This is a genomic window from Bacillus sp. 0909A, from assembly GCF_036765115.1.
Taxonomy (GTDB): Bacteria; Bacillota; Bacilli; order Bacillales; family Bacillaceae; genus Bacillus; species Bacillus mojavensis.
In genome coordinates this window covers 57,672-115,342 of sequence record NZ_JBAIZU010000006.1, presented here as the reverse complement: position 1 = coordinate 115,342, position 57,671 = coordinate 57,672, and the positions used below count along the sequence as shown (strand labels likewise).

Sequence of the window (57,671 nt, the reverse complement as noted above, 5' to 3'; positions counted from 1 at the left end):
GATACAGTCAATCGGAAAACATTAGCTAAGCAAGTCATTGAACGGATTGTCCATTTACTGTCAAGCGGACAATTAAAGGCCGGAGACAAATTGCCCACAGAAATGGAACTAATGGATATCTTACATGTTAGCAGACCGGTGCTTCGCGAGGCGCTTAGCTCACTAGAGACGCTGGGTGTTATCACGAGAAAAACCCGCGGCGGCACGTATTTCAACGACAAAATCGGGATGCAGCCTTTTTCCGTCATGCTTGCTTTGGCGACAGATAATCTTCCGGCTATTATTGAAGCGCGGATGGCGTTAGAACTCGGGCTGGTGACGATTGCCGCGGAAAAAATAAATGAAGATGAGCTCGAGCGTTTACAGAAAACAATCGACGACATCGCCGGCAGCACTGACAACAATTATGGAGAAGCCGATAAAGAATTCCATCGAATTATAGCTTTAAGTGCCAATAATCCCGTTGTCGAAGGCATGATTCAATCCCTGCTGATCACCCATGCGAAAATCGACAGCCAGATTCCGTATAGGGAGAGGGATGTAACGGTCGAATACCACAAAAAAATCTATGACGCTCTTGCCAAAAGAGATCCTTACCAAGCTCATTACCACATGTATGAGCATTTGAAATTTGTCCGTGACAAAATTCTGAAGGGTATGGATGATCAATAATTTTTGAAACAGCCGCAGTTGAAACGTAAGATCTGCGGCTTTTTTTGAACCGATTTAGAAAACGCTTACTAAGATATGAGGAGTGATTTTCTTATGGCAATGAACCTCAGGCAAAACCAAACGCCCCTTTACATCAAAGTGAATGAAACAGATAACACGGCGATTATTGTCAATGACGGAGGACTGCCAAAGGGCACTGTTTTTCCATGCGGGCTGATGCTTGAAGAAGATGTTCCTCAAGGCCATAAAGTGGCCTTAACCGATTTGAATCAGGGGGATGCCATTGTGCGTTATGGAGAAGTGATCGGATTTGCAGATCAGCCGATCAAATGCGGAAGCTGGGTGAGGGAAGCATTGGTGAGAATGCCCTCCCCTCCGGAACTCCATGATCTCCCTATCGCAAACAAAGTGCCCAAACCGCTGCCGCCTCTTGAAGGTTATACGTTTGAAGGATATCGAAATGCTGACGGCAGTGCGGGGACGAAAAATATTCTCGGTATCACCACAAGTGTTCAGTGTGTCGTCGGTGTGCTGGATTATGCGGTAAAACGGATAAAAGAAGAGCTTCTCCCTAAATATCCTAATGTCGATGATGTTGTGCCGCTTCATCATCAATATGGATGCGGCGTGGCCATCAATGCCCCAGACGCTGTTATTCCCATCCGCACGATTCAAAACCTGGCAAAGCATCCGAACTTCGGCGGGGAAGTGATGGTGGTCGGATTAGGATGTGAAAAGCTCCTCCCGGCACGGATTGCACCTGAGAAAAAAGATCATATCATTTCACTTCAAGATCATCGAGGCTTTGCGAATATGATTCATTCGATCATGGAAATGGCGGAGGAGCGGTTAATCAGACTCAACAGCAGAGTTCGTGTAACCTGCCCTGTTTCTGACCTGGTAATTGGCTTGCAATGTGGCGGCAGTGATGCCTTTTCCGGCGTGACGGCGAATCCGGCAGTGGGATATGCGGCTGATTTATTGGTTCGGGCAGGCGCAACGGTCTTGTTTTCTGAAGTGACAGAGGTGCGGGATGCGATTCACTTATTAACGCCGCGGGCTGTCAGCGATGAGGTCGGTCGTTCGCTGATCGATGAGATGAAGTGGTATGACAGCTATCTGCGGCGGGGTGAAGCAGACAGAAGCGCCAATCCGTCACCTGGCAATAAAAAAGGCGGTTTATCCAATGTGGTGGAAAAAGCGTTAGGATCGGTAGCATAGTCAGGCACAAGTCCCATTTCCGGTGTGCTCGGGCCTGGAGAAAAGGCAGAGAAGAAAGGTTTGCTGTTTGCGGCGACGCCGGCAAGCGACTTTGTGTGCGGAACCCTTCAGCTGGCGGCAGGCATGAATCTGCAGGTCTTTACGACAGGCAGAGGAACACCATATGGATTGGCTGCTGCGCCGGTGATGAAAGTATCTACACGCCACTCATTAACAGAGCATTGGGCGGATTTAATCGATATCAATGCCGGGCGAATCGCTACCGGAGAGGCCAGTATCGAAGAAGTCGGCTGGGAGATTTTTCGGATGATCATAGATGTAGCGAGCGGCAGGAAACAAACATGGGCGGACCATTGGGGGCTTCACAATGATTTGTGCTTGTTTAATCCCGCGCCTGTGACTTGATTCATCTTTTATAGTAGATTAACACTGGAATATGATGTAAAATGAAGATCAACGTACAATGAACGGAGGGGTTCTGACATGGCATTCATTAGATTCCGATTGACACGAATTCAATAGTGAACGACTCTCGCCTGGATGCGGGGAATCGGGATGAATCTGCCTATGTATGTACCCTTATATTATCATGGAAAGAGGGTGGCGATGCTGCCCTCTGTTTTTGTGCCTTAAAAACATCCCTTCTCTTTAACGACAGGCGGAATATGAGAAAGGGGAAAAGAGATGACAAACCCTATCGAAAGGCAGCTTATCACTGAAATTGTCGCGCTTGCACGCAATCAAGGTTTGACGGTTCACTCTGATAACGCTCAATTGAATGAAACGGGAATGGATTTTCATGTTGTATTTGCTGATGATGATTCAGGTATGCCATGGGTGCTGCGAAAACCACGACGAAGCGATGTTGTTGGAAGAGCAGCTTCAGAAGGCAGAACACTTGCCTTTCTCCGCGCGAATCTTACAGCTGATGTGCCGGATTGGAAAATTCATACGCCGGAATTGATCGCTTACCCGAAGCTTAGCGGAACACCTGCTGCTGGGATCGATTTGGAACAGAAACAGTATGTATGGAATATGAATCATCAGCCGCCGTCAGACGGTTTTATTCATACACTTGCCGAAATACTGGCAGAATTACATGGCATGAATCAAACATCTGCCGGCCTATTAGGAATAGAAGTGATTAAGCCAGAAGATTTTAGGCAAATGACGGCTGAATCTATGGATGATGTAAAGAATAAGCTTGGCGTATCTAAGCAGCTTTGGGAAAGATGGCAAACGTGGATCAATGATGATGCATACTGGCCCGGTTTTTCCGTGCTGATACACGGTGATCTCCATCCGGCGCATATCCTTATTGATCAAACCGAACACATCACAGGCCTTCTGGATTGGACAGAAGCGAAAGTCGCCGATCCAGCCAAGGATTTTGTCTTTTACCACATGATTTTTGGAGAAAAAGAAACAGCCCGTTTGCTTGAATGCTATAATCAAGCAGGCGGCCGTGTATGGTCAAAAATGCAGGATCACATCTCAGAGATGCAGGCAGCGTATCCGCTGGAAATTGCCAAGTTCGCTCTTCAGACACAGCAGGAGGAGCACATAAATATGGCTCTGGAAGCACTTGGCCAATCTAAATTGGATTAAGAATTGACTTCCTTGAATTGACGGAGTATTATAAATTTTAAAAAAGAAAGAACGGATTAACAATTGTGAGGAAGAGCAAGTAAGCATCAGTGAGCGGGGTTCAGAGAGTCGGTGGCAGGTGTGAACCGATCCTCCCCTGATGCCGAATGGGCTTCTGAATTGCTTTGCTGAATAGAAAGTAGGCAATGCCGGGATTCTCTCTCCGTTACCAAGAGAGGAGTATCGAAACTGACGTTTTCTGTACTGATGAGCGAATGGCTTTTTAGCTGTTAATAAAGGTGGTACCGCGAGACCCTCGTCCTTTGATAGGATGGGGGTTTTTGTGTTTCTTAAAGGAGGTGACGGCCGATGGAAGAAGGCTGGTGGTCCATGTTTGATCAATGGGAAAGGAGGGATTCAAATGGTGATCGCAACTGATGATCTGGAGGTCGCATGCCCTGAGTGTAAAAGAGCAAGAGAAATCGAAGGCAGCCCATGTCCAGCTTGCGGCGGGAAGGGTGTCATTCTGACGGCTCAAGGAAATACGCTTCTGGATTTTATACAAAAGCATTTGAACAAGTAAAGGAGAAAAGCTGAGCTGAGATGAGATTAGAAGAGCAGAGTGAGATTCGCAAGGCATCGGCAGGGACGGTTTTTTTGCTGATCGGAACGGTTTGTTTTGCATCTAAGTCGATTTGGATTAAATGCGCATATGAAATGGGTGCTGAGCCAGACGCGGTATTGTTATACAGGCAGCTGTTTGCTGTTCCGCTGTTTTGGCTGATTTTTTTGTTATACCGTCCTCCAATCCCGGACGGTATGAAAAAAGGGGATCTATGGAGGGCGTGTGTCGCGGGAGTGTTTTGTTTTTTTCTGTCTCCCTTGTTTGATTTTATGGGGCTGAACCATGTATCCGCAATGGTTGAGCGTATTTTGCTGATGAGCTATCCGGTGTTTATGATCGGTTTCAACGCGTGTCGTGACCGGAAAATGGTTTCCAACCAAGACCTTTTCGCAGTGCTGATGGTCATGATCGGTTTTTTCTTTGCGCTTGGCGGCTGGAATGCTGAGCTTTTTCAGGCGCATATGGTTGGATCTCTATTCATTTTGTTATCCTCGGCCGTTTATGCTGGTTATCTTGTCCTTTCCGGGCGTCTCGTCCATCAAATCGGCGGCATCCGACTCAATGCATACGGGATGACAGCAGCTGGAGCGGCCATGATGCTTTACACAGGCATAAAGGCGGCGATCGGCATGAATACGCAAATGACAGCATATCCGCTTGCTGTGTACGGTTTGTTTGTGTTCATCGCAGTCGTCTCTACTGTGATTCCATTTGTGCTGATGCTTGAGGGCATAAAACGAATCGGGGCACTGCGAGCTGCCACTATTTCAATGGCAGGGCCTGTCCTGTCGATTTTCTTTGGAGCCTTATTTCTCGGTGAGCGGCTCCAGCTTACTCAAACCATTGGATGCGCAGCCGTATTTATTGTCATAACGGGCATGGAATATAGAAAGCTGAAAAAAGGAAAAAAAGAATAAATCTTGTAAAACACACATGTTTTTCAATTACAATAAGCGTAATGACATGTGTGTTTTTTTGACTATGAAAAGGTGAGGTGAGAGGATGCAGCGCATATTGCTTGTGGAGGACGACCATTCAATCAGTGAAATGGTGGATCATTATTTAACAAAAGAAGGCTTTGACATCGTGCATGCATTCGACGGTGAAGAGGGCATTCGGAGGTTTCAAGAGCAGGCGTACGATTTGATTCTGCTTGATATCATGCTCCCGAAGCTGAACGGCATGGATTTTCTGAAAATCATCCGGGAAAAAAGCAACGTTCCTGTTTTAATGATTTCAGCAAAAGACGGAGATGTTGATAAAGCACTGGGCCTGGGATTCGGGGCGGATGATTATATCGCCAAACCGTTTTCGATGATTGAATTGACAGCCAGAGTCAAAGCAGCGATACGGAGGGCGACGCAATATTCGTCGAGTGAACCGGCTGAACATCAGGTGATTCGTGTTCACCAGCTGACGATCGATATAGACAATGTGTCCGTTCTGAAAAACGGCGAACCGCTTCAGCTGACGTCAACGGAATGGCAGCTGCTGACACTATTTGCATCAAATCCTAAGAAGGTATTTACGAAAGAACAAATCTATCGTTCCGTATGGAATGAGGATTACTTTGGCGACCAAAATATCATTAATGTACATATGAGACGGCTGAGAGAAAAGATTGAAGATGATCCATCGTCTCCTCAATATATCAAAACATTATGGGGCATCGGCTATAAATGGGGAGAGTTTTAGAATGACAGTATTAATGATTTCCGCTGTCATCGCTTTGGCGTGTCTAAATGTCATTCAATATATGATGAAAAAGAACCGGGACAGGAATTTGACGTATACGGCAGAAAAGCTTGGCGCCATGCTTGAGAATGAATCGGCCGATCAGGTTTTACTGCATACAGATGACCGTGCGCTCAGGGACCTGCTCGTCAACATCAATCTGCTTGCCGAGGATCATCAGCATATCAACGCCCGGTTTGCAAAAACAGAGCATTCCATGAGACGGATGCTGACCAATATGTCGCACGATCTCAAAACACCTCTGACGGTCATTCTCGGTTATATCGAAGCCATCCAAAGTGACCGGGATATGCCGGACAAAGAGCGGGAAAGGCTGCTTGAGAAGCTCCACCAAAAAACAAATGAACTCATACAAATGATCCACTCTTTTTTTGATTTAGCAAAATTGGAATCTGAAGATAAACAAATCCCAATCTCAAAAATACATATCAACGAAGTATGCAAACGAAATATCCTGCATTACTATGATGCCGTTCAGTCAAAAGGTTTTAACACGGAGATAGAAATACCGGATACGCCGGTATACGCGCATGCAAATGAAGAGGCACTGGACCGTATCCTTCAAAATTTATTATCCAACGCGATTCAATATGGCGCGGATGGCAAGTTAATCGGATTATCACTCTCTTATGATGAAACAAGCATCGCCATCTCTGTATGGGATCGCGGAAAAGGGATCAGTGAAACAGATCAGCAGCGGGTATTTGAGAGGCTGTACACACTTGAAGAATCTAGAAATAAAGCATTCCAGGGGAGCGGTCTCGGTTTAACGATCACGAAAAGGCTTGTGGAAAAAATGGGGGGCTCCATCTCTCTTCATAGCAACCCGTATGAACGGACAGCGTTTACGATTACATTAAAACGAATGACCTATTAACAATCGTAAGAATTTCTTAAGAATGAAGAAATAAAAAAGACAGGGCCCGCCGCTACAATAGAAAACAGGAACAAGGGGAAAGGAGCAACAACGTTGACTTACATTGTGCAAACAACCGGACTGACCAAAACGTTTCAAGGCAAAGAAGTCGTATCAGATGTCAGCATGCATATCAAAAAAGGTGAAATTTACGGCTTTCTTGGCCCGAACGGAGCGGGGAAAACAACCATCATGAAAATGCTGACAAGTCTTGTAAAACCGACAAGCGGTGAAATCAATATCCTCGGAAACAACCTCACCCATACATCATATGAGGTGCTGGGCAGGATCGGCAACATGATTGAATATCCGATTTTCTATGAAAATCTGACGGCTATCGAAAATTTGGAGCTTCATTGTGCATACATGGGATATCACAATAAAAAAGCCATTCAAGAAGTGCTCGATATGGTGAATTTAAAACAGATTGACAAGAAACCCGTCAAAACATTTTCGCTTGGAATGAAGCAGCGGCTCGGCATAGCGCGGGCCATCCTCACCAAACCTGATCTGCTTATATTGGATGAGCCGGTAAACGGCCTTGATCCTGTCGGCATTAAAAAAATCAGAAACTTATTTCAAGTATTAAGCAAGGAGTATGGAATGACACTGCTGATTTCCAGCCATATGCTAAGTGAAATCGAACAAATTGCGGATACAATCGGCGTCATTCGTGACGGCAGGCTGCTGGAAGAGGTGTCGATGGAAGATGTCAGAGGACAAAACACAGAATACATTGAACTCGTTACGACGAATCAGACAAAAGCCTGCTTTGTGCTTGAGAAAGAACTTCACATTGCCAACTTTAAAATCTTAAATGACAAAACCATCCGAATTTATGACGCTCAATTAACACAGGGTGCCATATCAAAAGCGCTGATTTTAAAGGATGTAGACATCGAATCGATGAATAAAAAGTATACGTCACTGGAGGACTACTTCATCAGCTTGATCAATGGCAATCACATCAGTGCGTAAAGGAGGCGGGATCGTTGCTCAAATTGATCAGAGTCGAATTAAGGAAGATGAAGATGGGATGGTATGTAAGAGGAGTCATCATTGCCAACCTGATTATCCTTGGCTTTATGTGGTTGGTCAGTTACACAGAAAAAGCGGAGGGCACCGAGTCGTTCCAAAGCATGGATGAAGCATTTGTCGTCATTGGCACTTTTGTCAGAGCGGTGTTTATCGTTTTTGGCGCCGTGCTGATCGCCAAATTAGTCATTTCGGAATATAAAAACAAAACGATTCAAGTGATGTTCACGTACCCGATCAGCCGGAAAAAACTGCTCGCTGCCAAGCTTAGCATCTCAGGCGGGCTGACGTTTATCACCATTTTGGTCTCAAATGCGTTCGTAGCAGCCGCTTACTATATGCTGAACTCGATCTATCATGTCATTCCGGGAGAATTGAGCGCCGCTGGCATGTCTCAGCATTCGGTAAAAATGGCGGTTTTCGCTTTTGGCGCCGCTGGCACCAGTTTAGTTCCCATCTTTTTTGGGATGCGTAAGCACTCTGTCCCGGCAACCATCATTTCATCTGTCGTGATTGTCATGCTGATGAGTTCAACAAGCCCGGGCCTGTCCCCTTCTTCCATTGTATATATTCCATTATCTCTTGCGGCTGTCGGTTTGTTTTTTTCATACATGGCATTCAGGAATGCAGACCGGCAAGATGCCTAAATACGGAGTTGAGACAACATGTTGAATGTAATGAAACTTGAATTGAAAAAAATAAAATTAGGCTGGTATTACAGAGGCGCCGTTATTGCAAATCTATGCATCCTCGGATTTATGTGTTTGATTGCTTCAGAAGAAAAAAAACTCCCGCAGCCAGAGGTGATGACTGATGCGGTATCCACGTTATTTCTGCTTGGAACGTTTGTAAGATCTGTATTTGTTGTTTTCGCCAGTGTGCTGATTGCCAAATTGATTATCAGTGAGTACAAAAATAAAACCATTACCGTCATGTTTACATATCCCATCAGCCGGAAAAAACTGATTGCTGCCAAGCTGCTGATTACAGGCGGACTGACGTTTATCACCATTATGGTGTCTGAAATTGTGCTTGCCTTCATCTTTGCGCAAATCAATCAATATTATCAACTGACACCTGCGATGTTATCAGTCCAGACAATCGGGCGGGAGGTCGGCAGTATGGCGATATATGCCGCTTCGGCTGCGTGCTTGAGTTTCATTCCTCTATGGTTTGGGATGAGGAAACGCTCTGTTCCGGCTGCCATCATTTCTTCGGTTATATTGACGATTCTGATCAGCCAGCAAAGCCCCGAGTTTTCGTTGGCAACGATTATCTATATTCCGCTTTCTTTAGGTGCGATCGGCATCTTGATAGCGATTTGGTCTGTCCGAAACATAGACCGGGAAGACGTTTTATAAAAGGCCGATGCTGTCAGCACCGGCCTTTTGATTATGAATCTGTTCTTGTTTCAAGATAATGCTTTTTGCCAATTTCTTTGCTCATCATATAGAAATGGAAGCAATACTCCCCGATGGCAATGGCGATTGCTCCAAATAGAGCCGCCAGTGCAATTTCTCCGCCAGTCATCCCCATAGAAAGCGGCATGCCCATCAGCCAAATCACGAGAAATGCCAAACCGAAATCAGCCAAAGTGGCGATCATATTGTTCCACCGGGGCAAGATATAAAGGTCTCCAAGCAAATAAGAAATGACCCCTAACACAACTGTCATCAGCAGCGTATCACCAAACGTGAAACCAAAGCCAAGGCCCAGCACCAAATACAAAACAATAATCGTCATAATACCTTTAATTGCGAGCGCTTTTACATGTGTCATGATAAGGTTCCTCCTTCTTTTATCTGATTTGTTATGTATGATTCCTCAAATACGGAAAGTTAAACATTATTTTGTGTTTTTCATAAAGCATATTGGCTGCGGTTGCAATTAGGGGACTCGGGCGGCAACTGCCGGTTCGTGGAACCAGGGCTTTTATCGGAAGTTCCCTAACGCTCACCCGCCCGTTTTTTATCGCACTGATATTTGGCCTCTGTAGCAATTCCGAGAATAAATTTTAAAACTTCTCCTGTCCCTCCGTCATCACTCTTTGGGTATTGCAATATGATGAAAGGAGAAAAGGGGAGGTGACGTGATGGCGGTTGTGAGAGCAACAAGTGCTGATGTCAACTTGATGGCACGGCTGCTCAGAGCGGAAGCGGAAGGTGAAGGAAAGCAGGGGATGCTGCTTGTCGGCAATGTTGGGATTAATCGGCTGAGGGCCAATTGCTCTGATTTTAAAGGCCTCCGCACCATCAGGCAGATGATTTTTCAGCCGCATGCGTTTGAAGCGGTGACCCATGGATACTTTTATCAAAGACCGCGGGAAAGCGAGCGGGCCTTGGCACGCAGGACGATAAACGGAGAGAGGTTCTGGCCGGCAAAATTCAGCTTGTGGTATTTCAAGCCGGAAGGAAACTGCCCGCCGACCTGGTATAACCAGCCGTTTGTAGCCAGATTCAAATCACATTGTTTTTATCAGCCGACGGGAGAAACATGTGAAAATGTATATAACACTTTTTAGGGGCAGGACGCCGTTCACATTTGAACGGTGTTTTTTCTTTATTGGAAAATATTTCCGTGAGATAATCGTAGAAAAGAACTACAGGAGATGACAAAATGGCGACAATTGACCTGCAAAAGAAGAGCATAAAAATCGTACTGGAGAAAAAGCAGTTAACCAAGGTGACGGCTCGTGTCGGACTGGTGCTGGATATTACCGGTTCAATGAGAACGCTGTACAAAAACGGGACGGTTCAAAAAGTGGTGGAGCGGATTTTGGCAGTGGCTGATCAATTTGATGATAACGGCCTGCTGGATGTATGGGTTTATGATAATGAATTCTCCCGGTTAAAGCCAGTCTCTGAAATCGATTTTTCAGGCTATGTTGATCGCGAAATTTTAAATAATGAGCTCTTGCATAAATTCGGGAGAAATGATGAGCCGCCGGTCATGAAGGATGTGTTACATAAATATGTTGTGGAAGAACCGAGTTCATATCCCGCTTATATCGTTTTTATTAATGATGGCGGGTGTAAAAAATCGATCAAACCCATTATTGAAGCGGCCTCTGATAAACCGGTGTTTTGGCAGTTTGTCGGCATCGGTAACGGCAACTTCGATTTTCTTTATAAACTGGATACGCTAGAAGGACGTGTTGTTGATAACGCAAACTTCCTGCATATTGAAGACATTGAACGCATCTCTGATGATGAGCTTTATGATGCATTGCTTACTGAATTTCCATTTTGGCTGAAAGAAGTGAAGAAAAAAGGAATTTTAATAGAACAAGAGCCTGCTGCTGCAAAACCGAAAAGAAAGGGGCTTTTCAGCAGATTGTTTTCTAAATAACAGAGAGCCTTCCCGAACACTGAGTGATGCTGCAAAATCACTCGGTGTTTTTGTTTTTTTAAGATCATGTGAAGAAAAATAGGTAAAAAGGGCGGCTTGCAAACGACAGGATTTGCAGTAAATACGCCGTTTTGCCAGCTATCGGCATGTTTCGGCGAAAGGGCTGTGAAGGAAGTCCTGTTTCCCATGTTCAGTGCTTACAAACCGTTCACACTTCTTCACAGCTAATTAACAATAGTTTCCTATAATGAAAGCGATCAATGAGAAGAGAGGGGATCTGGAATGGCATATGACAGTCGTTTTGACGAATGGGTAAAGAAATTGAAAGACGAAAGCTTTCAGAATAATACGTTTGACCGCCGCAAATTTATTCAGGGGGCTGGAAAAATTGCGGGGCTTTCTCTTGGGTTAACCATTGCTCAGTCAGTCGGAGCATTTGAAGTAAATGCTGCACCTAAGTTCTCTAGTTATCCGTTTACGCTCGGCGTCGCTTCAGGAGATCCGCTTTCTGACAGCGTCGTGCTCTGGACGCGTTTGGCGCCAGATCCGCTGAACGGCGGGGGGATGCCGAACCAGGCTGTGCCTGTCAAATGGGAAGTGGCAAAGGATGAGCACTTCCGCAAGATCGTAAGAAAGGGCACTGAAATGGCCAAACCGAGCCTCGCTCATTCTGTTCACGTGGAAGCGGACGGGCTTGAGCCGAACAAAGTGTACTATTACCGATTCAAAACCGGACATGAGCTAAGTCCTGTCGGAAAAACAAAAACACTGCCCGCCCCTGGTGCCAATGTGCCGAAAATGACCTTTGCCTTCGCTTCCTGCCAGCAATATGAGCATGGCTATTATACAGCCTACAAGCATATGGCGAAGGAAAAGCTGGACCTTGTCTTCCATCTTGGTGATTACATATATGAGTACGGGCCAAATGAATATGTATCGAAAACAGGCAATGTCCGTACACACAACAGCGCAGAAATCATTACGCTGCAGGACTATCGAAACCGCCATGCCCAATACCGTTCAGACGCTAATTTAAAAGCGGCGCATGCGGCGTTTCCGTGGGTTGTCACGTGGGACGACCATGAAGTTGAAAATAACTATGCCAATAAAATCCCGGAAAAAGGGCAGTCGGTTGATGCGTTTGTACTGCGCCGTGCGGCGGCGTATCAGGCTTATTATGAGCATATGCCGCTCCGCATCTCCTCTCTGCCGAATGGTCCGGATATGCAGCTGTACCGTCACTTTACGTACGGAAATCTGGCATCATTTAATGTGCTGGATACACGCCAATACAGAGATGACCAAGCCAATAACGATGGCAATAAGCCGCCTTCTGATGAATCGCTCAATCCGAATCGGACCCTGTTAGGAAAAGAACAGGAGCAGTGGCTTTTCAACAATTTGAATAGCTCGACTGCATATTGGAATGTGTTGGCACAGCAAATCTTCTTTGCGAAGTGGAATTTCGGGACAAGCTCAAGCCCGATCTACAGCATGGATTCATGGGACGGTTATCCGGCTCAGCGCGAACGGGTCGTCAATTACATTAAAAGTAAAAATTTAAATAATGTTGTCGTGCTGACAGGAGATGTACACGCAAGCTGGGCATCGAATCTGCATGTCGATTTTAATAAAACAAGCTCGAAAATTTTCGGGGCTGAATTTGTCGGCACCTCCATCACATCCGGAGGTAACGGAGCGGATAAGCGGGCGGATACCGATCAAATTTTAAAGGAAAATCCACATATCAAGTTTTTTAACGATTACCGCGGATATGTCCGCTGTACAGTGACGCCTCACCAGTGGAAAGCTGATTATCGGGTAATGCCATTTGTGACAGAGCCGGGAGCCGCCATTTCCACACGGGCTTCATTCGTCTATCAAAAAGACCAAACCGGATTGAGAAAGGTATCCTCTACAATGGTGCAAGGCGGAGTAAAACAATCCAATGAAGTCGAAGAGGATCGTTTCTTTGAGCACAACAAAGCCCATGAAAAACAAATGATCAAAAAGCGGGCAAAAATTACGCATTAAGGAGTGATACATGATGTTTTCAAATATTGGAATACCCGGCTTGATTCTGATCTTTGTCATCGCCCTCATTATCTTTGGCCCTTCAAAGCTTCCTGAAATCGGGCGAGCCGCAGGTCGAACTCTGCTGGAATTCAAAAGCGCCACAAAATCACTTGTGTCTGGTGACGAAAAAGAAGAAAAATCAGCTGAACTGTCAGCGGTCAAGCAGGACAAAAACGCAGGCTGAGTTCTGATGAGGCAGACGCATGGTCTGCCTCTTTTTTCTCATGAAAGGGAGGGCTTTTTTAAATGGATAAAAAAGAAACTCATCTGATCGGACATTTAGAAGAGCTTCGCCGTCGGATTATCTTCACACTTGCGGCTTTTCTTCTGTTTTTAATTACGGCTTTTTTGTTTGTGGAGGACATTTATGATTGGCTGATCAGAGATTTTGACGGCAAATTAGCTGTTCTCGGACCGAGTGAAATTCTCTGGGTATATATGATGCTTGCCGGCATTTGTGCGATTGCCGCCTCCATCCCCGTTGCCGCCTATCAGCTTTGGCGTTTTGTAGCGCCGGCGCTGACAAAAACGGAGCGAAAAGTGACACTGATGTACATACCGGGATTATTCGCCCTGTTTCTGGCCGGCATCTCGTTCGGGTATTTTGTGTTGTTTCCGATTGTTCTCGGCTTTTTGACCCATTTGTCTGCCGGCCATTTTGAAACGATGTTTACCGCTGACCGCTATTTCAGGTTTATGGTGAATTTGAGCCTGCCGTTTGGTTTTCTGTTTGAAATGCCGCTCGTGGTGATGTTTTTGACGAGGTTAGGCATCTTAAATCCATACCGGCTGGCCAAAGCGAGAAAGCTGTCCTATTTTCTGCTGATCGTGGTGTCCATATTGATTACTCCGCCAGACTTTATCTCTGATTTTCTCGTCATGATTCCGCTGCTTGTCCTGTTTGAAGTGAGCGTCACACTATCAGCGTTTGTATACAAAAAGAGACTGACCAGTGAAGCGGCCGCCGCTTAGTGCAGCGCGCCGCCGGGTGACTTCGTATCCTGATCATATTGTGCGGCCGTAACAGCGGCGATCCTCAATGCTTTGACTATCATGTCCAGGCTGAGGCTCGGCGCTGTTTTGTCGATTGTTTGCTCCGGAATGTACGGAATGTGGATAAACCCGCCGTGAATGTGCGGAGACGTACGGTGAATGTGATCCATTAACCCGTAGAACAGATAGTTGCATACAAATGTGCCGGCCGTAAAGGAAACAGCCGCCGGAATGCCGTTTTCCTTCATTTGAGATGTGATGCGTTTAATCGGAAGTCCTGTCCAGTAAGCCGCAGGCCCGCCGGGAACAATCTCCTCATCAATCGGCTGGCTTCCTTCATTATCAGGGATACGCGCGTCTGCAAGATTGATCGCGACCCGTTCCGGTGTTACCTGCACCCGGCCTCCGGCTTGCCCGACGCAGATCACGATGTCCGGCTGATGTTTATGAATCGATTGCCGCAAAGTGTCGAGAGCGGTTCTGAACACAGTTGGAATTTGTTCTGAAGCGATGATCACCTGATCCGTTTCAAAGCCATTCAACTGTTTCACCGCTTCCCACGATGGATTGACAGTTTCCTGATCAAAAGGGTCAAAACCTGTGAAAAGCACTTTTTTTCTCATGGTCACCATCTCCTTTTCTATTATTCTATTGTTTATTTCTGGATTTTTCATCAAAATAATAAAAAGGAGTGAATCAGAATGGAACATTTGCCGCAGCAGTACCGACATCTGTTCCCAACCGTGCAGAGCCGCATCATGCTTGCCAGCTGCTCACAGAGCGCGTTGGCAGAGCCGGTGTCAAAGGCGATACAAGATTATCATGACAGCTTGCTGCATAGGGGGACGAGCTGGAATGAAGCGATTGACAAGACAGAGAGTGCCAGAAACGAGTTTGCGAGGCTGATAGGGGCTGAGCCGGATGAGATTGCGATTGTGCCGTCAGTTTCTGATGCGCTGATTTCCGCGGCATCATCCTTGTCTGTTTTTAGAAAGAAGCATGTTGTATACACGGAGATGGATTTTCCGGCGGTGTCTCATATTTGGCAGGCGCATTCTGATTATAATGTATCTGTAATCCCTTCAATAGACGGTGAGCTGCCGCTCGAACAATATGAAACATATATCACGGAAGAGACGGTGCTGACCTGTGTTCCGCACGTTCATTACCGTGACGGCTGCATTCAGGATATAAAAGCCATCACTGCCATCACCAAGAGAAAGGGATCGATGTTATTTGTGGATGCTTATCAATCTGCAGGGCATATTCCCATTGATGTGAAGGAATGGGGCATAGATATGCTGGCGGCAGGCACCAGAAAGTATATGCTCGGCATACCGGGCATGGCGTTTCTTTATGTGAGAAAAGAGCTGGCGAATGAGCTGAAGCCAAAAGCATCTGCTTGGTTCGGGCGGGAAAACGGGTTTGGGGCGTCGTCTTATGCAGAAGGCGCGAGGCGTTTCCAAACAGGAACCCCTGCTTTTATTAGCGTGTATGCAGCGGCTGCGGCTTTATCGCTGTTGAATCAAATCGGAATGTCCCGTATCCGCGATCATATAAAAGCCGTGATTGCCGATGCGTGTCAATATGCTGCTGAAAAAGGGCTGAAGCTTGCGGGGGCGGCATCGGGACCGCAGCCGGGCATGATTTCCATCCGTGATGAACAGGCATCGGAAACGGCGGCGTTACTAAAGAAGAAAAACGTGATTTGCGCTCCGCGGGACAATGTCATCCGTCTCGCTCCTCACTTTTATAATACGAAGGGCGAACTGCGTTATGCGATTGATGAATTGGCTGCGATTTTATCCGCACGTTAAAAGCGATCACCTAAAAATAGATGTTCACCTCCTTCGGCGCTGCTCGCGACTGTATAAAAAACCCCCTGACCTCAAGATCAGGGGGTTTTCTTATTGATGATCAACCTTTACTCGCTTCAAAAAGAAAGCGGCAATTAAACCGATAATCGCAACAATCATCGCAAAGACAAACGCATGCTGAACGCCTGCTGTCAACGCTTGCGGAATGACTGCCGGATCGGCTGGATTTTTTACGCTGCTCATGTAGTCATGCTGACCGGCAGCCATGATGCTGACCGCAACCGCTGTCCCGATCGCGCCCGCCATTTGCTGAAGTGTGTTCATAATGGCAGTGCCGTCCGGATAAAACTCACGCGGAAGCTGGTTTAAACCGTTTGTCTGAGCAGGCATCATAATCATGGAGATCCCGATCATCAAGCAGGTATGCAGCACGATAATCAGCACTGCTGTTGAAGCTGTCGTGAGATTTGAAAAGAGCCACAGAACAATAGTCACAATCAAAAATCCCGGAATAACAAGCCACTTAGGTCCGTATTTATCAAACAGACGGCCTGTGATAGGTGACATAAATCCGTTTAAAATACCGCCCGGCAAGAGAATAAGTCCTGAGGCAAATGCTGTTAGGACTAAGCCGCCTTGTAAATACATCGGCAGAAGCAGCATGGATGACAGGATGACCATCATGCAAATAAAGACCATAATAACGCCCAAAATAAACATCGGGTATCTGAACGCACGCAGGTTCATCATCGGCTGTTTCATTGTAAGCTGACGGATAGAAAATAGAATAAGGGCGATAACACCGACAATAAGTGAAACGATCACAGTCGGGCTGGACCATCCGCCAGAACCTTCACCCGCGTTGCTGAATCCAAACACAATGCCGCCGAAGCCGATCGTCGACAGAATAATAGACAGGACATCAATTTTCGGTTTTGTGATGTCAGACACATTTTGCATGTACAGGATACCGAAAATGAGCGCAAGCACAAGGAACGGAAGAGAGATCCAGAAAATCCAGTGCCAGTTAAGGTGCTCAAGAACCAATCCGGAAAATGTAGGGCCGATTGCCGGCGCAAACATAATGACAAGTCCGATTGTTCCCATAGCCGCTCCCCGTTTATGAGGCGGGAAAATCACCAAAATCGTATTAAACATGAGCGGTAATAGGAGTCCCGTTCCAAGTGCCTGAACGATTCTCGCCGCTAATAAAAATGAGAAGCTAGGCGCAAGCGCCGCAATCAGGGTGCCTATGATTGAAAAGATCAGTGACACAGTAAAAAGCTGTCTTGTTGTAAACCACTGCAATAGCAGACCTGAAACAGGAACAAGAATACCGAGCACAAGCAAATAGCCTGTTGTTAACCATTGTACGGTTGCCGCTGTAATGTTCAATTCCTTCATAAGATCGGTTAACGCGATATTCAGCGCTGTTTCACTGAACATGCCGATAAAACCGGCCGTCAGCAAAGATATCATAATGGGCATCACTTTATATTGCTGAGATGCTTTAGCTGCTGTTTCCAAATCTATTTCTCCTCTCTTTCATCTGAATGTATTCACTCAGCTTGTAGTAGTATGTCTCTTTATTTATTTCTTCAACAGAGCTGGAATGCGGCTGGAGATATGAAGAAGCGGTGTGCTGTCTTTTGCCGTTAATGATAAAAGAATGCCGCCTTCAATCATGGCGTTAATGACGATGCCTGCTTCCTTGGCATGGCTCTCGCTGTAACCTGACAGCTGCAATTTTTCCTCAAACACAAGGGACCACGCTTTGTAGGCTTCATCACAAGCTTTTCGCAAAGACTCGCTTTTTAATGATGTCTCTGCCGCAAGCAAGCCGACGGGCAGGCCTTCAATGTCCTCTGTGCATGAGAATTGACAGGAGAGCTCCTTCAAAAAGGCTTGAATGCCTTCTGCGGGATCAGGGCTCACGTCCAGGCAGTCTGTGATTTTTTGGCGGATGTATTCCTTCATTTCATTCACGGCTTCAATTGCCAGCTGTTCTTTACCGCCGGGAAAGTGGTAGTAAAGAGAGCCTTTAGGTGCACCGCTTTCTTTAATAATCTGGTTCAGTCCCGTTCCGTAATACCCCTGCAGCTGAAAAAGCCGGGTAGCTGCAGAAAGGATTTTCTCACGAGAATCTCCATAGCTCATAACTTTCCCACCTTACTGAATTGCTATCATAAAATATAGTGACTGGTCTATTATCATGATTCACCCATCGAATGTCAAGATAAAGAAACCCGAATAAGAAAATAAATTAAGCATATAAAAAAGCTGAGAGATAACCTGACGCACATTTTGACTGAATATACGAAATATTCAATGATTAAAAGGCGTAAAGACGTTACCTTCCAAAGGAGAGAAAAACATGAAAACACAACGATTCCTCTTACTGATCCTTTTTACCGCACTATTGCTTGCTTTTACCGGATGCTCACAATCTCCTGAAGCAAAAGAATCCCCAAAAGAGAAAACGCAGACACAAAAAGTTTCTTCAGCTTCTGCTTCCAAAAAGAATGACCTTCCAACTATTAAAATACTGGCGACAGGAGGTACGATTGCCGGAGCCAATAAATCAAAAACCTCAACAACTGAATATAAAGCAGGTGTCGTTGGCGTTGAGTCTCTGATCGAAGCGGTGCCAGAGATGAAGGACATTGCGAATGTCAGCGGCGAACAAGTGGTTAATGTCGGAAGCACAAACATTGATAACAAAACATTGCTGAAGCTCGGAAAAAGAGTCAACAAACTGCTTTCTTCAGAAGATGTCGACGGTATTGTTGTGACCCACGGGACAGATACATTAGAAGAAACGGCTTATTTTCTGAATCTCACTGTAAAAAGTGATAAACCGATTGTTGTTGTCGGTTCGATGAGGCCGTCCACAGCCATCAGTGCTGATGGTCCGTCCAACTTGTACAACGCAGTTAAAGTGGCCGGCGCACATGAGGCAAAAGGGAAAGGGACGCTCGTCGTTCTCAATGACCGCATAGCTTCAGCACGGTATGTTACAAAAACCAACACAACCGCAACAGACACCTTTAAATCAGAAGAAATGGGATACATCGGAACGATTGCCGATGACATTTATTTTCATAATGAAATCATTCGCAAGCATACAAAGGATTCGGAGTTCTCGATTTCCAGCCTTGATAAACTGCCGCGAGTAGACATTCTGTACGGCTACCAAAATGACGGAAGCTATCTGTTTGATGCGGCTGTAAAGGCTGGCGCAAAAGGCATAGTCTTCGCGGGATCAGGCAACGGATCTTTATCTGATGCAGCCGAAAAGGGGGCAGTCAGAGCGGTCAAAAAAGGCGTCACAGTGGTTCGCTCAACCCGTACGGGAAATGGTGTCGTCACATCGAACGGCGACTATGTGAAAAACGACCTTTTGGCATCAAACTCCTTAAATCCGCAAAAAGCAAGGATATTGTTAATGCTCGCGCTCACCAAAACAGATGATCCTAGGAAAATCCAAGACTATTTTAATGAATATTAAAGAAAAGAAGGCGGAAAAGCCTTCTTTTTGTGCATTTTCGGGATCAAAACAGCTGAAATGTTCTCTCAACCTTAAAATTTCTTTAAAATAAGTCAAATTTACCCTTTACTTAATTAATTTGACAAAGTATTATAATTTAAGAATTTGTTACAAAAAAAGGAGGAAATTATGAAACTTTTAAGAGGTAAGATCATTGCACTTGTAACAATTGTTGTGCTGTCAGTTACATCCATGTTTGCGATGCAGCCGTCAGCGAAAGCCGCTGAACATAATCCGGTGGTAATGGTTCATGGAATTGGCGGAGCTTCTTTTAACTTTGCCGGTATTAAAACTTATTTGGTATCACAGGGCTGGTCACGGGACAAGCTGTATGCTGTAGATTTTTGGGACAAGACAGGCAATAACTTAAACAATGGTCCAGTATTATCACGATTTGTGAAAAAGGTATTAGATGAAACCGGTGCGAAAAAAGTGGATATTGTCGCTCACAGCATGGGCGGCGCTAACACGCTTTACTACATAAAAAATCTGGATGGCGGTAATAAAATTGAAAACGTCGTAACGCTTGGCGGCGCGAATCGTCTTGTGACAGGCAAGGCGCTTCCAGGTACAGATCCCAACCAAAAGATTTTGTACACATCCGTTTACAGTAGTGCTGATATGATTGTTATGAATTACTTATCAAAATTAGACGGGGCTAAAAATGTTCAAATTCATGGTGTGGGACATATCGGTTTATTGATGAATAGCCAAGTCAATAGCCTGATTAAAGAAGGGCTTAACGGCGGCGGACAAAATACGAACTAATGAGAAACATAACCTTGAAGAATCCTATTCTTCAAGGTTATTCTGATTTAAGCACAATTGTTTTCGCAGCCATATCATGAACGGTTTGTTTTTTCTTCGTAAATGCGGCTGTTAAATAGATCAGGCGGGAAAACACATGCACCCACGCTATCAGGTAACGGACAATGGCCTGAGTGAGGGAGATTTTCTCGTGTGTTTCGTCTCTTACAATTTGCAGCCCGATGATTTTTTTGCCCAGCGTACCCTTCCAATTTGTCAGCGGCATCAGCAAAGGATACACAAGCAGCATCAATATGGCGACAGCGATGACGCCAGCGGACCCATCGCCAAACATAAATCCGGATGCTAAAATCACTGCGGCCGCAATGATCACGTCAAGCACAAGAGCGCAGGCGCGCAGCATAAAACCAGCTAGTTCCAACATAAACACTTCCTTAAAAATTTTAGATAAACACCTAATGATTGTAAAAAAGAAGGGCCTAAAGTGGGAATAGGTTATAAGTCTTAAATCACAAAAGTTGATGAAAAAGTCATAGGTACATTTACATAATGAACCAGCCTGTCACATTACCAAATTCTTTTTTAGCCCGAAACCAAGCCCTCAGAAGTTATTTTTGTTAAAATAGAAAAGTTACAACAGAATTCGGAGGGTTTATTGTGGGAAAAGTGAAAAGAAATGCCCCTTGCCCATGCGGCAGCGGTAAGAAATATAAAAAATGCTGCGGGAATAAAGTTGTCGACTTCCCGACAGAATTAGCGGCAAAAGAAGCAAAACAAATTCAGGAAGACTTAGTGGAGTATGCCTTCACAGTACATAGAGAAAGCATTTCGGGTTTTATCAACCAGCATGATTTTCTTTCTACTATGGACAGGCAGACAAAGGACATCAGTGTATTTAATTTGGGAATCTGGGGAATCTTCTTCCACCCGCTCGCTGGTGACAAAACGATTTTTGAAGAGTACCTTCAGAAAAAAGTCGATTCGATCACCCGCCCGAAAACACGTGAGATCGTTGAATCCTGGAAGAGCATGACACCTGCTTTATTGCTGTTGAAGGATATGAAAGAAGCAGTCATTCATTTTGAAGATGTCATTACGAAAAAGCAATTCGACGTGGAAATGGACGTCACGAATCAAGACCTCCCGCCAGTAGGAAGCTTGATTCTCGGCTATCCGATCCACGAAGCCGAAAAAGCGGAATTCTTCATGCAGTTCACAATCTTCCCAGTGAAGAGAACGGAAGAGCTGATCAGCAAGGTGAAGACATATGCGGATGCGGCTCTGAAAAACGGCAAAACGCCGGAGGATTTCATGAAGCAGGAGTTCAACAACGTACTTTTCGCGCTGTTAGCGGAAAAAGATGAACAGCCGCAGCAAGCGGAGGCTGTTCAAGAAAGCAGCGTTGAGTGGGCAAACGACATGGAGAAAGAAACAGCCGCGGCGATTGAAAAAGGCATGAGCGGAGATGAATATCCGCATGAACTGATTCCGGCAGTCATTGACATTTGGAAATCGTTTTGCGAGAAAAAGTCACCTGTCATCAGAAAGCCGGAAGCTTTTGCGGCGGCGGTTGAATATTATGTGAATGCAATCTCTCTTAACGGCGCTACCGTTTCACAAGCTAAACTGGCGAAAAAATACGGCGTAAGCGCATCTACGATTTCAAGCCGCTACAAAGAAATTGAAAGCACGCTCCAGGATGAAGCGGATCGCTTTGCACAATCATTAACATCTTAATAACGAACGAAAAACCTTGAAAAGCCAAGCTTTTCAAGGTTTTTTATTTTTGGAACGGAATTTTGATTTCTAATCGGAAGACAGGATGGCGATATGTAAAATCAAGCTTGCCAAAAGCTTGATTCACCAGCTTTTGGATCACATAAGTGCCCACTCCTTCATGAGTGCCGCCTTTTGTCGTATGGCCGAATGACTGAAACAGTGTATCGAGCACTTTCGGTTCCATGCCGGGTGTGGTATTTTCGCAAATCAGCACATAAAGCCCGCTTCGCAGTGATGTCTCCAGCTTAATCTCCGCTTTCTCAGGGGCCTCGGCGGCGCTGTCGAGCGCATTTTCTAATAGGTTGCCGGCCAGGCTGACCTGATCAGCGGGAGAGAAAGGGAGGGAGGAAAGCGGCGTATGCAAATGCAGTGACACGTTCACATTCGTTGCATTTGCTTTTTCCAGAAAGTCATACAGCACCCCTGCAAGGTACGCATTCTCTCCTTTTAAAAAACGGTCATATTGACTGTACTGGTCTTCCCAATGGTTTATGTATGTTTGTGTGTCCGGCTCTGACTGCGCCGAGCTGAGCGCTGTGATATGTTTCATTGTATCGTGATTCCGGCTCCTGACATCCATCAGCATTCGATTGGCGTGCTGTTCAGCCTGAGTCAGCCGAGCGATTTGTTCAGAAAGCTTTGTCAGCGAGCGGCACAGCCCGATGCGGAGCCATTCACCTGCCGCGAATATCATCATTACAAGCAGCACCGCCATTCCAGAAGAGACGATCAGCAGAAACGCCGCCGACAGAATGTGAATCACGGCGATACACAAATAGAGCTGAAGGGGACAGCGATTCTGCATAGGCTTCGTTTTCCATATGTATAAAACCGCTGCCGCCGCGCCTAAAGCAGCGGCGAGCCAAGAAACGGATGTGCTGTGCGAAAGAATGGCAGCCGACTGATAAAATATGAAACTGAATAAAAACAAATAAAGACATTGAAACAGAGTCATCACAACCTGCGCTCCTCAAAAATAATAGTTTTGAAAATAATCAAGCTGCTGCTTGGTGATCATCGCTTTTTTAGATGTTCCCTCAAACGAAACCGTAAACGAATGCTTCGTATAAGCGGAAAAGTGTTTAATGTAATGAATGTTGATAATAAAGGAGCGGTGTGAACGAAGAAAATCCTTCTCCGGCAGATCACCTTTAATATCGTTCAATGTTTGATACGTTTGCACTTCTTCAGCTGTTGTCACAATCGTCGTTGACCGTCCTGTGCGTTCGGCGAAAATAATATCCTTCTTTTGCAGCACATGCATTTTAGACTTTTGTTTAATCAAAATCCGCCCGTTCAAGCTCGTTTCCGTTTTCTTTTTGAAATAACGTTCGAAGGAGGAGCTGAGACGATCGGCGTGGTACGGCTTCATAATATAGTCGTGGACGTTCAGGTCAAAAGCGTGAACCGCATAGCCGCTGTTGCCGGTGACGAAAATCACATCCACATCCAGCGAATGAGATCTGATTAAATCCGCCAGCTCGTAGCCTGACATGTGAGGCATCTCAATATCGGCAAGCAGAAGATCAATGTCCTCGTTCTTCACCCGGCTGTAAGCTTCCTCAGCCGAATCGGTGGCAAAGACAATGTCGACATCCTGCATTCTGGACACGATTGCTTCCAGCTTCTCTAAATCTACTCGATAGTCATCGACTAGTCCGACTTTTACCATTATCATTCCCCTAGTTAGATAGAATCATCTTTATTTTATCCCATTTCGCGACATAAAAAGAACTCTTCGCGACAACTTTATCCAACAAATCCAGCTTTTCGTATATAGTCAATACTAGAAATAACAAAAAGGGAGATTGTGACATGATTACACTGACGGATTGCAGCCGCAGGTTTACAGATAAGAAAAAAGTAGTCAAAGCTGTGCGTGATGTAAGCTTAACAATTCAAAAAGGAGAAGTCGTCGGCATTCTGGGAGAAAATGGAGCCGGTAAAACAACGATGCTGAGAATGGTCGCGACCCTGCTTGAACCGACACAGGGCACGATCACCGTGGACGGCTTTGACACGGCCAAGCAGCCGGCCGAGGTCAAGAAACGAATCGGTGTCTTATTCGGAGGAGAAACAGGACTCTATGACCGGATGACGGCAAAAGAAAATTTGCAGTACTTTGGCGTGCTGTACGGGCTGAACCGCCACGAAATCAAAGCGAGAATTGAGGATTTATCAAAACGGTTCGGCATGCGTGATTATATGGACCGGAGAGTGGGCGGGTTTTCAAAAGGAATGAGGCAGAAGGTCGCCATTGCCAGGGCGCTGATTCACGATCCGGATATCATTTTGTTTGACGAGCCGACGACAGGACTAGATATTACGTCAAGCAATATCTTCCGTGAATTTATTCAGCAGCTGAAAAGAGAACACAAAACCATCCTGTTCTCCAGCCACATTATGGAGGAGGTACAGGCGCTCTGTGACAGTGTCATTATGATGCACAGCGGAGAGGTCATTTACAGAGGAGCACTTGAAACACTATACGAGAGCGAACGCAGCGACGATTTGAACTACATCTTTATGTCTAAGCTGGTCAGGGGGATTTCATAAATGGTAGGACAGATTTATAAAAAAGAGATGATCGACGCTTTACGGGACAGAAAAACAATTTTACTGACGATCTTAGTTCCGATGATTACGATGCTGGGCCTTGTGTTTTTCTATGAAAGCATGCTTTCGGACAAAGGGGAGCAGTACACGATCGCTGTTGGCCACTCTCTGCCTTCAGAGCTGGAAAACAAGCTGAATGCGATTGACGAAGTCAGTGTAAAGACTTTCGCAAAGCCTGAACAGGCGGTCGATGACGGGAAAGCGGATGTGTATCTGAACATCCCGAAAGAGTTTGATTCTTATATCACCAGTATGACAACTTTTAAGGTTGACGTTTACGGCAGCTCGGTCGATCAAGGGTCATCAAATGCCATGCAGCTTGTGCAATCTGCCTTAGAGCAGTACAAAAATGAAATTGTGCAAGAACGTTTAACGAGTAAACATATTGACCATTCGGTGATCCAGCCGTTCTCAGTTCAACAAAAAGAAGCAGATGAAGAGCAAGGCGTTTCCGCGATCATGCTTTCTGCCATTCTTCCGATGCTGCTTCTAACATCAATCGTTACCGGTGCCATGCCGATCGCTCTTGATATTATGGCTGGAGAAAAGGACCGGAAATCCATAGAAGCGCTGCTGCTAACACCGGTCAGCCGAAACAAAGTGTTAGTCGGCAAGTGGCTTGCGGTTTCTACCTTTGGGATAGCCTCTGGCGTATTATCACTGATCTTTCTGATTCTGTGCACCGTCTTATTTACGGAAAAGCTAAGAACAGCCTTTCAGCTGGGAGATCATTTATGGGTCATTATCGGAGCTTCTGCCTTGATCATCGTGCTTTCTGCCATGCTAATCGCAGCAATGGAGCTTTTGATCAGCATCATTTCCGGCACGGTAAAAGAAGCGCAGAGCTATATGTCTCTTGTCATCTTTCTGCCTATATTCCCGATGTTTTTCATCTTCAATAAGGCACCGAATCAAATCGATCTATCCTACTTTTTCATCCCGTTCCTAAATCTGCACGCCTTATTTAAACAGCTATTATTCGGGATGATAAATCCGGCTGCCATTCTATACACGTCCGGAACCATCGTCGTGCTCATCGCCATTTTCTTTTTACTGGCCAGAGCCTGCTTCTTAAAAGACAAATGGGTTCTGCCAAAATAAACTTGCAAAAGGAGAAATACACTTTCTCCTTTTTGTGTATGCTGAAAAAAGAAGGAAAATAGAAAAAGGATATCTAATACAAAAAGTGGAACCTGTGCTATTTTTCATCAAATCATTTCGGAAGGAGAAGGGACAATGGATCAAACACGTGCACTTGGGAAAACGAATTTACAGGTGAAACGGATCGGATTCGGCGCAAATGCGGTCGGCGGGCATAATCTGTTTCCGAATCTGAATGATGAAACTGGCAAGGACTTGGTTCGCACGGCATTGGACGGCGGCGTGAACTTTATCGATACCGCCTTTATATATGGATTGGGGCGATCCGAAGAATTAATCGGTGAGGTCGTGCAGGAACGCGGTGACCGGGATCAGCTCATTATTGCCTCTAAAGGAGCCCATAAAGAAGTAAACGGCGGCATTGAATTAGACAACAGCCGGGACTTTCTTCGCGGCGAGGTGGAAAAGAGCCTGAAGCGGCTGAAGACAGATTACATCGATCTGTATTATGTTCATTTTCCGGATGGCAAGACACCTCTTGCGGAAGTTGCGGGCACGCTGAAGGAGCTGAAGGATGAAGGGAAGATCAAAGCGATCGGGGCTTCGAACCTCAATTATCAGCAATTGCAGGAATTTAATGCGGACGGCTACTTGGAGGTCTTTCAGTCAGAATACTCTTTAATTCAGCGTGATGCTGAGAAGGAGCTGCTCCCATACTGTGAAAAACACGGGATTTCTTTTATTCCATATTTCCCGCTCGCATCCGGGCTGCTGACCGGAAAGTTTACAAAAGATGATGCCTTTGACGACAATCGAAAGGACAAACCGCAATTCCAGGGAGAAACCTTTATTCAAAACCTGAAAAAAGTGGACAAGCTCAAAGCGGTAGCTGAGGAAAAGAATGCGGAGACGGCTCATGTCGCCTTGGCGTGGCTCTTAACAAGACCGGCTGTAGACGCCATCATTCCAGGTGCTAAGCGACCGGAACAGCTGAAGGATAACCTAAAAACCTTAGATGTTGAACTGACGGATGATGAAGCAGACTTCATCAGCGGGATTTTTAAATAAAAAAGGAAATAGCCCTGGGGCTATTTCCTTTTGATGTTTATTCTTTAATGAATGCTTCAACTAATTCTGCTGCTCTGTAATCGTCCATATCAAGCTGCCACTGGTCGATGTCATTTTTCTTCATTTTTACTTCAACCGTTTTTTCATTTGAAGCCGGGCCAAGCTTTTTGAACTCTTCTGGATAGACTTGAAGCGCATATTTTACAGCATCTTCATAGCTCGCACCTGAATTTTTGCTGTAGTAGTCTTTCATTCTGTCCTCGATGCGGTCGGAGAGAGAAGAAGCGTCGACTGGTTTAATTGTAGCTTCTACAATGGCTTCATCTTTTGAGATGGAAGTTGTTTTCGCTTGAATCGATGAGTTTTTGCTTAATCCCGCTTTAATGCCGTTCACGATATTATCAAGCGCTTTGCTGTCCGCATATGTGCTTGAAAGGCCTGAAGCTGAGAGGTACCCGTCTTTTGCTGACTCGTTAAAGTCGTTCACAATCTCATTTTTGTTCGCGCCGGTGATTTTTTCGAAATCTTTGTTATCTTTACCGAAAAGAAGGACATCTATATATGCCGATAAAGCTTTCGCAGAGTCTTGGAGCTGATCTGCTGTCGCAAGGATTTTTTTGTCTTTTCCGTCAATTTTGAATGTAACTGATTTTGGCTTCTTATCACCGTAAGATTCCGGCGTATAATTCAGCTCGTATTTTTCGCCTTTATCTACAACGAAGAAAAGATTTCCTTCAACCGATTTGTCAGCGTTAATCGTGCTGCCCTGCAGTTTTTCGTTATAGTCTTCAGGATCTGTGTCAGACATTTTGGTATCACCTTGATACAAAGTGAAATCCATATGGTCTACATTAAGCGGATCTTTCCCTGTGTTTTTCACAGCGACATTTACCTTTAACACGAGCTGATCATCTGAAGTTGACTTATCATACTGAGACGGAAGTGTATAAGAGACATCTTTGATCTTAACTTGAGCTATATCTGCGCTTTTTTCTGTTTCTGAATTTTTCTTCTCCGCGCTTGTTTTACTTCCGGAACAAGCAGCTGTAAACAGCATCAGCAGGAGAACAAGGAAAACAGCGTACGTTTTTTTCTGAAACATTCATTTTTCCTCCTCAAATGGTTTTGGGAAAGGGGAGTCTTTTGTCTTTGAGAATTGAATCTTTTTGAATGGATTGACACGATGCAGCCAAAAAAATCGGTTCTTTTCTCATGGTTTTACCCTAATTTCTGGAAACTCCGTCCTTCTTTGCGATTGATGACCTATAAAAAGTTGCAACGGAATTAATTTTAAGATTATTAGCTTTTATATTGAATAGGTTCATCTTACTATTTTTGGTGAAAAATGTTCTGGTAAAACTGGAAAACACAGAAATTTGTGTATATTAGACTACTACTTTGTAATCAGTTGAAGGGTGACATTCGAACGAAGAAAGGGGCTGCTTTGGTGAAAAAAGAGGAATTGAAACAAAAAGCACTGGAAATCGGCCGTGTGCCGACACACTTAAAGCTGGAAATTGAAGATTATGGTGATGAACAGAAAAGAGCGTATTTTTGCTGGATAGATCCGCAGGATGAAAACAAAGGGATCATCGTAGAGCTTGGAGCGGACGGAAAGCTGGAAGGGCTTTCTCGAGATGTTGAGCCTGAAAGCGGTGAGAAGCTGTCCGAAGACCAAATAGAGGATATCTTGATTCAGTTCGTGAACTCTTATTATCCTGAAGCTCCGTCTGCGTTTGTCCGTGAAGAAAATGATGAGGCATTTGATGACAAAGTAAGGTTTTCATATGTTCAAATGGAAGACGGACTGCCGCTTCCTATGAGCGGTTTTATGGCTGATGTCTCCTTATCAGGGGAGGTGGTGTATTTTCGGTATTACGGAAAAGCGTGCAATATAATCAAGCCGGAACAGGTCGCAGATGAAAAAGAAGCAATGGCTTATTTTAAGAAAGATGTAGATGTCACTCTCCTATTTGAGATCCTTCATCGCTCTGTCTACAAAAACGGAGACGATCAGCCGCATTTGGTGTATGAGGTTGAAAACGCGGGCATTGCTGTGCCTGCAGATGTAAGTGAAAAAAAAGAAGTATTGGATGATGATGACGTGGAGTCAGAAGGCTTTCCCCTTCCCTTATTCGAAGGTATTCACGAAAATGCAGACCTTGGCAGCATGATCGGCTTGAACAGCGGACTGGTAAAAGTAAGGGAAGCAGAAATAGGAAATGGGAGAATCGGGATCGTCTGGCGGAATCCGGATGTTCCTGTGTATCAACCGGCGGATAAAAGCATGGACAGCTGGTTTAGAGGACGGGTTCACCAAGTGCTGAAAACCATCCATAACAAAGAAACCGGAAAACTCGAAGGTGTTATGTCGTCTATAGACGAAAAAGGGCCGAATACCGTAAGCGAGGAAGAGTGCGAAAAAATCGCTATTCGTTTTCTGTTCGCGTTATTCCCGAATGCTGATCAATATTTTAAGATGAAATACGATAAACAGGGTGAAGAAGGTTCGTCAGCCGGCTTTACGTTTGACGTGCACTGTAACGGAGTTCCGCTTCGGTTTGGGCAGGTCAGAATCTGCGTAAGCCGCCAGACTGGGCGCATTATCGTTTATATGGGACCGGACATTGACCCTGAAGTGCTCAAAGCTGTTGACCCAGTTCCATCCATTTCACCGGAACAAGCCAAGTCTATCTTTTGGCGCCATTTTAAAGTGGAGCTTGGCTGGGAGAGAGAACACGAAGAAGATGAAGAAAACAGCTATCGTCTCGTCTACAAGCCGGTATATCCGAGATTGATTGATGCCCATACTGGTGAGGCTGTCATAAGTGCATTGTAAAACAGCCAAAAGTCACGCATTTGCGGCGCATGTAACGTCTATGTGTGATGAAAGTAACAGAAGGAATATAGAAATCCAGTTTCCTTAATAGAAAAGGACCTTTCTTCACTTTAAAAGAAGAAGGGTCTTTTTATATAATAAACAAGGTTCTCTTTGTCGTAGACTCTTTGAAAGGATGACTTCATTGATAAACAAACAGCTGAAAAAGAAGGCGCAAGAGATCGGAAATGTACCGCCGCATTATGAGCTTGAGATAGAAGATTATGCTCAAAAACAAAAGAAGAAGGGGCATGCATACTTCATTTGGAAGGACCCTGAAGATCCGGAAAAGCAAATTATCGTAGAACTCGCGAGCGACGGCGCTTTGCTCACATTTTCAACAGCCGCCGGCCTCGAGCAGGACAAAAAGCTCCCAGACGCCGAACTGAAGCTGACAGCTCTTCAGTTTGCCGCAGCCCACCATCCGGCCACATTTATGAAATTTCATTTTCAAGCCAAGGAAGAACGAGGGCATCACATCCGGTTTGTTTATACAAAAAAACTGCTGGGCCTCTCGCTCCCCAATTCAGGATTTTTAATAGATATCACACGCAGCGGACAGATTGTCCATTTTTTATATTACGGAGAAGGGAACAAAGCCGACATCCCAAAGGAATTCGTAGAGAAAGAGAAGGTCATTTCCCATTACGTCAATACAATGTCTTTACGGCTCATGTATGATGTCATTGATGATGAACAGTCGCCCAGACTCGTCTATGAACCAATTTTGCCGGGTTACAGCTATCCAGCGGATGTAGACGAAATTGTGCCTGACCAGCACATATCGGATGAAAGAACGGAAAACGGGGCGCCTCTCCCGCCGCTTGAAAAAAAAGAAGAAACCGATATATATGAAATGCTGGGACTTACTTCTGATATGAAAAAAGTCGGTGAAAGGGACTTCGGAGATGAACTTGGAAGCACTTGGCGCAAAGGCACTGCACCCGAGCGGAAGGATTTAAGCATAGGAAGCTATTTTGCAACGAGAAATAATAATACAATCAAAATGAAGACTGATAAAAAAACAGGGAAATTAAAAGCAGCTATTTCCTTCATGGAACATCAAGTGTCCGGCCAATACTCAACGGAAGAATGCCAAGAGACAGCGCTTCAGTTTTTGTACGCGCTCTATCCGAGAGCAGATGAGTTTTTCAGAGTGAACCCAATCCGAATCGATGAAAGAGGCAGGGTCCGCAATCATTTTTCTGTCTGGTATAAAGGAATACCGCTGCGGTTTGGCGCTGCCCGCATCGTCGTCAACCCGGAAACCGGAAAAATTGACGCTTTTATGGCTCCGGATATAGATCCAGAGCAATTAGAAACAATCAACCATATACCGGATGTTTCAGCCGACGAAGCGAGAGAAGCATTTTTATCTGCGTTTGATGTGAGGCTGGAGTGGCAGCCAGATTTTTCAGCAGGCAGCCATCAGCATTATAAGCTTGTGTATAAGCCAATCTATCCTTCATATATTGACGCGCATAATAGAAAAAAGAAGAGGCTGTGAGGGTATCTAGTCAGGTATCATTTGCAAGTGAGGGTAATCCTTGAACCGTTCCCAATCCCCGCCCCACTCAAATCCGAGTTTTTTAGCGATGGTGACGACCTCCAGCCAATCTGATTTCCCGTTTTGATTGCCGTCGTAATCCATATCCCATAAGATGCTGCCATCCTTTTTCTGAAGAGCGAAATCAATCGCCAAACCATAATTATGATACGATTCCCCTCCTTTAGCGTAGGTGACAATATTCCCTTTTTTTGTGCGTCCTTGCTTATATAATTCGTCTTGTTCCTTGAAGGATCTGAATCCTTCAGTAATCACGATCGAGATGCCTTTATTTGATGCGGCAGCCTTGAGGGTGTCGGCATTCTGCTTCACAATCGGATCAAGAGCGGAAGGAACAGGCCTGTCCTGCAGGGCGGTTTGAGAGTGCCATGCGTGCCGCACATATGAAAAACAAAGGTCCGCCACAAACAGGAGGCATAAGATGAACGATGTTTTTGCTATTAATTTCATACCGGTCTCACTTTCTCATGAGTTGCTGAATGTTATGTTTTAAGCCATTGACTCTCTCTAAAAGAGAATAGCTATGATAAAATATAACATAAATAGTAGCAGGAGGAAGGAGGCAGATCATTGAGAGCAAAGATTCCATCTGAAGAAGTGGCGGTCAAACTAAACGAATGGTATAAACACATTCGTGCGTTTGAAGCAGATCAAGCAGAAGCATTAAAGCAGGAGATCGAGTACGAATTAGAAGACATGGAAGAAAATCAGGATTTACTATTATATTTTTCTTTGATGGAATTTCGGCATCGGATCATGCTGGACAAGCTGATGCCGGTGAAAGACAGCGACACCGAGCCTCCGTTCTCTGACATGCTGAATGAAATTGAAAGCAATCAGCAAAAACTGACGGGCTTATTAGAATATTATTTTTACTATTTCAGAGGGATGTACGAATTTAAGCAGAAAAATTTCATTTTAGCCATTAATCATTATAAGCACGCCGAGGAAAAGCTGGAGTATGTGGAAGATGAGATTGAAAGAGCTGAATTTCTTTTTAAGGTCGCAGAAGTGTATTATCACATCAAACAAACGTATTTTTCGATGAATTATGCAAGCCAGGCACTTGATATTTATACGAAATACGAACTGTACGGCCGCCGCCGCGTGCAGTGTGAATTTATCATTGCCGGAAATTTGACGGATGTCTATCATCACGAAAAGGCGCTCAAGCACCTGTGCAGCGCTTTGGATTATGCCAGTCAGCTTGAGGAGGCATACATGATTGCTGCGGCTCATTATAACGTAGGCCACTGTAAGTACAGCTTGGGAGATCTTAGCGAAGCGGAGGGCTATTTTAAGAAGGCCGCCGCCATTTTTGAAAAGCACAAATTTCAGCAGACCGTTCAAGCTGTATTTTCACTGACACATATCTACTGTAAAGAAGGAAAATACGACAAAGCAATAGAGACGTATCAACGCGGGGTTACAAGCGCGGCAGAATGGGCGGATGACATGTACTTAACAAAATTCCGCCTTATTCATGAGCTTTATCTTGGCAGCGGCGACAGGAAGGTGCTCGAAGAATGCTTTGACCTTTTGGAATCCCGCCAGCTTTTCGCTGATGCAGAAGAGCTCATGCAGGACGCGGCAGAACGCTTCAATCAGCAGCAAGATTATGAGTCCGCCGCTTTCTTTTACCGCAGGCTGATGGACATAAAAAAGACACTTGCCGAGCAGCGCTTCCAATAAGAGATGGCAGAGAACCGAAAAGGTTCTCTGCTTTTTTTATGCTGTTTTCAACCCGGGAAAACAGGGTATTTTCCAGTACACAAAGGAAAATCAGAGGAGGAAATCATTTATGTATAAAGATTTAATCGGGAAAACAGCCATCGTAACAGGCTCTTCAAAAGGAATCGGGAGAGCCATTGCGGAACGCTTTGGAGAGGAGAAAATGAATGTGGTTGTGAATTATCACAGCGACCCGTCAGGAGCCGATGAAACAGTGGACATCATTAAGCAAAACGGAGGAAAAGCCGTCGTAGTTGAAGCGGATGTGTCAAAGGAAGAAGGGATTCAGGCGCTAATGGATGCCGCTTTGGAACACTTTGGCACGCTTGATGTAATGGTGAACAATTCAGGCTTCAACGGTGCAGAAGCTATGCCGCATGAGATGAGCCTTGAAGATTGGCAAAGAGTCATTGATGTAAACGTAACGGGAACCTTTATGGGGGCAAAAGCCGCGCTCAATCACATGATGAAGAACAATATCAAAGGAAACGTGCTCAATATCTCAAGTGTACATCAGCAGATTCCGCGCCCAGTCAATATTCAATACTCAACTTCTAAAGGCGGCATCAAGATGATGACGGAAACGCTGGCGCTTAACTATGCAGACAAGGGAATTCGCGTCAACGCAATCGCACCGGGCACCATCGCCACAGAGTCCAACGTCGACACGAAAAAAGAAGAAAACAGACAAAAGCAATTGAAAAAAATTCCGATGAGAGCCTTTGGACAACCGGAAGAAGTGGCGGCTGCAGCTGCTTGGCTCGTATCGGGAGAAGCGAGTTATGTGACCGGTACAACACTGTTTGTGGACGGCGGAATGACACTCTATCCGTCTCAGCTCGAGTAGAAAGAAAAACAGGGGGAGTGCGGGATGAAAAAAGACTGGTGGAAGGATGCCGTCGTTTATCAAATATATCCAAGAAGTTACCAGGACAGTAATGGAGATGGGATCGGGGATTTGCGGGGAATAATTTCCCGGCTAGACTACATAAAGGAGCTTGGGGCAGATGTGATTTGGATATGTCCCATCTATCCTTCTCCAAATGTTGATTACGGTTATGATGTAACTGACCATAAGACGATTATGGATTCTTACGGCACGATGGAGGATTTTCATGATCTGCTTGACGAGGTGCATCAGCGCGGCTTAAAGCTTGTCATGGATTTTGTCCTAAACCACACTTCAGTCGAGCATCCGTGGTTTAAAGAAGCGGAGCTGGACAAAAACAGCAAGTACCGCAGCTATTACTTATGGCGCCCCGGCACAAAGAACGGCCCGCCAACGGACTGGCTGTCAGACTACGGGCGTCCGGTTTGGCAATATGAGGAACACACTGGCGAATATTATTTGCACATGAACGCCGTCAAACAAGCTGACTTAAACTGGGAAAATCCTGACGTTCGCCAAGCCGTATATGACATGATGAAGTTTTGGCTCGATAAAGGGGTCGACGGCTTGCGCATAGACCAGCTTCATCTGATCTCAAAGAAAGAGTTCCTTCCTTCATATGAGGACTACGTCAATCAGCGCGCAGAACCGAAACCCTTCCAGCCGAACGGCGAACGGATCCATGACTATTTAAAAGAGATGACAGATGAAGTATTTTCACAATATGATGTCATGTCGGTCGGCGAGGTTGGCTCTGTCACACCGGAGGAAGGCTTGACGTATACGGGAACTGATAAGCATGAACTGAATATGATTTTTCACTTTCAGCATATGGAGCTTGACCAGCAGCCGGGAAAAGAACATTGGGATCTGAAGCCCCTGGAGCTATCTGATTTAAAATCCGTATTATCAAAGTGGCAGAAGACGCTTGAACATAAAGGCTGGAATACACTGTTTTGGTGCAACCACGACCAGCCGCGGATCGTTTCCCGTTTCGGAGATGAAGGGAGATATCGCAAAGAGTCCGCGAAAATGCTTGCCACTGTCCTTTATTTTATGAAAGGCACGCCGTATATTTATCAAGGAGAAGAAATCGGCATGACAAACGCGCCGTTTTTGAGAATTGAGGACTACAAAGATATCCAAACGATCAATATGTATCATAAACGGGTGTTTGAAAACGGCTATGAACCTCAAGAAGTGATGACTTCTATCTTGGCCAAAAGCCGGGATCATGCCCGGACGCCGATGCAATGGAGCAGCGGGAAGAATGCTGGATTCACGGATGGTACGCCATGGCTGAAGATCAATCCGAACTATACATCCGTCAATGCTGAGGAAGCGGAGGCAGACCCCGATTCCATTTTAGCCTATTACAAAAAGGTGATCAGCCTGAGAAAGCAGTATGCAGATCTCATAAAAGGAAGCTACGATCTCTTGCTCCCAGATGATCCGCAGCTGTTTGTATACGTTAGAGGGAATGGCAACCAGCAGCTTTTGGTGGTAAATAATTTTTCAAAAGAGCAGGCTGTATTCCACTTGCCGGAGCGTTGCAGCAAGAACCAGGCGTCCCTTCTTCTCAGCAATTATAAAAACAACGGTGATATTGCTGATGAAATGATGTTTCAGCCTTACGAGAGCAGAGTATATCTTTTGAATGAAAGAGATTAAGAAGTCAACCCGGCGCAGTTTGCCGGGTTTTTCAGTACATATATTTGCGCTGCAAACGGAAATAATAAAAACATAACGTTAACATAAAATTAATCTTGCAAAACGTAATGACTTCGGTTTATTATTATAAAGGATTACAAAATCGTTATCATTTTGATTTAAAGTCATTGTGAAAAAGAGGGGATATTCGGTATGTTTAAAAAATGGAGCGGTTTGTTTGTGATTGCAGCGTGCTTCTTATTGGTCGCGGCATGCGGCAACTCATCAACAAAAGGGTCAGCGGATTCAAAGAGTGATAAACTGCACATTGTCACGACGTTCTATCCGATGTATGAATTTACGAAACAAATTGTGAAAGATAAGGGCGATGTGGATCTATTAATTCCATCTTCAGTGGAACCGCACGACTGGGAGCCGACGCCGAAGGATATTGCAAGCATTCAGGACGCAGATTTGTTCGTTTATAATAGCAAATACATGGAAACCTGGGTACCTTCAACCGAAAAAAGCCTGGGCCAAGATCACGCGGTTTTCGTAAATGCGAGCAAAGGCATTGATTTAATGGAGGGCTCTGAAGAAGAGCATGAACATGAACATGAACACGGAGATCACGAAGAGCATGAACACAGCCATGAAATGGACCCTCATGTATGGCTCAGCCCTGTTTTAGCGCAAAAGGAAGTTGAAAATATTACTGCGCAAATCGTGAAGCAAGACCCGGATAACAAAGAATACTATGAGAAAAATAGTAAAGAATATATTGCAAAACTGCAGGATCTTGATAAACTATATCGTACAACCGTAAAAAAAGCGGCGAAAAAAGAATTTATCACACAGCACACAGCTTTTGGCTATTTGGCAAAAGAATACGGCCTGACTCAGGTTCCGATTGCGGGGCTTTCTCCTGAACAAGAGCCGAGTGCAGCTGACCTAGCAAAACTGAAAACGTATGCCAAAGAGCATGACGTAAAAATCATATATTTTGAAGAAGTTGCATCCTCCAAGGTTGCAGATACGCTAGCTAGTGAAATCGGCGCGAAAACAGAAGTGCTGAATACGCTGGAAGGCTTAAGCAAAGAAGAACAGGATAAAGGTGTAGGGTACATCGACATCATGAAACAAAACCTCGATGCCCTGAAAGATTCACTATTGGATAAATAAAAAGATAGTGTGCGCCGGAGGGTGCACACTATTTCTTTGTGAGAAAGGAAGATTGACATGAATCTCGTCTCATTGAAAGATATCGTGTTTGGCTATTCCCACACGCCTGTGTTGGATAAAGTATCTCTTGATATTGAAAGCGGCGAGTTTGTCGGCATTACAGGTCCAAACGGCGCTTCTAAATCAACGCTGATCAAAGTGATGCTCGGCATGCTGAAACCGTGGGAAGGCACAGTAACAATCAGTAAAAAGAATGCAGACGGCAAACGTCTGACTATAGGGTATGTCCCGCAGCAAATTTCTTCATTTAATGCAGGTTTTCCGAGCACCGTGCTTGAGCTTGTCCAATCCGGCCGGTACACAAAAGGGAAATGGTTTAAACGTTTGAATGAAGAAGATCATATCGAAGTAGAAAAAGCCCTGAAAATGGTGGAAATGTGGGAGCTTCGCCATCGGAAAATCGGTGACTTGTCGGGCGGCCAGAAACAGAAAATCTGTATTGCCAGAATGCTTGCCAGCAATCCCGATCTCTTAATGCTGGACGAACCGACCACAGCGGTTGATTATGACAGCAGAAAAGGGTTTTACGAATTCATGCACCACTTGGTAAAAAATCACAATCGCACAGTTGTGATGGTCACTCATGAACAAAATGAAGTACAGCAGTTTTTAGATAAAGTGATTCGATTAGAGAGAGGAGAAAAAGGCGGATGGAAATGTTTGACTTGGAATTCATGCGACGAGCTTTTCTAGCAGGCGGCATGATCGCCATCATGGCCCCGATTCTAGGGGTATACCTTGTGCTTAGAAGGCAGGCCTTAATGGCTGACACACTCTCGCATATTTCACTGTCGGGTGTGGCCATCGGCTTTTTCCTCAGCACCAATATTACCGCAGCGAGCATAGTCGTTGTGACCATCGGCGCGGTCGGAATTGAATACATGCGGCGGGCATATCGGACATACTCGGAAGTATCGATTGCCATTTTAATGGCGGCGGGTCTGTCCTTCGCGATGTTTTTAATCAGCCTTTCGAAAGGCGCCGCCAATATGAGCATTGACCAGTACTTATTCGGGTCGCTCGTGACGGTTAACCAGCAGCAGGTCTATATTATCGGCATCATTACATTGTTGATCCTGCTCTATTTTATCGTATTAAAAAGGCCGCTCTACCTGCTGACATTTGATGAAGCAACAGCCAAAACGTCAGGAATCAATACAAACATTCTGTCGATGTCATTCAGTATTGTCACTGGTCTTGCGATCTCAGTCATTATTCCAATTATCGGCGTACTTCTCGTATCGGCACTGCTCGTATTGCCGGCAGCTTTCGCCATTAGAATCGCAAAAGGCTTTAACATGGTATTTATGTCAGCCATTCTCATTTCCTTATTCAGTGTATTTATGGGACTGACATCATCTTATCAGCTCGGTACACCGCCAGGGCCTTCCATTACCCTGCTGTTAATTGTTCTGCTCTTGATCGGATTTGCAGTTCAAGGGATATGGACGTTTATCAAAAAAGAAACCCAGCGTAAAAAAGGACGCAGGTAAAAATAAAAAGCAGTTTTTCCTTCAGGAAAAACTGCTTTTTTTATAGAAATAACTCTGCAAGACGCTCATATGATTCTTTTTTTGCCTCAAAGTCAAACACATTGCAAAGAACCATCATTTCATTTGTTTCATAGCGGTCAGCTAGCTCTAGAAGCTGCTGTTTTACAGTGCTTGGAGAACCGATGACCATGCGCTTTCTGTTTTCTCGTATTTGGTTTTTATCTGATTCGGTATAGTGGTATGCTTTCGCTTCCTCAATGCTTGGCACCCTGCTGTCCAAGCCTTTCCCGACGCGAAGAAGCCACAAATCTTGGCTTAACGCGAGCTCCTCTGCCTCTTCATCTGTTTTTGCGCAAATGACAAAGATCGTAAACAGTGCGGCTGGAGATGTGAAATGGGCTGATGGCTGAAAGTTTTCACGATAAACGCGAAACGCGCTTTCCCCTCGTTCGGGATTGATAAAATGTCCAAATACATATCCGATTCCCTGATGGGCCGCTCGCCTTGCGCTGTTTTCCCCCAATCCAAGCACCCAAAGCTCCGGCACTGTATCAATAAGAGGCGCTGCTTTGATCCCGGCATACGGATGCCCGGCGGGAAGCGAATCGGTCAGAAAATAAGAGACATCCTGAAGCTGTCGGTTAAAATCGGTTAAGCTTTTTTTGATGCCGTCGGTTAATGCGAGCCGGGTTTTCGTCGTTCCGCCCGGCGAACGCCCGAGGCCGAGGTCAATCCGGTTCGGATACAAGGCCTCAAGCTGGCGAAAGGTTTCGGCCACCTTAAACGGGCTGTACTGAGGCAGAAGCACACCGCCAGACCCGACACGAATCTTGTTGGTGTGAGCCGCAATGCGTGCGATCATAATTTCCGGTGCCGTGCTTGCCAGTCCTTTCGTGCTGTGGTGCTCGGCAAACCAATAACGCTTATAGCCCCACTCTTCACTTCGTCCGGCCAGCTCAACCGAATGCTGAAGGGCTGTCACGGGGCTTTCTCCTTTAGAAACAGGTGCCTGATCAAGTATGCTTAAATGAATCAAAAGGCCGCTTCCTTTCCGTTGCTTTTTAGAATGTGATACAAGAATAGGCAAAATGACTCGCTCACGTCAAATGGTTTGTTTAAGATCCGTCATTCATATGATTTGCTAAAGATATATCAAATATGGGAGATTTTTTTCGAGGATTTTCGTCAATTATTCTAAACTTTTACGAAACTTTGATATAATAAAAAACGTATATATTAATAATTTACGGCATTCAAGTTACGTTTGTACGTAAAAATAAATGTGACTATATTCACATTTCGATGATTAGGAGTGAATCGTGTGGCAATTTCTTTAGAAAAAGGTCAGCGAATTGATTTAACAAAAGGAAAAGCGGGTCTGTCAAAATTGATGGTGGGTCTCGGCTGGGACCCTGTTTCATCAGGCGGCGGCTTTTTTGGAAAGCTGCTCGGCGGAGGCGGACCAAATATTGACTGTGACGCATCAGTGCTGATGCTGGAAAACGGCAAGTTCACTGATAAGAAAAATGTCATTTATTTTGGAAACCTGAAAAGCCGCTGCGGCAGTGTCAAGCACACAGGTGACAACCTGACAGGCGACGGAGCGGGCGATGATGAGCAGATTTTAATTGATTTGGCGAAAGTGCCTGCCAACATTAATAAGCTTGTATTTGTTGTGAATATTTATGATTGCGTAAGAAGAAAACAGGATTTCGGCATGATTCAAAATGCTTTTATCCGTGTTGTTGATCAATCAAATCATGAAGAAATGCTCAAATACAATTTGAAAGACAATTATGCTGGCAGAACAAGCCTGATTACGGCTGAAATCTACCGCCAGGACGGCGAGTGGAAATTCGCGGCGGTCGGCGAAGGCACAAACGATACGAGATTAGAAGATATTGTCAACCGATACGTATAAAGAAAAAAGGAGTGGATGAAACATGGCAATTTCATTGGCAAAAGGACAAAAGGTAGATTTAACAAAAACGAATCCGGGTCTTTCAAAGGTTGTTGTCGGTTTGGGCTGGGATACGAATAAGTATGACGGCGGACATGACTTTGATCTTGACTCAAGTGTGTTTCTTTTAGATGCGTCTGGAAAATGCGCATCTCAAAATGATTTTATTTTCTATAACCAGCTTGAAGGCGGAAACGGTTCAGTCGTTCATTCAGGCGATAACCTGACAGGCCTTGGCGAGGGTGATGACGAGAATGTAAAAGTCAATCTCAGCGCCGTACCTGCCAATATCGACAAAATCTCATTTGTTATCACGATTCACGAAGCGGAAGCGCGCAGCCAAAACTTTGGACAAGTGTCAAATGCGTTTGTGCGCATTGTCAATGAAGAAACAAATGAAGAGCTTATTCGTTACGATCTTGCGGAAGATTTCTCTATTGAAACGGCAATTATCGCTGGAGAGCTTTACAGACACAACGGCGAATGGAAATTCTCCGCTATCGGCTCAGGCTACCAAGGCGGTCTTGCCCGCATCGCAACAGATTACGGCTTGCAAGTCGGTTAAGACATATTACGAAGAGCAGAAAGGAGAGAGACAGTATGGCCATTCAATTAGCAAAAGGACAGCGTGTGGATTTAACGAAAACAAATCCGGGACTCACAAAAGCGGTGATCGGTTTAGGCTGGGATACAAATAAGTACTCAGGCGGACACGATTTTGACCTGGATGCTTCAGCCTTTTTAGTGGATGCGCATGATAACTGCGTGAATGATCTCGATTTCGTCTTCTATAATAACCTTGAGCATCCGAGCGGCGGTGTCATCCATACGGGTGACAACCGCACCGGAGAAGGCGACGGAGATGATGAGCAGATCATCGTTGATTTTTCAAAAATCCCTGCTCACATTGAGAAAATCGGCATCACAGTTACCATTCATGACGCGGAAGCACGCAGCCAAAACTTTGGACAAGTGTCAAACGCGTTTGTACGCGTTGCAGATGAAGAGACTCAAAATGAGCTTCTTCGCTTCGATTTGGGGGAAGATTTCTCCATTGAAACAGCCGTTGTCGTATGTGAGCTGTACAGACACGGAAACGAGTGGAAGTTCAATGCGATCGGCAGCGGTTTTTCCGGCGGCCTTGCTTCATTATGCCGGAACTACGGTTTGCAGGTGTAAGCGAGTGACAAATAAAGCAGTCACCGTTTTCAATTAATAGGAGGAAAAAACTTGGAATTTTTACATCACATCATGTCTACGTATGCTTCATTTTTCGATTGGGAAATGTGGGGGGAAGTTCTGACTGATCCGGTTTCTTGGGGTCTGATCGGTTCCCTTGTTGTGCTGGAAGGCCTTTTATCGGCCGATAACGCGTTAGTTCTTGCGGTAATGGTGAAACACCTTCCGGAAAAACAGCGTAAAAAAGCGTTAACGTATGGTTTATTCGGAGCGTATATTTTCCGATTTATTTTCATCGGACTCGGTATGCTTCTCATTAAATTTTGGTGGATCAAGGTGCTTGGCGCGCTTTACCTGGCTTGGCTCGTCATTAAGCACTTTTGGATCGGAGAAAAAGAAGAGGAAGCAGACGGTATTAAGAAAAATTCTTGGATGGTCCGTACATTCGGTATCTTCTGGGCAACTGTTATTTCAGTTGAACTGATGGACCTTGCCTTTTCTGTGGACAGCATCTTGGCCGCGTTTGCGGTATCTGAAAAAGTATGGGTTCTTCTGATCGGCGGTATGCTTGGTATTTTAATGATGCGTACAGTGGCAAAAGTATTCCTTGTGCTGATCGATAAAATCCCTGAGCTTGAAAACACAGCATTCGTGTTAATCGGAATTATCGCGCTGAAAATGGCAGGGAGCGCTTTCCATTATGAAATGCCGCATTCTGTATTCTTCATTATCATTATCGCTGCATTTGCGGTGACATTTATCATTCACTATATCAACAAACAAAAGCAGGTGCGCGAACAAACAGCTGCGTCAAAAGAAGAATAAAACAAAACAAGGAGGGAGTTTGATGTCCTTCCTTTTTTGTTACAGAAAAGAGGGTGACTGGTTTGCGGTATTTCCACTATTTATCAGCGCGTCAAGAAGAGCATGTATTTTATCAAGTGCCGAAACAGGTCACGAAAGAGGCGCCGAAAAAGTGGCTTGAACAAGCGCTGGGAGCCCTATTATATATGCCTGCAACCCGCCATGACATCGGCGCTATGATTACTGAACAAAAATACGAGGATCTAACGTCCGTTGTGTTCTGCTTAGAGGATGCGATTGGGGATCATGAAGTCGAGCAGGCTGAACATAATCTCAACATTCAGCTTGAGCGCATAGAACAGGCAATTCAGCAAAACAAAATAGAACCGGAAAATCTTCCGCTCTTGTTTGTAAGGGTGCGTTCTCCGCAGCAGATGCAGGAGCTGGCCGGCCGCTTGAAGCACCTTCTCCATTTGTTAACCGGTTTTGTGTTTCCGAAATGTTCAGGAGTCAACGCCCGTAACTATGCGGAAACGCTGAAAAACATCTCTCGCGATAGGAGAGCGCCGATTTATGGAATGCCGATTTTAGAAACGCCCGATTTGCTTTCAAAAGAGACGCGGACAGAGGCTTTCGGAGAGCTGAGTGCGGTACTGCATCAATATCACGACTTGATTCTAAACGTGCGAATCGGTGCGACTGATTTGTGCGGGTTATACGGTATCCGGAGAAAGCCGGGGCAAACCATCTATGATATTCGCCTGATTGCTGATTTTATGGCAGATGTCATCAATTATTTCGGCCGGACATTTGTCGTTTCTGGACCGGTCTGGGAATATTTCCAGGCAGCGCAAAAGCCTCACCTTCTATCAGGACACCAGCCTGCTGAGCTGAATGAGCATGTCAAAGGCTTGGTGAAGGAAACAGAGCTTGATATTGCTAACGGGATTCACGGAAAAACAGTCATTCACCCTTCTCAGCTTAAAGCGGTAAACAGCCTGTATGTTGTATCAAAGGAAGACTATCTGGATGCGTTAAGCATTATTCATCACGGAAACGGTTCAATCGGCGTGATGAAAAGCCATTTTTCCAACAAAATGAATGAAATGAAGCCCCATATGAAATGGGCTGAGAACATCATAATAAAATCAGAAATTTATGGGGTGTATCATGAAAACCGATCTTTCTCCGATTTGCTCAACGAACAGCAAACCACTTCAAATATTGGACAATATGGCGGTTGATCTGTCGGTCACTGACAATCCGCTTTCTATTCCGGAGCAAGTCTTATTTGAAATGGCGGCGCGAGTGAACAAAAAAAGAGGTTTTTTATTTGTCAGCAAAGTGCTGGGAAAGCATATTCCAGTTCATCCGCTGAAGCCGCTTTTAGCATCAGGGCTGCTTGCTTTGGAGTACGCTGAACGAAAAACGGGCCGTGAGCTGAAGGAGAAGGCTGACATTCTGAACGGGTTTCTTTCAGGAACGGACAGCGGGCTTCGGGATGCTTATCGAACATTGCAAAAGCAGCGCATAGCACTAGAGGAGGCGCCGCTTGTGATCGGGTTTGCGGAAACGGCGACAGCACTTGGACACGCGGTTTATGACTGCATTGAGATTGCGTCGTATGTCCATACAACACGTGAACAAATACGAAACAACGAGCCTTCCATTACATTTGTCGAGGAGCACTCCCATGCGACCGATCAGCTGTGCTATGCGGAACCTCATATGATCAACAACAATTGCCCGGTGATTCTCGTGGATGATGAAATCACAACAGGAAAAACGGCGTTGCATATCATTCGGGATATACAATCGAAATTTCCCCGCAAAGAGTACGCTGTTTTGTCTTTATTGGATTGGCGGACTGAGGAACACAAACAAGCTTATGCTGAAGCGGAACGGGAATTAGGGGTTCCCATATCAACAACAGCTTTACTGTCTGGGCGCATTTCCTTTAAGGGAGAGCTTTTGTCAGAGTCCACCTATGATTACAAACCGAAGCCGCAGGAATCAGCAATAAACAGAACAGACATCGACTTGTCCGGCTTCTTTGCATCCTTACCCTATCAGCCGGCCACATTCGCAGACGAGCATTTTTATGTGAAGGAAACAGGGCGATTTGGCTTAAAGGCGAGTGACAGGCAGGCCGTTCACGAGGCCTGCCGCCTAGCTGCGCAGCATGTGGAACAATATCGGAAGGGGAGAAGAACGCTTGTGCTCGGAACGGGAGAGCTGATGTACATCCCTATGAACATCGCAGCGCATCTTCACGGCTCTATTTCTTATCACTCTACTACCCGCAGTCCGATTCACCCTGTTGCCAAAGAGGGCTATGCTGTGCAAAACGGATATTCATTTATGAATCCCGAAGATGAGGGGGTTCGCCATTTTATCTATAACCTCCCCGCCGGAGCGTATGACGAAGTCTTTTTCTGTCTTGAAAAGACCGTTTCGGATGAGGCGTTACAGCCGATTTTTCATCTATTCAAAGAAAAAGAAGTGCCGCATATCCACATTGTAACCCTTTCAGGAAAGGCGTGATCTGAATTGACAGAGATAATTGACCGGATTGGAAGCTATCCGAAGGAGGATGTCACCTTTCTATTAAAAGATTTGTCCGCCGTTTCGATTGAAAAAAGCACGGAAGAACGGGAACGGTCGATTCAAAGCGGCACCCATTACTCTGAGATGCTGCCGATCGAATATAAGCCGACAGATGAGTATATGAAACTGTTTTATGCCTCGCTTGAAGACAGTAAACAGAAGGTTGCGTTGGCGGCCGGAGCTGTGGCGGAGCAGCTTTTCGCTAAACACGGCAACGATACGGTTTTGTGCAGCCTGGCAAGGGCGGGCACGCCGATCGGTGTATTGATTAAACGGTACATCAAGATGAAGTATCACATCTCAGTTCCGCACTACAGCATATCGATTATTCGGGACAGAGGAATTGATGAAAACGCCTTGCAGTATATGCTGAAGCATCATCCAGACGGAAAGATCGCTTTTATCGACGGCTGGACAGGCAAAGGCGCTATTACAAAAGAACTGAACCGATCCATCCAACAGTTTAACCAGCGCTGGAATACGAGACTTTCCTCAGAAATTGCGGTGCTTGCCGATCCGGGTAGTTGCGCGGACATCTACGGAACGAAGGAGGATTTTCTGATTCCGAGTGCCTGCTTGAACTCTACAGTCTCGGGTCTTGTCAGCCGCACGGTCTTAAATGAAAAATGGATCGGGCCGGATGATTTTCACGGGGCGAAATATTACCGTGAGCTGAGCGAAGAGGATGTTTCTGTATTCTATATTGAAACGATAGCCGAGCAATTTCCGTCTATTTTTAAAGAAGCAGAACGCTTGGCGATTGGCTTGAAGCGCGCACGTATGAAACCGGATTGGAGCGGCTTGGTTTCCATTGAGACGATCCGAGAGCAATTTGGCATCAACAATACGAACCTGATCAAACCGGGAGTCGGAGAAACGACCCGTGTGCTTCTTCGCAGAGTGCCTTGGAAAATACTAATTCAGCCTGGCGCTGAAGAAACGCTGAAACATATTCTTTTACTGGCAAAGGATCGGGGAGTGCCTGTAGAAGAATACGAGAACATGTCTTACAGCTGCTGCGGGCTGATTCGTCCGGCGGAGAAAAGCCTATGAACGCGTTTGCCAGCGATTTAGACAGAACATTAATTTATTCAAGGCGCATGATCGGCACGCCCGATAAGGAAGCCGGGATAGAGCTGATTGAAACATTAAATGGGCGGGAGCTTTCTTATATTTCCTCAACCGTTAAAGAACATATAAATCAGATTCAGAAGGATCACTATTTTATTCCCGTCACCACGCGTACAAACGAACAGTATAAGAGACTCCTATGTTTCCAGCAGGACATTGTGCCGGAATATGCGGTGACAACAAATGGCGGGTGCATCTTAAAGGACGGCGAGCCTCTGAAAGAGTGGGACGAGCTGATGAAAGAGGAGCTGGCGTCGTGTCTGCCGATCGAGGCCATGCTGAGGGAAATTGCAAGTCTCTCGTTATCAGATTCGGTAAAAAGAACCCGAATCGCCCATCACTATTTTGTGTATCTCATTTTACATGAGGAAAAAATACCGTACATCGATATATCCGCTGTGAAAAAGTGGGGAGCCGATAAGGGCTGGCAAGTATCCCTGCAGGGGCGAAAGCTTTACTTTATTCCCAATCCGCTTAATAAGTGGAAGGCGGTCGAATACCTGAAATCCAGGCTCTCTCTTGATGAAATCTATACGGCTGGAGATTCTCTGCTTGACCTTGAACTGATCCGTGAAGCCGATTTTGGCATTGCACCCGCGCACGGCGAGGTATTGAGTCACGATCCGAAACTTCGCAAAACGGTTGCAAGCGGCATGCTGGCGGGAGAAGAAATCACAGCGTCAGTTTTATCGCAAATATCTAAATTAAAACACGTGTAATCTACACAAACAAACCAGAAAGGAGGATATGATGAGACAAGAAGAGTTAACCATCCATAAAGCTGTTCCGGCCCATGGCGATTGGAAAAGCATGCTGTTTCAGCCATTGCCGGAGCGGGATCACTATGAGAATGAACAAGGTTTTTCTTTTTCGCGGCTTGCCGGGCAAATACTGGGCACGCCCATTGATGAGACCGACTACTTTAACGAGCTGTATGATCTTTCTGTAAACGATCATATTTATGTCCTGAGCGAAACGCTTGATAAAACAATTGCACCCGAAACATTTCAGGCGCTTCAGCATATTCATTCCATCAATCAGCAGGAAAAAGGCCTTTCGGTCAGCCGCTTTGTCGCCTTTCTGGACGGGGAACAGCTGATTGCGAAGCATTCCAATCCCATGTTGCACCGCCATTTAAGAAAAGCACTGATGACGCTGTTACATACCTTTGCCGAAAATCATGAGCAGGGACTGAATCATCCTGATTTTCGCAGAGTGCTTCTTGATGTTTCAAAGTTTTCCTTGAACCACCTGAATCTTTGGCTGGAAAAAGCCGATATAGAGCGGGAGATGCCGAAGGTGGTCTGGTATGGAGACGCGACGAAAAGCCAGCTGTATTTCTTATATTACTTGATGCTTGTCGGCTGTGATGTCCTATTGTTCCATCCCGCGGGAACTGATCAGCTGACGCTCGTTGATCCTAAGCAGGAGCTAAGCTTCACGGAAAAGCTTCCCGATGTCTCAGACCTTCAGCCATTCCCGAAAGAAAAACCTGACCGTAAATCAACGGTGGCGTACCGATCGACAAAGGAAATTGAGCATGTGCTGAATCACGAGGAATCCATGCTGTACAAGCCTTGGCAGTTCAGAGATCACACACCGGTTTCCGTGACGCTGAAAACGACCTATGATGAATTGTTTTTAATTGCGAAAGAACGTGCGTTTATTCGCCCAAACTTCAAAGCCGATAAACACTCGATCGACATTCCGAATGTGTTTGCCAAAATTATGGGCGTGTCGAAGGACAATAAAGAATATTGGAATAGACTTCATACAATGGCGGATTATCCAGAAACGGAAATGGTTCGAAGTTTTCCGATTACAGAAGAAGTCAGATCGAACTATCAATTTCATTACAGCCACGCGCTTGATCATGAAGGAAACATTGATCCGGAAAAGCTGATCGCAAGCAATGTATGGCAGTACAAACAGCTTCCGGCAGGCATTCAGACCGCGATCGCCAAAACGATCTCGAGAATGTGCAGACACCCGCGGCTGAAGGCATTACATCAGGAACAGGTCAAGGATGTTCAGATCTACTTGTTTAAACAAACAACAAACCTTCCCGCTAACCTGCTGAAATTGATTCAAATGTTCGACTATGCGCAGACCGTTCCGAAACTGGTGCTGTATCATACGGAAATGAACGGTGAGCTCACACGATCAGACGCCGCAGCCCTGCTGTTTTTGAATGAAATCGGCATTGATATCGTCATTTATAATCCTCCCGGACATCAAGACATTGAGCATTATATCGAAGAGGATCAGTATGATATTCACTGGCTGGACGACATGGTGTTTCAGCAGGACTATAAAGAGCCCTCGCTCGTGAAAAGGCTGTTCAGAACGATTACCCAAAAGTAAGGAGAGAAGAAAAGCATGACAACAGAAAATCAAAATCCGCTTGTTCTCGATAAGAACGAAGAAATTTCTCAGCAAAAGGCAGACGATATCCGCCTGCAGCTCCGCCAGGAACCAGAGGTGCAGCGCCTCGCTCAGCAAATTGACGTGAAAAACCAAATGGAGCTGCTGGAGTACGGAAAGGAGCCGGCTGTTGAAATTTCCAAGTTCTCTGACCGCATCTTGGGGATGATGAAAACAACAAGCGTGACAGATTCAGGCACGATGCTGACTCAGCTTGGAAAAATCATGGACCGCTTTGACAAAAATGATTTTGATGAGCCAAAGGGACTGATGGCCAAAATTTTCAAACGCGGCGGCAGCATGATTGAGAAAATCTTTAAAAAGTATCAGACGCTTGGTGGAGAAATTGAAAAAATCAACGTTGAGATTTCCAAGTATAAAGATGAGATGACAAAAACAAACTACACGCTTGATGAAATGTATGAAAACAATATCAACTACTATATGGAGCTTGAAAAATATGTTGTTGCCGGTCAAATGAAGCTGGAAGAGATGCAGTCAATCCTTCCTTCCTATGAAGAAAAAGCGGCAAGCGGAAACCAGCTTGCGCAAATGCAGCTTGATACGCTGCGCAACGGCATTCAGGCACTTGAGGAACGTGTTTATGATCTTGATATGGCGCGAATGGTGGCGCTTCAAACCGCACCGCAGATCCGTCTCCTTCAGCGCGGTAATGCTAAGCTGATCGGGAAAATTAACTCCGCTTTTATCATTACGATTCCGATTTTCAAAAATGGCATTATTCAGGCCGTTACAGTGAAGCGCCAAAAGCTTGTGGCTGACTCTATGAGCGAGCTTGACCGCCGGACAAACGAGATGCTGAAACGCAATGCGGAGAACATCTCGAATCAGAGTGTTGAAATTGCCAGAATGGCCGGCAGACCAAGCATTGATATAGAAACGATCGAATCCTCTTGGAACACGATTGTCAGCGGCATGCAGGAAACAAAACAAATCGAAGAAGAAAACAAACGCCTTCGGGAAGAGGGCGCAAGACGAATTGCCCAGCTGCAGGATAATATTAAAAAAGCAGCATTACAGCAATAAAAAGACCCCCGCTTGTGAATCATAAGCGGGGTTTTTGATTGACATCAATTAGGTAATGACAATGTGTAAAGACAGGTGTAAACTTAAACGGTAATCATTTTGCATATTAGAGGTGTTGGCTATGGGAAAACAACTGCCTATATCCCAGCGTAAGCTGCTGGGTGTCGCCGGTTTAGGGTGGCTGTTTGATGCAATGGATGTCGGAATATTATCGTTTATTATCGCCGCGCTTCACGTGGAGTGGAATCTTTCGCCCGAGGAAATGAAATGGATCGGAAGCGTGAATTCCATCGGCATGGCTGTGGGTGCGTTTTTGTTTGGATTGCTGGCTGATCGAATCGGCCGTAAAAAAGTATTTATCATTACCCTTTTATGCTTTTCAATCGGAAGCGGGATATCAGCTTTCGTCACAAGCTTATCGGCATTTCTCATTCTCCGCTTTGTGATTGGGATGGGACTTGGCGGCGAACTGCCTGTCGCTTCAACGCTTGTTTCGGAAGCGGTTGTGCCTGAAAAGCGGGGCCGAGTCATTGTGCTTCTTGAAAGCTTTTGGGCTGTGGGCTGGCTGGCAGCGGCGCTTATTTCCTATTTTGTCATTCCAAGCTTCGGCTGGCAGGCGGCTTTGCTTTTAACCGCACTTTCGGCATTTTATGCGCTGTACTTGCGGACAGAATTGCCTGATTCGCCAAAGTACGAATCGCTTTCTATGAAAAAGAAATCGGTGTGGGAGAACGTTAAAAGCGTTTGGGCGAAACAGTATGTACGGCCGACGGTGATGCTGTCAATCGTCTGGTTCTGCGTTGTCTTTTCTTATTATGGCATGTTTTTATGGCTGCCGAGTGTGATGCTGTTAAAAGGATTCAGTATGATTCAAAGCTTTGAATATGTTCTGCTGATGACGCTTGCTCAGCTTCCGGGCTATTTTTCGGCTGCGTGGCTAATCGAAAAGGCGGGTCGAAAATGGATACTGGTCATTTATTTGATCGGAACAGCGGGAAGCGCGTATTTCTTCGGAACGGCAGATTCCTTAGGTCTGCTGCTGACGGCTGGAATGCTGTTATCCTTTTTTAATCTTGGCGCGTGGGGCGTCCTGTATGCCTATACACCGGAGCAATACCCAACAGCGATTCGCGCGACAGGCTCAGGAACCACAGCGGCGTTTGGAAGAATCGGCGGCATTTTCGGCCCGCTGCTCGTCGGAACACTCGCCGCCCGCCATATTCCGTTTTCAGTGATTTTTTCGATCTTTTGCATTGCCATTTTACTGGCGGTCGTGTGTATTTTGATTATGGGGAAAGAAACGAAACAAACTGAGCTTGAATAAACAAAAGCACCTTATCATGAGGTGCTTTTTACATGGAAACCGGCAGCTTGCGGTTTGTTTTTTCTGCTTGTTTAATTTGAAAAAGCTTATTTTTCCAGTAAAGGAGCTTGAAGACATAAGAGGAAGAAGGATTTTCGATTTATTAAAAGCGTTTTCAATAAAAAAGACTTAATTTTACCTGTAAAATATAATAATAAAGGAGGATTACAGAGTATTTAGAAGCATAATTAAGGTCTTGGGGTCACAGGGATGTTTATCATGAAATGGTACAGAATAAAAGAGAATATGCGGTTTGTGTGTGTTGTTACATAAGTGTTACGGTAATAAAGATTGCTTAATATGGAGGGAAAATATGAGTGTAGATGAGAAACCGATTAAGATAAAAGTCGAGAAAGTCTCTAAGATTTTTGGGAAACAAACCAAGAAAGCAGTTCAAATGCTTGCCGACGGAAAAAATAAAAAAGAGATCCTGAAAGCAACCGGATCAACCGTTGGGGTTAACCAAGCAGATTTTGATGTATATGATGGTGAGATATTTGTCATCATGGGTCTATCAGGGAGCGGTAAATCAACTTTAGTACGGCTGTTAAACCGGCTTATTGAACCGACTGCCGGAAAAATTTACATTGATGGTGACATGATAACAAATATGTCTAAAGACCAGCTCCGGGAAGTCCGCCGGAAAAAAATCAGTATGGTCTTCCAAAAGTTCGCTTTGTTCCCGCACAGAACGATACTTGAAAACACAGAATACGGACTGGAGCTTCAAGGTGTAGACAAACAGGAGCGCCAGCAAAAAGCGCTTGAGTCGCTTAAACTTGTTGGACTTGAAGGATTTGAACACCAATACCCTGACCAGCTTTCGGGCGGGATGCAGCAGCGTGTCGGCCTTGCACGCGCTTTGACGAATAATCCGGACATCCTTCTGATGGACGAAGCGTTTAGTGCGCTTGATCCATTAATCCGTAAAGACATGCAGGATGAGCTTTTGGATCTGCATGATAATGTCGGAAAAACGATTATTTTTATTACGCACGACCTGGATGAAGCGCTTCGCATCGGCGACAGAATCGCGCTGATGAAGGACGGAAACATCGTTCAAATCGGCACGCCGGAAGAAATCCTTATGAATCCATCCAACGAATATGTTGAGAAATTCGTTGAGGACGTCGATTTGTCTAAAGTATTAACTGCCGGCCACATTATGAAGCGCGCTGAAACGGTGCGGATTGATAAAGGGCCGCGCGTTGCATTAACACTGATGAAAAACCTAGGGATTTCATCTATTTATGCAGTCGATAAACAAAAACAATTGTTAGGTGTCATTTATGCGGCCGATGCGAAAAAAGCAGCCGAGTCTGATTTATCCCTTCAGGATATCTTGAATAAGGAATTTACGACTGTACCAGAGAATACGTATCTGACTGAGATTTTTGACGTTGTTTCTGACGCGAATATTCCAATTGCGGTTGTAGATGAAAAGCAAAGAATGAAAGGGATTGTCGTAAGAGGCGCGCTGATTGGCGCACTTGCGGGCAATAACGATTATATCAATGTTGAAGGCACTGCTGAGCAAACACAAGATCCTTCTGTACGGGAGGTGAAGTAAATTGGATAGACTGCCTAGAATACCTTTAGCAGACATCATTGACCGTTTTGTTGACTGGATTACGATAACGTTTGGCGGATTCCTCGATGGAATCGCAAATGGCTTGGCCATTTTTGTAAACGGGATTGTAACAGGGCTTGGATTTATTCCTTCTATTTTGTTAACGATTATTTTCGCAGCTCTTGCATGGTGGATCAGTACGAGAGGAATTGCGCTGTTTACTTTAATTGGCTTTCTCGTTATTGACTATTTAGGATATTGGGACCCAATGCTGCAAACGTTAGCGTTGGTTGTCACGTCCGTCATTATTTCGATTGTAGTCGGTGTGCCGATCGGAATTTGGGCATCTCAGAAAGAAACGGTTCGCCGTATCGTAACGCCTATCCTTGATTTAATGCAGACAATGCCTGCTTTCGTATATCTTTTGCCGGCAATTTTCTTCTTTAATATCGGTGTTGTGCCGGGTGTTGTTGCGTCTGTTATCTTCGCAATGCCGCCGACAATCCGTATGACGGTTCTCGGTATTAAACAAGTGCCTGCGGATCTGATTGAAGCAACTGAAGCGTTTGGTTCTACAACAGCTCAGCGTTTGATTAAGGTTCAGCTTCCGCTTGCAACAAAAACCATTCTTGCCGGGATCAACCAAAGTATCATGCTTGCATTATCAATGGTTGTTATCGCAGCAATGGTCGGTGCGCCTGGACTAGGTTCAGAAGTATACAGCGCCGTTACACAGCTGAAAACAGGGGTCGGTGTAGAAGCAGGTATCGCTATCGTTATCGTTGCGATTACGCTCGACCGTATTACACAAAATATTAAAGTGAAGAAGAAAAGCAGGGGGAATGCCTGATGTTTAAAAAAATCATCGGTATCGGTGTTTCCGCCATGCTGGCACTCTCACTTGCGGCTTGCGGATCAGAAAACGACGAAAATGCGTCCGCAGCTGAACAGGTGAACAAGACGATCATCGGGATTGACCCCGGTTCAGGTATTATGAGCCTGACTGATCAAGCGTTGAAGGATTATAACCTGAACGACTGGACACTGATTTCATCGTCAAGCGCTGCTATGACTGCTACGCTCAAAAAGTCATACGACCGGAAGAAACCAATTATTATCACAGGATGGACTCCGCACTGGATGTTCTCCAGATATAAATTAAAATATCTTGATGATCCGAAAAAAACTTACGGCAGTGCTGAGGAGATTCATACGATCACCAGAAAAGGCTTCAGCAAAGAACAGCCGAATGCCGTTAAGCTTCTAAGCCAGTTTAAATGGACGCAAGACGACATGGGTGAAGTGATGATCAAGGTGGAAGAAGGCGAGAAACCTTCCAAAGCCGCTGCTGATTATGTGAAGAAGCACAAGGATCAAATCGCGGAGTGGACCAAAGGCGTGCAAAAGGTGAAGGGAGACAAAATCAACCTTGCCTATGTGGCTTGGGACAGTGAGATTGCAAGTACAAACGTTATAGGCAAAGTGTTAGAAGACTTAGGCTATGACGTGAAACTCACTCAGGTAGAAGCTGGTCCGATGTGGACGGCGATTGCGACGGGAAGCGCGGACGCATCCCTTTCCGCATGGCTGCCGAATACCCATAAACCATACGCTGTCAAATATAAAGGCAAATATGATGATGTAGGCGTCAGTATCACTGGCGTGAAGATGGGTCTTGTTGTGCCTCAATATATGAAAAACGTCAACTCAATTGAAGATCTTAAGAAATAATGAAGAAAGCAGCCTGTTCGCAGGCTGCTTTTTTGATTTAAGAAGCATTGGCTGATGCGAGTGTATCGGCTTTTTGGAACGTTTTTAACACAGCGTTTGCTAAAATGTGAATCCCGGTAAACATCGCGTTTCTGTCAAAGGTCATATGCGGGTGATGGAGGCCTGGCTGAAGTCCGCAGCCGAGGCCAAGCATGGTCGTTTTAAGGTTCGGCACTTTCACGGCATAAAAATGAAAGTCTTCACCGCCGGTTGTCACAAGCGGTTCATCGAGCTGATCAGCTCCGATAACGTCTGTGATCGCTTCAGCCATAATGCCTTCAGCTTCTTTATTTTGCGTTGCCGCCGGAAGGCTGTGTTCTTTGTGAAGTTCAATTTTCGCATCGAATGCCGCGGCCGCTGCTTCGCAGGCTCTTTCTGTTTCGGTGATCAGCGTCTCCATGGCTTCATTTGTTTGCGCCCGCAGGTCAAGGCTGAAGGTCGCTTTTCCGGGAATGATGTTGGAGCTGTCGCCGCCGGCTTGAAGCTTTGTCATTTTGACTGTGTGCGGAATTTTTGGATCGATGTGAATCAGTCCCAGCTTATGAACGAGGAATGCCGCGATTTCGATGCTGTTTTTGCCAAGGTGCGGGCGCGCGCCATGAGCCTCCTCTCCAATGATTGTGCCTTCGATGTGCTGGCTTGACCCGTGCAGAATGGATGGGGCGCAGCGTCCGTTTTGGGTTTCCTGAATTGGACGGACGTGGACGCCATACAAATAGTCGACGTCATCAAGCACGCCTTCTTCTATCATTTTTAGAGCGCCGCCGCCTTTTTCTTCTGCGGGCTGAAAGATAAAACGGATCGTTCCGCTCGGAAGCTCTGGCTGTTTTTTCAGCAGCATTAACGTACCTAAAGCCATTGTCATATGCGAATCATGTCCGCAGGAATGATTGGCGCGAAATGTGCCGTTGACCTCCTGCCATAATGCATCAATGTCAGCACGGACAGCTACAACAGGTGAACCCGAACCCATTTCACCGACAACTCCGGTGCAATCTGAAAACGTGCGCGTGCGGCACCCTGCATCTTCGAGTTTTTGTTTAAGAAATGCAGTTGTCTCATATTCTTTCCAGCTGACTTCTGGATTGGCGTGAAGATGTTCAAAGATGTCCATTACGGTTTGTTTCATTTCTTCTGAGAGTTTTTGCATGGGAGAAAAACCTCCTTCTTTCTTTTTTTATATTGAAACAGGTAGATAGGCTGTTTATAATATAGCACATATTTATATTTTTCAGAATAATAGGTATTTTCTAAAAAGAGGAGATGGATCGAAATATGAGTATGCCAGCAGCCGAAACACAGCCTAAGAAAAAACGTACCGCCTTTAACATGCCTGACGCCTATGTCCTCTTATTTATCATCGCTTTCATTTGCGCCGTTGCTTCGTATATTGTGCCGGCGGGAGAATTTGACCGTGTGACGAAGGGAGAGGTTACCACTGCGGTGCCGGGAAGCTACCATTCAATTGAACAGTCTCCGGTCAGCCTGATCAGCTTTTTCACTTCTCTTCAGGATGGGATGGTCGGCTCAGCCCCTATTATTTTTCTGATTTTATTCACAGGCGGCACGATCGCTATTTTAGAAAAAACAGGTGCCATCAACGGACTGATTTACAATGTCATCAGCAAGTTCCGCACAAAGCAATTATTATTTATTTGTATTGTCGGTGCGTTGTTTTCTGTTCTTGGAACGACCGGAATTGTCGTGAACTCAGTGATCGGATTTATCCCCATCGGCCTTATTGTCGCACGCTCCTTAAAATGGGACGCGGTCGCGGGTGCAGCTGTTATTTATATAGGCTGCTATGCCGGGTTTAACTCTACCATTTTATCACCGTCCCCGCTTGGCTTATCGCAATCGATTGCGGAGCTGCCTCTGTTTTCGGGGATCGGCCTTCGTGTGGTCATATACATATGCTTTTTGCTGTCTTCTATCATTTATATCTATTGGTATACAAGAAAATTAAAGAACTCAAAGGATGCCAGCGTGTTAGGCACAAACTGGTTCCCGGCGGCAGGATTGAGCGATGCGAATCAAGAAGAAGATAAGTCTGTCCCCTTTACCGTTCGCCATAAGCTGATTTTGGGAGTCGCAGGTTTGTCACTGATCGGATTTTTGTACGGCGCATTGAAGCTTGGCTGGTCAGATTCCCAAATGGCTGCGACATTTATTTTTATTTCGGTCCTTGCCGGATTCATTGGAGGACTTGCGGCAAACGATATTGCCAAAACTTTTATTACAGGCTGTCAGAGCCTTGTATACGGTGCGCTGATTGTCGGGATGGCGCGGAGCATTTCTGTCATTCTTGAAAATGGGAAGCTGCTGGATACAGTCGTCAATGCTTTGGCTTCGGTTTTGGACGGGTTCAGTCCGATGGCCGGCGCAATCGGCATGTATATCGCCAGCGCCCTGCTTCATTTTCTCATCTCTTCAGGATCGGGCGAAGCGGTTGTGTTCATTCCGATTTTGGCGCCGCTCGCTGATTTGATGGGAATCACGAGACAGGTCGCGGTGGAAGCGGTTATGCTTGGAGAAGGGGTTGTCAACTGTGTGAACCCGACGTCCGGCGTTTTGATGGCAGTGCTTGCCGCCAGCGGAATTCCGTACGTCAAGTGGCTTCGGTTTATGCTGCCGCTCGCTCTGATTTGGTTCTTAATCGGGCTTGTGTTTATTTGTATCGGTGTCTTGATCAATTGGGGGCCGTATTAAACATTGCTGCCCGCCGGCTTGTACGGCGGGCTTTTCATTTATTCGTTGCAGAAGCGCAGGCTGTTATTGTAACATGTAAGCCATAAGCCATTCGTAAAAGTGCGGGAGGAAGGTCATGAATAATCTGCATAACAGACTTTCAGGCGTGAATGGGAAAAATAAGAGAGTAAAAGAAAAAGAACAAAAAATCTGGTCGGAGATCGGCATGTTAGCCGGGGCGATTGCGCTGCTGGATGTGATCATCCGCGGCATTATGTTTGAATTTCCGTTTAAAGAATGGGTCGCGAGCCTTGTGTTTTTGTTCATTATCATCTTATATTACTGCATCAGGGCATCTGCTTCTGGAATGCTGATGCCGAGAATAGACACCGAGAAAGAACTGCATAAACGGGTGAAGCAGCAGTTCATAGAATCAATAGCTGTCGCCTTTGCGGTAGTGGTGCTTACGATGTATGACAGGGGGATTCCCCATACATTCTTCGCTTGGCTGAAAATGTTTCTCTTATTTATCGTCTGCGGCGGCGTTCTGTTTCTGCTACGATTCGGGATCGTGAAGCTGTCTTACAGAAGAACGGTAAAAAAGGGGCTTAAGAAGAAATCATCATAGAGGATGGTTTCTTTTTTTGTTCATAAATCAGACAAATCTTTTCTCTTGCAAAAGTTTGTGAAATGTTGCACAATATAAATGTGAAATACTTCACAAACAATCATCAAAGAAAAACATACCCTGGAA

The 57,671-nt window shown here is 45.3% G+C and carries 57 protein-coding genes, 3 pseudogenes and 1 other annotated feature (1 of these 61 only partly in view); of the genes and pseudogenes, 47 read left to right on the top strand and 13 right to left on the bottom strand.

The genetic code is table 11. From position 1 onward, the window contains the following. From V6D42_RS18125 to V6D42_RS18080, 10 genes and pseudogenes are all read left to right on the top strand, one after another. Window positions 1-672 carry the 3' portion of a FadR/GntR family transcriptional regulator gene (locus V6D42_RS18125; protein ID WP_333514162.1) on the top strand. The gene continues 30 nt to the left of window position 1, outside the view, so only the last 672 of its 702 coding nucleotides appear in the window; the start codon falls outside the window, past its left edge; the stop codon is at window positions 670-672. Window positions 673-765: 93 nt separating this feature from the next. Continuing rightward, window positions 766-2,298 (top strand): annotated as a pseudogene (garD, locus tag V6D42_RS18120) (galactarate dehydratase). Window positions 2,299-2,577: 279 nt separating this feature from the next. Next, window positions 2,578-3,501: a macrolide 2'-phosphotransferase MphK gene (gene mphK / locus V6D42_RS18115; protein ID WP_333514161.1), complete on the top strand. Its 924-nt coding sequence runs from the start codon at window positions 2,578-2,580 to the stop codon at window positions 3,499-3,501. A gap of 56 nt (window positions 3,502-3,557) precedes the next feature. Continuing rightward, window positions 3,558-3,807 (top strand) — a binding site (T-box leader). A 94-nt stretch (window positions 3,808-3,901) separates the two neighbouring features. After that, a complete protein-coding gene (locus tag V6D42_RS18110) occupies window positions 3,902-4,063 on the top strand; it encodes a tryptophan RNA-binding attenuation protein (protein WP_333514160.1) in 162 nt (53 codons plus the stop codon). A 20-nt stretch (window positions 4,064-4,083) separates the two neighbouring features. Further along, the gene (locus V6D42_RS18105) at window positions 4,084-5,022 is read left to right on the top strand and encodes a DMT family transporter (protein ID WP_333514159.1); all 939 of its coding nucleotides are present in this window, start codon (window positions 4,084-4,086) and stop codon (window positions 5,020-5,022) included. A 97-nt stretch (window positions 5,023-5,119) separates the two neighbouring features. After that, window positions 5,120-5,800, top strand: coding sequence for a response regulator transcription factor (locus V6D42_RS18100; RefSeq protein ID WP_333514223.1), 681 nt, complete (start codon window positions 5,120-5,122; stop codon window positions 5,798-5,800). Between the two features lies 1 nt (window position 5,801). Then, a complete protein-coding gene (locus V6D42_RS18095) occupies window positions 5,802-6,737 on the top strand; it encodes a HAMP domain-containing histidine kinase (RefSeq protein WP_333514158.1) in 936 nt (311 codons plus the stop codon). A 93-nt stretch (window positions 6,738-6,830) separates the two neighbouring features. After that, window positions 6,831-7,754: an ABC transporter ATP-binding protein gene (locus V6D42_RS18090; protein WP_333514157.1), complete on the top strand. Its 924-nt coding sequence runs from the start codon at window positions 6,831-6,833 to the stop codon at window positions 7,752-7,754. A 14-nt stretch (window positions 7,755-7,768) separates the two neighbouring features. After that, window positions 7,769-8,458, top strand: coding sequence for an ABC transporter permease (locus V6D42_RS18085; protein ID WP_333514156.1), 690 nt, complete (start codon window positions 7,769-7,771; stop codon window positions 8,456-8,458). Between the two features lie 18 nt (window positions 8,459-8,476). After that, window positions 8,477-9,172 (top strand): ABC transporter permease, encoded by a 696-nt coding sequence (locus V6D42_RS18080; protein ID WP_333514155.1) that lies wholly within the window; start codon window positions 8,477-8,479, stop codon window positions 9,170-9,172. Here the strand turns inward: V6D42_RS18080 and V6D42_RS18075 are convergent. Together V6D42_RS18075 and V6D42_RS18070 are read right to left on the bottom strand one after the other, a co-directional pair. After that, window positions 9,170-9,232 (bottom strand): annotated as a pseudogene (locus V6D42_RS18075) (hypothetical protein); the annotation flags it as partial. The gene V6D42_RS18080 and the pseudogene V6D42_RS18075 sit on opposite strands and share 3 nt — an antisense overlap. Next, window positions 9,204-9,590 carry a YndM family protein gene (locus V6D42_RS18070; RefSeq protein WP_333514154.1) on the bottom strand — a complete coding sequence of 129 codons (387 nt, stop codon included), beginning with the start codon at window positions 9,588-9,590 and terminating at the stop codon, window positions 9,204-9,206. The gene V6D42_RS18070 and the pseudogene V6D42_RS18075, both read right to left, overlap by 29 nt. Before the next feature lie 313 nt (window positions 9,591-9,903). Here V6D42_RS18070 and V6D42_RS18065 point away from each other — a divergent pair, with 313 nt between their 5' ends. From V6D42_RS18065 to tatC, 6 genes are all read left to right on the top strand, one after another. Then, window positions 9,904-10,332, top strand: coding sequence for a cell wall hydrolase (locus V6D42_RS18065; RefSeq protein WP_101865304.1), 429 nt, complete (start codon window positions 9,904-9,906; stop codon window positions 10,330-10,332). A 95-nt stretch (window positions 10,333-10,427) separates the two neighbouring features. Then, complete coding sequence (locus V6D42_RS18060; protein ID WP_333514153.1) at window positions 10,428-11,159, top strand: vWA domain-containing protein; 732 nt, start codon at window positions 10,428-10,430, stop codon at window positions 11,157-11,159. A 78-nt stretch (window positions 11,160-11,237) separates the two neighbouring features. Further along, on the top strand, window positions 11,238-11,387 hold the full coding sequence (locus V6D42_RS18055; RefSeq protein ID WP_333514222.1) for a hypothetical protein: 150 nt from the start codon (window positions 11,238-11,240) through the stop codon (window positions 11,385-11,387). A 54-nt stretch (window positions 11,388-11,441) separates the two neighbouring features. Then, the gene (gene phoD / locus V6D42_RS18050; RefSeq protein WP_268444189.1) at window positions 11,442-13,193 is read left to right on the top strand and encodes an alkaline phosphatase PhoD; all 1,752 of its coding nucleotides are present in this window, start codon (window positions 11,442-11,444) and stop codon (window positions 13,191-13,193) included. A gap of 13 nt (window positions 13,194-13,206) precedes the next feature. Then, on the top strand, window positions 13,207-13,419 hold the full coding sequence (gene tatAD, locus V6D42_RS18045) for a sec-independent protein translocase protein TatAD (protein ID WP_010332899.1): 213 nt from the start codon (window positions 13,207-13,209) through the stop codon (window positions 13,417-13,419). Between the two features lie 62 nt (window positions 13,420-13,481). After that, window positions 13,482-14,207, top strand: coding sequence for a twin-arginine translocase subunit TatC (tatC, locus tag V6D42_RS18040; protein WP_333514152.1), 726 nt, complete (start codon window positions 13,482-13,484; stop codon window positions 14,205-14,207). Here the strand turns inward: tatC and pcp are convergent. Continuing rightward, window positions 14,204-14,851: a pyroglutamyl-peptidase I gene (gene pcp / locus V6D42_RS18035; protein WP_333514151.1), complete on the bottom strand. Its 648-nt coding sequence runs from the start codon at window positions 14,849-14,851 to the stop codon at window positions 14,204-14,206. The genes tatC and pcp overlap by 4 nt on opposite strands. 78 nt (window positions 14,852-14,929) lie before the next feature. On the opposite strand from pcp, the gene V6D42_RS18030 reads away from it, so the two are divergent. After that, window positions 14,930-16,045: an aminotransferase class V-fold PLP-dependent enzyme gene (locus V6D42_RS18030; protein ID WP_333514150.1), complete on the top strand. Its 1,116-nt coding sequence runs from the start codon at window positions 14,930-14,932 to the stop codon at window positions 16,043-16,045. 90 nt (window positions 16,046-16,135) lie between these two features. On the opposite strand, the gene lmr(B) is transcribed toward V6D42_RS18030, so the two are convergent. Both lmr(B) and V6D42_RS18020 read right to left on the bottom strand, forming a co-directional pair. Beyond that, window positions 16,136-17,578 carry a lincomycin efflux MFS transporter Lmr(B) gene (gene lmr(B), locus V6D42_RS18025; protein WP_333514221.1) on the bottom strand — a complete coding sequence of 481 codons (1,443 nt, stop codon included), beginning with the start codon at window positions 17,576-17,578 and terminating at the stop codon, window positions 16,136-16,138. Window positions 17,579-17,635: 57 nt separating this feature from the next. Beyond that, window positions 17,636-18,202, bottom strand: coding sequence for a TetR/AcrR family transcriptional regulator (locus tag V6D42_RS18020; protein WP_333514149.1), 567 nt, complete (start codon window positions 18,200-18,202; stop codon window positions 17,636-17,638). Window positions 18,203-18,419: 217 nt separating this feature from the next. Between V6D42_RS18020 and V6D42_RS18015 the strand changes: the two genes are divergently transcribed. Continuing rightward, complete coding sequence (locus V6D42_RS18015; protein WP_333514148.1) at window positions 18,420-19,553, top strand: type II asparaginase; 1,134 nt, start codon at window positions 18,420-18,422, stop codon at window positions 19,551-19,553. A 168-nt stretch (window positions 19,554-19,721) separates the two neighbouring features. Then, the gene (locus V6D42_RS18010; RefSeq protein WP_333514147.1) at window positions 19,722-20,360 is read left to right on the top strand and encodes an esterase/lipase family protein; all 639 of its coding nucleotides are present in this window, start codon (window positions 19,722-19,724) and stop codon (window positions 20,358-20,360) included. Between the two features lie 37 nt (window positions 20,361-20,397). Here V6D42_RS18010 and V6D42_RS18005 read toward each other — a convergent pair whose 3' ends face one another. Further along, window positions 20,398-20,781, bottom strand: coding sequence for an RDD family protein (locus V6D42_RS18005; RefSeq protein WP_333514146.1), 384 nt, complete (start codon window positions 20,779-20,781; stop codon window positions 20,398-20,400). Window positions 20,782-21,017: 236 nt separating this feature from the next. On the opposite strand from V6D42_RS18005, the gene V6D42_RS18000 reads away from it, so the two are divergent. Next, a complete protein-coding gene (locus tag V6D42_RS18000; protein WP_333514145.1) occupies window positions 21,018-22,097 on the top strand; it encodes a helix-turn-helix domain-containing protein in 1,080 nt (359 codons plus the stop codon). A gap of 43 nt (window positions 22,098-22,140) precedes the next feature. On the opposite strand, the gene V6D42_RS17995 is transcribed toward V6D42_RS18000, so the two are convergent. Further along, window positions 22,141-23,097 (bottom strand): sensor histidine kinase, encoded by a 957-nt coding sequence (locus V6D42_RS17995; protein ID WP_333514144.1) that lies wholly within the window; start codon window positions 23,095-23,097, stop codon window positions 22,141-22,143. A 12-nt stretch (window positions 23,098-23,109) separates the two neighbouring features. Further along, window positions 23,110-23,811, bottom strand: a complete 702-nt coding sequence (locus V6D42_RS17990; protein WP_333514143.1) for a LytR/AlgR family response regulator transcription factor — start codon at window positions 23,809-23,811, stop codon at window positions 23,110-23,112. 143 nt (window positions 23,812-23,954) lie between these two features. On the opposite strand from V6D42_RS17990, the gene natA reads away from it, so the two are divergent. The 3 genes from natA (at window position 23,955) to V6D42_RS17975 (ending at window position 26,924) form a co-directional block, all read left to right on the top strand. After that, the gene (natA, locus tag V6D42_RS17985; RefSeq protein ID WP_333514142.1) at window positions 23,955-24,695 is read left to right on the top strand and encodes a sodium ABC transporter ATP-binding protein NatA; all 741 of its coding nucleotides are present in this window, start codon (window positions 23,955-23,957) and stop codon (window positions 24,693-24,695) included. Further along, window positions 24,696-25,856, top strand: coding sequence for an ABC transporter permease (locus V6D42_RS17980; RefSeq protein WP_333514141.1), 1,161 nt, complete (start codon window positions 24,696-24,698; stop codon window positions 25,854-25,856). It begins immediately after the preceding gene. A gap of 135 nt (window positions 25,857-25,991) precedes the next feature. Further along, the gene (locus tag V6D42_RS17975) at window positions 25,992-26,924 is read left to right on the top strand and encodes an aldo/keto reductase (protein ID WP_333514140.1); all 933 of its coding nucleotides are present in this window, start codon (window positions 25,992-25,994) and stop codon (window positions 26,922-26,924) included. A gap of 37 nt (window positions 26,925-26,961) precedes the next feature. Here the strand turns inward: V6D42_RS17975 and V6D42_RS17970 are convergent, their stop codons facing one another. Both V6D42_RS17970 and V6D42_RS20380 read right to left on the bottom strand, forming a co-directional pair. Further along, entirely contained in the window at window positions 26,962-28,026 is a 1,065-nt protein-coding gene (locus tag V6D42_RS17970) for a DUF4352 domain-containing protein (RefSeq protein WP_333514139.1), read from the bottom strand. A 26-nt stretch (window positions 28,027-28,052) separates the two neighbouring features. Continuing rightward, window positions 28,053-28,142: pseudogene (locus tag V6D42_RS20380) on the bottom strand (hypothetical protein); the annotation flags it as partial. 202 nt (window positions 28,143-28,344) lie between these two features. Between V6D42_RS20380 and V6D42_RS17965 the strand changes: the two are divergent. Further along, complete coding sequence (locus V6D42_RS17965; RefSeq protein ID WP_333514220.1) at window positions 28,345-29,763, top strand: YcdB/YcdC domain-containing protein; 1,419 nt, start codon at window positions 28,345-28,347, stop codon at window positions 29,761-29,763. Window positions 29,764-29,947: 184 nt separating this feature from the next. Then, window positions 29,948-31,309 carry a YcdB/YcdC domain-containing protein gene (locus V6D42_RS17960; protein ID WP_333514138.1) on the top strand — a complete coding sequence of 454 codons (1,362 nt, stop codon included), beginning with the start codon at window positions 29,948-29,950 and terminating at the stop codon, window positions 31,307-31,309. A gap of 6 nt (window positions 31,310-31,315) precedes the next feature. Here the strand turns inward: V6D42_RS17960 and V6D42_RS17955 are convergent, their stop codons facing one another. After that, entirely contained in the window at window positions 31,316-31,819 is a 504-nt protein-coding gene (locus V6D42_RS17955; protein ID WP_168746869.1) for a M15 family metallopeptidase, read from the bottom strand. A 120-nt stretch (window positions 31,820-31,939) separates the two neighbouring features. Between V6D42_RS17955 and V6D42_RS17950 the strand changes: the two genes are divergently transcribed. The 6 genes from V6D42_RS17950 (at window position 31,940) to znuB (ending at window position 38,374) form a co-directional block, all read left to right on the top strand. Beyond that, window positions 31,940-33,061, top strand: coding sequence for a Rap family tetratricopeptide repeat protein (locus V6D42_RS17950; RefSeq protein ID WP_333514137.1), 1,122 nt, complete (start codon window positions 31,940-31,942; stop codon window positions 33,059-33,061). Window positions 33,062-33,170: 109 nt separating this feature from the next. Next, window positions 33,171-33,947: an SDR family oxidoreductase gene (locus V6D42_RS17945; RefSeq protein ID WP_333514136.1), complete on the top strand. Its 777-nt coding sequence runs from the start codon at window positions 33,171-33,173 to the stop codon at window positions 33,945-33,947. A gap of 24 nt (window positions 33,948-33,971) precedes the next feature. Continuing rightward, window positions 33,972-35,660 (top strand): glycoside hydrolase family 13 protein, encoded by a 1,689-nt coding sequence (locus V6D42_RS17940; RefSeq protein WP_333514135.1) that lies wholly within the window; start codon window positions 33,972-33,974, stop codon window positions 35,658-35,660. A 192-nt stretch (window positions 35,661-35,852) separates the two neighbouring features. Then, complete coding sequence (locus V6D42_RS17935) at window positions 35,853-36,821, top strand: metal ABC transporter substrate-binding protein (RefSeq protein WP_333514134.1); 969 nt, start codon at window positions 35,853-35,855, stop codon at window positions 36,819-36,821. A 57-nt stretch (window positions 36,822-36,878) separates the two neighbouring features. Further along, window positions 36,879-37,574 (top strand): zinc ABC transporter ATP-binding protein ZnuC, encoded by a 696-nt coding sequence (znuC, locus tag V6D42_RS17930; protein WP_010332922.1) that lies wholly within the window; start codon window positions 36,879-36,881, stop codon window positions 37,572-37,574. Further along, window positions 37,532-38,374 (top strand): zinc ABC transporter permease ZnuB, encoded by an 843-nt coding sequence (gene znuB / locus V6D42_RS17925; RefSeq protein WP_333514133.1) that lies wholly within the window; start codon window positions 37,532-37,534, stop codon window positions 38,372-38,374. The genes znuC and znuB overlap by 43 nt, the downstream gene beginning before the upstream one ends. Window positions 38,375-38,414: 40 nt before the next feature. Here the strand turns inward: znuB and V6D42_RS17920 are convergent, their stop codons facing one another. Further along, window positions 38,415-39,410 carry an LLM class flavin-dependent oxidoreductase gene (locus tag V6D42_RS17920; RefSeq protein WP_010332924.1) on the bottom strand — a complete coding sequence of 332 codons (996 nt, stop codon included), beginning with the start codon at window positions 39,408-39,410 and terminating at the stop codon, window positions 38,415-38,417. A 285-nt stretch (window positions 39,411-39,695) separates the two neighbouring features. On the opposite strand from V6D42_RS17920, the gene V6D42_RS17915 reads away from it, so the two are divergent. The 14 genes from V6D42_RS17915 to V6D42_RS17850 all read left to right on the top strand — a co-directional run bounded on the left by V6D42_RS17915 (window position 39,696) and on the right by V6D42_RS17850 (window position 54,190). Further along, on the top strand, window positions 39,696-40,295 hold the full coding sequence (locus V6D42_RS17915; RefSeq protein ID WP_010332925.1) for a TerD family protein: 600 nt from the start codon (window positions 39,696-39,698) through the stop codon (window positions 40,293-40,295). 22 nt (window positions 40,296-40,317) lie between these two features. Then, on the top strand, window positions 40,318-40,899 hold the full coding sequence (locus V6D42_RS17910; protein WP_010332926.1) for a TerD family protein: 582 nt from the start codon (window positions 40,318-40,320) through the stop codon (window positions 40,897-40,899). A gap of 35 nt (window positions 40,900-40,934) precedes the next feature. After that, window positions 40,935-41,513 carry a TerD family protein gene (locus V6D42_RS17905; protein ID WP_010332927.1) on the top strand — a complete coding sequence of 193 codons (579 nt, stop codon included), beginning with the start codon at window positions 40,935-40,937 and terminating at the stop codon, window positions 41,511-41,513. Window positions 41,514-41,564: 51 nt separating this feature from the next. Further along, a complete protein-coding gene (locus V6D42_RS17900; protein WP_010332928.1) occupies window positions 41,565-42,338 on the top strand; it encodes a TerC family protein in 774 nt (257 codons plus the stop codon). A 62-nt stretch (window positions 42,339-42,400) separates the two neighbouring features. Next, window positions 42,401-43,561 (top strand): HpcH/HpaI aldolase/citrate lyase family protein, encoded by a 1,161-nt coding sequence (locus V6D42_RS17895; protein ID WP_333514219.1) that lies wholly within the window; start codon window positions 42,401-42,403, stop codon window positions 43,559-43,561. Then, window positions 43,551-44,861 carry a phosphoribosyltransferase family protein gene (locus V6D42_RS17890; protein ID WP_333514218.1) on the top strand — a complete coding sequence of 437 codons (1,311 nt, stop codon included), beginning with the start codon at window positions 43,551-43,553 and terminating at the stop codon, window positions 44,859-44,861. The genes V6D42_RS17895 and V6D42_RS17890 overlap by 11 nt, the downstream gene beginning before the upstream one ends. 6 nt (window positions 44,862-44,867) lie before the next feature. Beyond that, window positions 44,868-45,977: a cysteine protease StiP family protein gene (locus tag V6D42_RS17885; RefSeq protein ID WP_333514132.1), complete on the top strand. Its 1,110-nt coding sequence runs from the start codon at window positions 44,868-44,870 to the stop codon at window positions 45,975-45,977. Further along, complete coding sequence (locus V6D42_RS17880; protein ID WP_333514131.1) at window positions 45,974-46,774, top strand: HAD family hydrolase; 801 nt, start codon at window positions 45,974-45,976, stop codon at window positions 46,772-46,774. The genes V6D42_RS17885 and V6D42_RS17880 overlap by 4 nt, the downstream gene beginning before the upstream one ends. A gap of 31 nt (window positions 46,775-46,805) precedes the next feature. Beyond that, the gene (locus tag V6D42_RS17875; RefSeq protein ID WP_333514130.1) at window positions 46,806-48,419 is read left to right on the top strand and encodes a YceG family protein; all 1,614 of its coding nucleotides are present in this window, start codon (window positions 46,806-46,808) and stop codon (window positions 48,417-48,419) included. Between the two features lie 15 nt (window positions 48,420-48,434). Further along, window positions 48,435-49,526 (top strand): toxic anion resistance protein, encoded by a 1,092-nt coding sequence (locus V6D42_RS17870; RefSeq protein WP_010332934.1) that lies wholly within the window; start codon window positions 48,435-48,437, stop codon window positions 49,524-49,526. 121 nt (window positions 49,527-49,647) lie between these two features. After that, window positions 49,648-50,850, top strand: a complete 1,203-nt coding sequence (gene niaP, locus V6D42_RS17865; protein WP_333514129.1) for a niacin permease NiaP — start codon at window positions 49,648-49,650, stop codon at window positions 50,848-50,850. 352 nt (window positions 50,851-51,202) lie between these two features. Continuing rightward, window positions 51,203-52,459 (top strand): glycine/proline betaine ABC transporter ATP-binding protein OpuAA, encoded by a 1,257-nt coding sequence (opuAA, locus tag V6D42_RS17860; protein ID WP_229149674.1) that lies wholly within the window; start codon window positions 51,203-51,205, stop codon window positions 52,457-52,459. Window position 52,460: 1 nt separating this feature from the next. After that, entirely contained in the window at window positions 52,461-53,309 is an 849-nt protein-coding gene (opuAB, locus tag V6D42_RS17855) for a glycine/proline betaine ABC transporter permease subunit OpuAB (protein ID WP_010332937.1), read from the top strand. Then, window positions 53,309-54,190, top strand: a complete 882-nt coding sequence (locus V6D42_RS17850; RefSeq protein ID WP_333514128.1) for a glycine betaine ABC transporter substrate-binding protein — start codon at window positions 53,309-53,311, stop codon at window positions 54,188-54,190. The genes opuAB and V6D42_RS17850 overlap by 1 nt, the downstream gene beginning before the upstream one ends. A 37-nt stretch (window positions 54,191-54,227) precedes the next feature. Here the strand turns inward: V6D42_RS17850 and V6D42_RS17845 are convergent, their stop codons facing one another. After that, complete coding sequence (locus V6D42_RS17845) at window positions 54,228-55,379, bottom strand: M20 peptidase aminoacylase family protein (RefSeq protein ID WP_326330796.1); 1,152 nt, start codon at window positions 55,377-55,379, stop codon at window positions 54,228-54,230. A gap of 125 nt (window positions 55,380-55,504) precedes the next feature. Here V6D42_RS17845 and V6D42_RS17840 point away from each other — a divergent pair, with 125 nt between their 5' ends. Both V6D42_RS17840 and V6D42_RS17835 read left to right on the top strand, forming a co-directional pair. Continuing rightward, window positions 55,505-56,938: a YfcC family protein gene (locus V6D42_RS17840; protein WP_333514127.1), complete on the top strand. Its 1,434-nt coding sequence runs from the start codon at window positions 55,505-55,507 to the stop codon at window positions 56,936-56,938. A gap of 115 nt (window positions 56,939-57,053) precedes the next feature. Then, complete coding sequence (locus V6D42_RS17835) at window positions 57,054-57,545, top strand: DUF6773 family protein (protein ID WP_333514126.1); 492 nt, start codon at window positions 57,054-57,056, stop codon at window positions 57,543-57,545. Window positions 57,546-57,671 lie beyond the last annotated feature (126 nt).

Excerpts from the sequence above, each read along its gene's own strand:
- V6D42_RS17910 (WP_010332926.1), top strand. The coding sequence starts at position 40,318 with ATGGCAATTTCATTGGCAAAAGGACAAAAGGTAGATTTAACAAAAACG.
- V6D42_RS17905 (WP_010332927.1), top strand. The coding sequence starts at position 40,935 with ATGGCCATTCAATTAGCAAAAGGACAGCGTGTGGATTTAACGAAAACA.
- V6D42_RS18070 (WP_333514154.1), bottom strand. The coding sequence starts at position 9,590 with ATGACACATGTAAAAGCGCTCGCAATTAAAGGTATTATGACGATTATT.
- V6D42_RS17945 (WP_333514136.1), top strand. The coding sequence starts at position 33,171 with ATGTATAAAGATTTAATCGGGAAAACAGCCATCGTAACAGGCTCTTCA.
- V6D42_RS17850 (WP_333514128.1), top strand. The coding sequence starts at position 53,309 with ATGTTTAAAAAAATCATCGGTATCGGTGTTTCCGCCATGCTGGCACTC.
- znuB (WP_333514133.1), top strand. The coding sequence starts at position 37,532 with ATGGAAATGTTTGACTTGGAATTCATGCGACGAGCTTTTCTAGCAGGC.
- V6D42_RS17990 (WP_333514143.1), bottom strand. The coding sequence starts at position 23,811 with ATGGTAAAAGTCGGACTAGTCGATGACTATCGAGTAGATTTAGAGAAG.
- V6D42_RS18105 (WP_333514159.1), top strand. The coding sequence starts at position 4,084 with ATGAGATTAGAAGAGCAGAGTGAGATTCGCAAGGCATCGGCAGGGACG.
- mphK (WP_333514161.1), top strand. The coding sequence starts at position 2,578 with ATGACAAACCCTATCGAAAGGCAGCTTATCACTGAAATTGTCGCGCTT.
- V6D42_RS17870 (WP_010332934.1), top strand. The coding sequence starts at position 48,435 with ATGACAACAGAAAATCAAAATCCGCTTGTTCTCGATAAGAACGAAGAA.
- pcp (WP_333514151.1), bottom strand. The coding sequence starts at position 14,851 with ATGAGAAAAAAAGTGCTTTTCACAGGTTTTGACCCTTTTGATCAGGAA.
- V6D42_RS18020 (WP_333514149.1), bottom strand. The coding sequence starts at position 18,202 with ATGAGCTATGGAGATTCTCGTGAGAAAATCCTTTCTGCAGCTACCCGG.
- V6D42_RS18110 (WP_333514160.1), top strand. The coding sequence starts at position 3,902 with ATGGTGATCGCAACTGATGATCTGGAGGTCGCATGCCCTGAGTGTAAA.
- V6D42_RS17970 (WP_333514139.1), bottom strand. The coding sequence starts at position 28,026 with ATGTTTCAGAAAAAAACGTACGCTGTTTTCCTTGTTCTCCTGCTGATG.
- V6D42_RS17955 (WP_168746869.1), bottom strand. The coding sequence starts at position 31,819 with ATGAAATTAATAGCAAAAACATCGTTCATCTTATGCCTCCTGTTTGTG.
- V6D42_RS18080 (WP_333514155.1), top strand. The coding sequence starts at position 8,477 with ATGTTGAATGTAATGAAACTTGAATTGAAAAAAATAAAATTAGGCTGG.
- V6D42_RS18060 (WP_333514153.1), top strand. The coding sequence starts at position 10,428 with ATGGCGACAATTGACCTGCAAAAGAAGAGCATAAAAATCGTACTGGAG.
- V6D42_RS17935 (WP_333514134.1), top strand. The coding sequence starts at position 35,853 with ATGTTTAAAAAATGGAGCGGTTTGTTTGTGATTGCAGCGTGCTTCTTA.
- V6D42_RS17835 (WP_333514126.1), top strand. The coding sequence starts at position 57,054 with ATGAATAATCTGCATAACAGACTTTCAGGCGTGAATGGGAAAAATAAG.
- niaP (WP_333514129.1), top strand. The coding sequence starts at position 49,648 with ATGGGAAAACAACTGCCTATATCCCAGCGTAAGCTGCTGGGTGTCGCC.
- V6D42_RS17840 (WP_333514127.1), top strand. The coding sequence starts at position 55,505 with ATGAGTATGCCAGCAGCCGAAACACAGCCTAAGAAAAAACGTACCGCC.
- V6D42_RS17890 (WP_333514218.1), top strand. The coding sequence starts at position 43,551 with ATGGCGGTTGATCTGTCGGTCACTGACAATCCGCTTTCTATTCCGGAG.
- V6D42_RS17980 (WP_333514141.1), top strand. The coding sequence starts at position 24,696 with ATGGTAGGACAGATTTATAAAAAAGAGATGATCGACGCTTTACGGGAC.
- V6D42_RS18010 (WP_333514147.1), top strand. The coding sequence starts at position 19,722 with ATGAAACTTTTAAGAGGTAAGATCATTGCACTTGTAACAATTGTTGTG.
- tatAD (WP_010332899.1), top strand. The coding sequence starts at position 13,207 with ATGTTTTCAAATATTGGAATACCCGGCTTGATTCTGATCTTTGTCATC.
- znuC (WP_010332922.1), top strand. The coding sequence starts at position 36,879 with ATGAATCTCGTCTCATTGAAAGATATCGTGTTTGGCTATTCCCACACG.
- V6D42_RS17845 (WP_326330796.1), bottom strand. The coding sequence starts at position 55,379 with ATGCAAAAACTCTCAGAAGAAATGAAACAAACCGTAATGGACATCTTT.
- V6D42_RS17940 (WP_333514135.1), top strand. The coding sequence starts at position 33,972 with ATGAAAAAAGACTGGTGGAAGGATGCCGTCGTTTATCAAATATATCCA.
- V6D42_RS17875 (WP_333514130.1), top strand. The coding sequence starts at position 46,806 with ATGAGACAAGAAGAGTTAACCATCCATAAAGCTGTTCCGGCCCATGGC.
- opuAA (WP_229149674.1), top strand. The coding sequence starts at position 51,203 with ATGAGTGTAGATGAGAAACCGATTAAGATAAAAGTCGAGAAAGTCTCT.
- phoD (WP_268444189.1), top strand. The coding sequence starts at position 11,442 with ATGGCATATGACAGTCGTTTTGACGAATGGGTAAAGAAATTGAAAGAC.
- V6D42_RS18065 (WP_101865304.1), top strand. The coding sequence starts at position 9,904 with ATGGCGGTTGTGAGAGCAACAAGTGCTGATGTCAACTTGATGGCACGG.
- tatC (WP_333514152.1), top strand. The coding sequence starts at position 13,482 with ATGGATAAAAAAGAAACTCATCTGATCGGACATTTAGAAGAGCTTCGC.
- V6D42_RS18030 (WP_333514150.1), top strand. The coding sequence starts at position 14,930 with ATGGAACATTTGCCGCAGCAGTACCGACATCTGTTCCCAACCGTGCAG.
- V6D42_RS17975 (WP_333514140.1), top strand. The coding sequence starts at position 25,992 with ATGGATCAAACACGTGCACTTGGGAAAACGAATTTACAGGTGAAACGG.
- V6D42_RS18015 (WP_333514148.1), top strand. The coding sequence starts at position 18,420 with ATGAAAACACAACGATTCCTCTTACTGATCCTTTTTACCGCACTATTG.
- natA (WP_333514142.1), top strand. The coding sequence starts at position 23,955 with ATGATTACACTGACGGATTGCAGCCGCAGGTTTACAGATAAGAAAAAA.
- V6D42_RS17880 (WP_333514131.1), top strand. The coding sequence starts at position 45,974 with ATGAACGCGTTTGCCAGCGATTTAGACAGAACATTAATTTATTCAAGG.
- V6D42_RS18095 (WP_333514158.1), top strand. The coding sequence starts at position 5,802 with ATGACAGTATTAATGATTTCCGCTGTCATCGCTTTGGCGTGTCTAAAT.